The 56954-nt window shown below is 66.2% G+C and carries 47 protein-coding genes, 1 other RNA gene and 1 riboswitch (1 of these 49 cut by a window edge); of the genes, 27 read left to right on the forward strand and 21 right to left on the reverse strand.

Features of this window, described 5'->3' with window-relative positions; all coding sequences use genetic code 11:
- Positions 1-52 precede the first annotated feature (52 nt).
- Positions 53-436 (reverse strand): RidA family protein, encoded by a 384-nt coding sequence (locus ACQR0Z_RS07095; protein ID WP_434918161.1) that lies wholly within the window; start codon positions 434-436, stop codon positions 53-55.
- Between the two features lie 104 nt (positions 437-540).
- On the opposite strand from ACQR0Z_RS07095, the gene ACQR0Z_RS07100 reads away from it, so the two are divergent.
- Positions 541-1125, forward strand: coding sequence for a hypothetical protein (locus ACQR0Z_RS07100; protein WP_434918162.1), 585 nt, complete (start codon positions 541-543; stop codon positions 1123-1125).
- A 974-nt stretch (positions 1126-2099) separates the two neighbouring features.
- On the opposite strand, the gene thiC is transcribed toward ACQR0Z_RS07100, so the two are convergent.
- The 6 genes from thiC to ACQR0Z_RS07130 all read right to left on the reverse strand — a co-directional run bounded on the left by thiC (position 2100) and on the right by ACQR0Z_RS07130 (position 8216).
- Entirely contained in the window at positions 2100-3998 is a 1899-nt protein-coding gene (gene thiC / locus ACQR0Z_RS07105; protein ID WP_434918163.1) for a phosphomethylpyrimidine synthase ThiC, read from the reverse strand.
- A gap of 366 nt (positions 3999-4364) precedes the next feature.
- Entirely contained in the window at positions 4365-4973 is a 609-nt protein-coding gene (locus ACQR0Z_RS07110) for a thiamine phosphate synthase (protein WP_434918164.1), read from the reverse strand.
- Entirely contained in the window at positions 4960-5742 is a 783-nt protein-coding gene (locus tag ACQR0Z_RS07115; protein ID WP_434918165.1) for a thiazole synthase, read from the reverse strand. Before ACQR0Z_RS07115 ends, ACQR0Z_RS07110 begins: the two co-directional genes overlap by 14 nt.
- Before the next feature lie 313 nt (positions 5743-6055).
- A complete protein-coding gene (gene thiS / locus ACQR0Z_RS07120; RefSeq protein WP_434918166.1) occupies positions 6056-6253 on the reverse strand; it encodes a sulfur carrier protein ThiS in 198 nt (65 codons plus the stop codon).
- A complete protein-coding gene (locus ACQR0Z_RS07125) occupies positions 6244-7257 on the reverse strand; it encodes an FAD-dependent oxidoreductase (RefSeq protein WP_434918167.1) in 1014 nt (337 codons plus the stop codon). The genes thiS and ACQR0Z_RS07125 overlap by 10 nt, the downstream gene beginning before the upstream one ends.
- Positions 7245-7355, reverse strand: a riboswitch (TPP riboswitch). Its footprint overlaps the gene before it by 13 nt.
- A 78-nt stretch (positions 7356-7433) precedes the next feature.
- On the reverse strand, positions 7434-8216 hold the full coding sequence (locus ACQR0Z_RS07130) for a transglycosylase SLT domain-containing protein (RefSeq protein WP_434879506.1): 783 nt from the start codon (positions 8214-8216) through the stop codon (positions 7434-7436).
- A gap of 216 nt (positions 8217-8432) precedes the next feature.
- Between ACQR0Z_RS07130 and ACQR0Z_RS07135 the strand changes: the two genes are divergently transcribed.
- From ACQR0Z_RS07135 to ACQR0Z_RS07145, 3 genes are all read left to right on the forward strand, one after another.
- Positions 8433-9917: a hypothetical protein gene (locus tag ACQR0Z_RS07135; protein WP_434918168.1), complete on the forward strand. Its 1485-nt coding sequence runs from the start codon at positions 8433-8435 to the stop codon at positions 9915-9917.
- 146 nt (positions 9918-10063) lie between these two features.
- Positions 10064-10312 carry a hypothetical protein gene (locus ACQR0Z_RS07140; protein WP_434860602.1) on the forward strand — a complete coding sequence of 83 codons (249 nt, stop codon included), beginning with the start codon at positions 10064-10066 and terminating at the stop codon, positions 10310-10312.
- 329 nt (positions 10313-10641) lie between these two features.
- Positions 10642-11172, forward strand: a complete 531-nt coding sequence (locus ACQR0Z_RS07145; protein ID WP_434918169.1) for a PRC-barrel domain-containing protein — start codon at positions 10642-10644, stop codon at positions 11170-11172.
- 67 nt (positions 11173-11239) lie between these two features.
- Here ACQR0Z_RS07145 and ACQR0Z_RS07150 read toward each other — a convergent pair whose 3' ends face one another.
- From ACQR0Z_RS07150 to ACQR0Z_RS07170, 5 genes are all read right to left on the reverse strand, one after another.
- A complete protein-coding gene (locus ACQR0Z_RS07150) occupies positions 11240-12604 on the reverse strand; it encodes an ATP-binding protein (protein ID WP_434860746.1) in 1365 nt (454 codons plus the stop codon).
- 25 nt (positions 12605-12629) lie between these two features.
- Positions 12630-13370 (reverse strand): response regulator, encoded by a 741-nt coding sequence (locus tag ACQR0Z_RS07155; RefSeq protein WP_434860604.1) that lies wholly within the window; start codon positions 13368-13370, stop codon positions 12630-12632.
- Positions 13371-13887: 517 nt separating this feature from the next.
- Positions 13888-15099 carry an ABC transporter substrate-binding protein gene (locus ACQR0Z_RS07160; RefSeq protein ID WP_434918170.1) on the reverse strand — a complete coding sequence of 404 codons (1212 nt, stop codon included), beginning with the start codon at positions 15097-15099 and terminating at the stop codon, positions 13888-13890.
- A 208-nt stretch (positions 15100-15307) separates the two neighbouring features.
- Positions 15308-16969 carry a DUF4403 family protein gene (locus ACQR0Z_RS07165; RefSeq protein ID WP_434918171.1) on the reverse strand — a complete coding sequence of 554 codons (1662 nt, stop codon included), beginning with the start codon at positions 16967-16969 and terminating at the stop codon, positions 15308-15310.
- 268 nt (positions 16970-17237) lie between these two features.
- Positions 17238-17936, reverse strand: coding sequence for a L,D-transpeptidase (locus ACQR0Z_RS07170; protein ID WP_434879500.1), 699 nt, complete (start codon positions 17934-17936; stop codon positions 17238-17240).
- A 347-nt stretch (positions 17937-18283) separates the two neighbouring features.
- On the opposite strand from ACQR0Z_RS07170, the gene ACQR0Z_RS07175 reads away from it, so the two are divergent.
- From ACQR0Z_RS07175 to ACQR0Z_RS07185, 3 genes are all read left to right on the forward strand, one after another.
- Positions 18284-19339, forward strand: coding sequence for a glycosyltransferase family 4 protein (locus ACQR0Z_RS07175; protein WP_434918172.1), 1056 nt, complete (start codon positions 18284-18286; stop codon positions 19337-19339).
- Between the two features lie 51 nt (positions 19340-19390).
- Positions 19391-20080 (forward strand): class I SAM-dependent methyltransferase, encoded by a 690-nt coding sequence (locus tag ACQR0Z_RS07180; RefSeq protein ID WP_085962810.1) that lies wholly within the window; start codon positions 19391-19393, stop codon positions 20078-20080.
- A 138-nt stretch (positions 20081-20218) separates the two neighbouring features.
- A complete protein-coding gene (locus tag ACQR0Z_RS07185) occupies positions 20219-20851 on the forward strand; it encodes a hypothetical protein (RefSeq protein WP_434860608.1) in 633 nt (210 codons plus the stop codon).
- A gap of 249 nt (positions 20852-21100) precedes the next feature.
- On the opposite strand, the gene ACQR0Z_RS07190 is transcribed toward ACQR0Z_RS07185, so the two are convergent.
- A complete protein-coding gene (locus ACQR0Z_RS07190) occupies positions 21101-22762 on the reverse strand; it encodes an aminotransferase class III-fold pyridoxal phosphate-dependent enzyme (protein WP_434918710.1) in 1662 nt (553 codons plus the stop codon).
- Between the two features lie 38 nt (positions 22763-22800).
- Between ACQR0Z_RS07190 and asd the strand changes: the two genes are divergently transcribed.
- The 10 genes from asd to ACQR0Z_RS07240 all read left to right on the forward strand — a co-directional run bounded on the left by asd (position 22801) and on the right by ACQR0Z_RS07240 (position 32857).
- Positions 22801-23676 carry an archaetidylserine decarboxylase gene (gene asd / locus ACQR0Z_RS07195; protein ID WP_434918173.1) on the forward strand — a complete coding sequence of 292 codons (876 nt, stop codon included), beginning with the start codon at positions 22801-22803 and terminating at the stop codon, positions 23674-23676.
- Between the two features lie 109 nt (positions 23677-23785).
- Complete coding sequence (locus ACQR0Z_RS07200) at positions 23786-24745, forward strand: NUDIX domain-containing protein (RefSeq protein ID WP_434879497.1); 960 nt, start codon at positions 23786-23788, stop codon at positions 24743-24745.
- Between the two features lie 107 nt (positions 24746-24852).
- Complete coding sequence (locus ACQR0Z_RS07205) at positions 24853-25377, forward strand: (2Fe-2S)-binding protein (protein ID WP_434860611.1); 525 nt, start codon at positions 24853-24855, stop codon at positions 25375-25377.
- Positions 25374-26390 (forward strand): FAD binding domain-containing protein, encoded by a 1017-nt coding sequence (locus tag ACQR0Z_RS07210; RefSeq protein ID WP_434860612.1) that lies wholly within the window; start codon positions 25374-25376, stop codon positions 26388-26390. The genes ACQR0Z_RS07205 and ACQR0Z_RS07210 overlap by 4 nt, the downstream gene beginning before the upstream one ends.
- A 4-nt stretch (positions 26391-26394) precedes the next feature.
- A complete protein-coding gene (locus ACQR0Z_RS07215; protein WP_434918174.1) occupies positions 26395-28602 on the forward strand; it encodes a xanthine dehydrogenase family protein molybdopterin-binding subunit in 2208 nt (735 codons plus the stop codon).
- A 530-nt stretch (positions 28603-29132) separates the two neighbouring features.
- Positions 29133-29984, forward strand: coding sequence for a DUF3313 domain-containing protein (locus ACQR0Z_RS07220; RefSeq protein WP_434918175.1), 852 nt, complete (start codon positions 29133-29135; stop codon positions 29982-29984).
- 534 nt (positions 29985-30518) lie between these two features.
- The gene (locus ACQR0Z_RS07225) at positions 30519-30785 is read left to right on the forward strand and encodes a hypothetical protein (protein ID WP_434860615.1); all 267 of its coding nucleotides are present in this window, start codon (positions 30519-30521) and stop codon (positions 30783-30785) included.
- 131 nt (positions 30786-30916) lie between these two features.
- Positions 30917-31252, forward strand: coding sequence for a hypothetical protein (locus ACQR0Z_RS07230; protein WP_434860616.1), 336 nt, complete (start codon positions 30917-30919; stop codon positions 31250-31252).
- 80 nt (positions 31253-31332) lie between these two features.
- The gene (locus ACQR0Z_RS07235) at positions 31333-31782 is read left to right on the forward strand and encodes a hypothetical protein (RefSeq protein ID WP_434918176.1); all 450 of its coding nucleotides are present in this window, start codon (positions 31333-31335) and stop codon (positions 31780-31782) included.
- An 811-nt stretch (positions 31783-32593) separates the two neighbouring features.
- Positions 32594-32857 (forward strand): hypothetical protein, encoded by a 264-nt coding sequence (locus ACQR0Z_RS07240; RefSeq protein WP_434880121.1) that lies wholly within the window; start codon positions 32594-32596, stop codon positions 32855-32857.
- A 156-nt stretch (positions 32858-33013) separates the two neighbouring features.
- Here the strand turns inward: ACQR0Z_RS07240 and ACQR0Z_RS07245 are convergent, their stop codons facing one another.
- Genes ACQR0Z_RS07245 through ACQR0Z_RS07255 form a run of 3 tightly spaced genes read right to left on the reverse strand, consistent with a single transcriptional unit; the run spans position 33014 to position 37781 of the window.
- A complete protein-coding gene (locus tag ACQR0Z_RS07245; RefSeq protein ID WP_434918177.1) occupies positions 33014-34975 on the reverse strand; it encodes a MacB family efflux pump subunit in 1962 nt (653 codons plus the stop codon).
- Entirely contained in the window at positions 34975-36267 is a 1293-nt protein-coding gene (locus tag ACQR0Z_RS07250; protein WP_434918178.1) for an efflux RND transporter periplasmic adaptor subunit, read from the reverse strand. Before ACQR0Z_RS07250 ends, ACQR0Z_RS07245 begins: the two co-directional genes overlap by 1 nt.
- Before the next feature lie 38 nt (positions 36268-36305).
- The gene (locus ACQR0Z_RS07255; protein WP_434918179.1) at positions 36306-37781 is read right to left on the reverse strand and encodes an efflux transporter outer membrane subunit; all 1476 of its coding nucleotides are present in this window, start codon (positions 37779-37781) and stop codon (positions 36306-36308) included.
- A gap of 230 nt (positions 37782-38011) precedes the next feature.
- Here ACQR0Z_RS07255 and ACQR0Z_RS07260 point away from each other — a divergent pair, with 230 nt between their 5' ends.
- Positions 38012-38779 (forward strand): response regulator, encoded by a 768-nt coding sequence (locus tag ACQR0Z_RS07260; RefSeq protein ID WP_434880125.1) that lies wholly within the window; start codon positions 38012-38014, stop codon positions 38777-38779.
- Positions 38769-40148 carry an ATP-binding protein gene (locus ACQR0Z_RS07265; RefSeq protein WP_434918180.1) on the forward strand — a complete coding sequence of 460 codons (1380 nt, stop codon included), beginning with the start codon at positions 38769-38771 and terminating at the stop codon, positions 40146-40148. The genes ACQR0Z_RS07260 and ACQR0Z_RS07265 overlap by 11 nt, the downstream gene beginning before the upstream one ends.
- Before the next feature lie 71 nt (positions 40149-40219).
- Here ACQR0Z_RS07265 and ACQR0Z_RS07270 read toward each other — a convergent pair whose 3' ends face one another.
- Complete coding sequence (locus ACQR0Z_RS07270) at positions 40220-41014, reverse strand: DUF2147 domain-containing protein (protein ID WP_434918181.1); 795 nt, start codon at positions 41012-41014, stop codon at positions 40220-40222.
- A gap of 408 nt (positions 41015-41422) precedes the next feature.
- Between ACQR0Z_RS07270 and ACQR0Z_RS07275 the strand changes: the two genes are divergently transcribed.
- Together ACQR0Z_RS07275 and ACQR0Z_RS07280 are read left to right on the forward strand one after the other, a co-directional pair.
- Positions 41423-42601 (forward strand): extensin family protein, encoded by a 1179-nt coding sequence (locus tag ACQR0Z_RS07275; protein ID WP_434918182.1) that lies wholly within the window; start codon positions 41423-41425, stop codon positions 42599-42601.
- Between the two features lie 281 nt (positions 42602-42882).
- Positions 42883-43134, forward strand: a complete 252-nt coding sequence (locus ACQR0Z_RS07280; protein ID WP_434860626.1) for a hypothetical protein — start codon at positions 42883-42885, stop codon at positions 43132-43134.
- A gap of 689 nt (positions 43135-43823) precedes the next feature.
- Here ACQR0Z_RS07280 and ACQR0Z_RS07285 read toward each other — a convergent pair.
- Complete coding sequence (locus ACQR0Z_RS07285) at positions 43824-46136, reverse strand: TonB-dependent receptor (RefSeq protein WP_434918711.1); 2313 nt, start codon at positions 46134-46136, stop codon at positions 43824-43826.
- A 201-nt stretch (positions 46137-46337) separates the two neighbouring features.
- Between ACQR0Z_RS07285 and nikR the strand changes: the two genes are divergently transcribed.
- Entirely contained in the window at positions 46338-46829 is a 492-nt protein-coding gene (gene nikR / locus ACQR0Z_RS07290) for a nickel-responsive transcriptional regulator NikR (RefSeq protein ID WP_434860627.1), read from the forward strand.
- A gap of 1225 nt (positions 46830-48054) precedes the next feature.
- On the opposite strand, the gene ACQR0Z_RS07295 is transcribed toward nikR, so the two are convergent.
- Entirely contained in the window at positions 48055-48693 is a 639-nt protein-coding gene (locus ACQR0Z_RS07295) for a TetR/AcrR family transcriptional regulator (protein ID WP_434918183.1), read from the reverse strand.
- A gap of 187 nt (positions 48694-48880) precedes the next feature.
- Between ACQR0Z_RS07295 and ACQR0Z_RS07300 the strand changes: the two genes are divergently transcribed.
- The 3 genes from ACQR0Z_RS07300 (at position 48881) to ACQR0Z_RS07310 (ending at position 54128) form a co-directional block, all read left to right on the forward strand.
- Positions 48881-50197: an HlyD family efflux transporter periplasmic adaptor subunit gene (locus ACQR0Z_RS07300; protein ID WP_434918184.1), complete on the forward strand. Its 1317-nt coding sequence runs from the start codon at positions 48881-48883 to the stop codon at positions 50195-50197.
- A 206-nt stretch (positions 50198-50403) separates the two neighbouring features.
- Positions 50404-51993, forward strand: a complete 1590-nt coding sequence (locus tag ACQR0Z_RS07305) for a DHA2 family efflux MFS transporter permease subunit (RefSeq protein ID WP_434876662.1) — start codon at positions 50404-50406, stop codon at positions 51991-51993.
- Between the two features lie 317 nt (positions 51994-52310).
- Positions 52311-54128, forward strand: a complete 1818-nt coding sequence (locus ACQR0Z_RS07310) for an ABC transporter ATP-binding protein (RefSeq protein WP_434918185.1) — start codon at positions 52311-52313, stop codon at positions 54126-54128.
- Between the two features lie 47 nt (positions 54129-54175).
- Here ACQR0Z_RS07310 and rnpB read toward each other — a convergent pair.
- Positions 54176-54601, reverse strand: an RNA gene (gene rnpB, locus ACQR0Z_RS07315) — RNase P RNA component class A.
- Between the two features lie 139 nt (positions 54602-54740).
- Here rnpB and ACQR0Z_RS07320 point away from each other — a divergent pair.
- Positions 54741-55094, forward strand: coding sequence for a YciI family protein (locus ACQR0Z_RS07320; RefSeq protein ID WP_434860633.1), 354 nt, complete (start codon positions 54741-54743; stop codon positions 55092-55094).
- Positions 55095-55116: 22 nt separating this feature from the next.
- Entirely contained in the window at positions 55117-56364 is a 1248-nt protein-coding gene (locus tag ACQR0Z_RS07325) for an RNA polymerase sigma factor (protein ID WP_434918186.1), read from the forward strand.
- A 4-nt stretch (positions 56365-56368) separates the two neighbouring features.
- On the opposite strand, the gene ACQR0Z_RS07330 is transcribed toward ACQR0Z_RS07325, so the two are convergent.
- Positions 56369-56954 carry the 3' portion of a peptidoglycan recognition protein family protein gene (locus ACQR0Z_RS07330; RefSeq protein ID WP_434860635.1) on the reverse strand. The gene runs 263 nt beyond the window's last position, so only the last 586 of its 849 coding nucleotides appear in the window; the start codon falls outside the window, past its right edge; its stop codon occupies positions 56369-56371.

Here is a 56954-nt window from a genome sequence, read left to right on the forward strand (position 1 = left end):
GGGCGAGGGCGCAGCCACTTGCACCACTAGTCGCTAGAGACGCTTGCTAGCGCTACGTCTTCACCGCCGCCACGCCCTCGATCTCGATCAGCATCTTCGGATCCGGCAGCGCCACCACCACGCACGTCGTCCGCGCCGGATACGGCGCCGGCCCGAACGCCGCGGCATAGAGCCGGTTCATGACCGCCACATCGGCCGCGCGCGTCAGCAGCACGTTGACCTTGACGACATCGCGGAGAGAGGCGCCGCCCTCGGTCAGCACACGCGTGAAATTGGTCACGACATTGGCGAACTGCGCCTCGAACTCATCAGGCAGGTTGCCGTCGGCGTCGAAGCCGGGGATGCCGGAGATGAAGAGAAGGTCGCCGACGCGGTTGCCGAAGGAGAGCGGCGGGGCTTTGATGTGGGGTGGGGCGGGGATGTGGTGGATGGGCATGAGGCATGCAAATGAGCATTTTCTGTTGATTGCAATCTTTAGGTGAGGATTTATCCACAAACTGCTGCTGCAAATGGTAATTTGTCAAGCGAGGAGATGACTTGATGACTCAGAGCGATTCTGCCGTCGGTAATGAGTTTGATGCGGCAAAAATTATAGTCGAAACCCTTAGTGGGCTGGGACCAGCGCAACAGGAGCGTGCGCTACGCTTTGCTAGCGAAGCGTTGGGCCTGAGTCCGTCGAATCTGCATGCGGCTACTCAGAAAGGAGGGCACAATGAATTTCCGGATTTGGGTGCTCGCCCGTCGCCACGACAGATCGACATCAAACAATTTACGGCAGAAAAGTCTCCCACTAGCGATCAGCAATTTGCAGCTGTCGCAGCTTATTACTACCAGTTCGAAGCGCCCGCAAACGAGCGACGCGAAACGATTAGCGCGGATCTTCTAGCAGAAGCGGCGCGCCTGGCTACTAGGCGTCGTCCGAGTAGATTTGCGTTAAACAATGCAAAGAATGCTGGCTATCTCGATTCAGCTGGACATGGAGAGTTCAAGCTAAATACGGTCGGAGAGAACTTGGTTGCTATGACTCTGCCGGGTAAGGTCGTCGCTAGCGGACCCAAGCGTTCTCCGCGTAAGAGAAAACCTATCGCTGGTAAGCGAGTTCGAAAAAAGGGAAAAAGAACATGAGATTGCACGTTTGGGGAGGTAGATGACAGCTGCTCTTGACGCAATAGACGCTGCACTCCAAGAAGTGACAACAGCTCGACTGATGATTTCGAAAACTAGGTCAAAGCAGGTTCGTAACGCGGATCATCTGGCAAGTCTAAGGTCACTTTCGTACGCATGGTTCAATGGGCACAAGAAGTCCGTAGTTTCGGTGGCGAGCGATGATCTGGGGCAAATTGATGATGCGTTTCAGACGATATTGAACTCCACGGACAGAAGCGCTGCTAGATCGACATATCTCGGCGCGCTAACGCGAGCGAAGAGTTCGCTAATAGCTGTGCGGTCTGCCATTTTGAAAGAGCAGACGTCTGTTGTTCCAAGTTCGGATGACGCCTTGCCGGACTTTTCCCCTCTGGCGGGAAATCTTCAAGTGCGCGACGTGCTCGGCGATAGATGGGTTGAGTGTCAAAAGTGCGTATCCGCTGGAGCGCATCTTGCAGCAATTGTCATGATGGGCGGCTTGTTGGAGGCTCTTTTCGTCGCCCGTGCTAATAAAATGGAAGACAAGTCCGTGCTTGTAAAGGCTAAGGCTGCGCCAATAAACAAGGGGACTGGTAAGGCGCTCGACTACCGCGACTGGATGTTGGATTCCTACATAAAGGTTGGTCATGAGCTCGGCTGGATTACCGAGTCGGCCGCGACAAGTAGCGGATGTCTTGAAAGAATTTCGAAATTACGTCCATCCTGCAAAGCAGCTGAGGCATGGAGTGGCGCTAGCGCACAACGACTCTGCGATGTTTTGGAGTGTTACGAAAATACTGGTACGGCAGCTACTGGCCAGCGCGGCTTAGAACGTAGGGTGGTAAAGAGGCCGTGCGCGAGCAGCCCTGTTATCCGAGCATGCCATTCATCTTTGGGTGTTGCTGTGTCCTCCCGCGCGAAAGCCTGTAGCACGTCCGCGCAAAGCGCGGACGTACACTTGCTAGCTTACTTACTCACAACGCCTTGTTGCTCTCCTTCACCTTCTCCGCGTCGAGATACACGCTGCCGCCCATTTCCTTGAACCTGGCGCTCATCTGGGCCATGCCGTCCTCGATGGTGCCGCTGATGGTCATGCCGACGGTCGCGGGATCATTGAGCGTCGCGGCGTAGTCGCGGACGTCCTGGGTGATCTTCATCGAGCAGAATTTCGGGCCGCACATCGAGCAGAAATGCGCGACCTTGTGGGCTTCCTTCGGCAGGGTCTCGTCGTGGAAGCTTTTCGCGGTGTCCGGGTCGAGGCCGAGGTTGAACTGGTCGGTCCAGCGGAACTCGAAGCGGGCGCGGGAGAGGGCGTCGTCGCGCAGTTGGGCTGCGGGATGGCCCTTGGCGAGGTCGGCGGCGTGGGCGGCGATCTTGTAGGTGATGACGCCGGTCTTGACGTCGTTGCGATCGGGCAGGCCGAGATGCTCCTTCGGCGTCACGTAGCACAGCATCGCGCAGCCGAACCAGCCGATCATCGCCGCACCGATCCCTGAGGTGATGTGGTCGTAGCCCGGCGCGATGTCGGTGGTCAGCGGCCCCAAGGTGTAGAACGGCGCCTCGCCGCACTCCTTGAGCTGCTTGTCCATGTTGATCTTGATCTTGTGCATCGGCACGTGGCCGGGGCCCTCGATCATGACCTGGCAGCCCTTGTCCCAGGCGATCTTCGTGAGCTCGCCCAACGTCTCCAGCTCGGCGAACTGGGCGCGGTCGTTGGCATCCGCAATCGAGCCCGGGCGCAGGCCGTCGCCGAGTGAGAACGAGACGTCATACTTGCGCATGATGTCGCAGATCTCGTCGAAATGGGTGTAGAGGAAGCTCTCCTTGTGATGCGCGAGGCACCACTTGGCCATGATCGAGCCGCCGCGGCTGACGATGCCGGTGACGCGCGACGCGGTGAGGTGGATGTATTGCAGCCGCACGCCGGCGTGGATGGTGAAGTAGTCGACGCCCTGCTCGCACTGTTCGATCAGCGTGTCCTTGTAGAGCTCCCAGGTGAGCTTGACCGGATCGCCATTGCACTTCTCCAGCGCCTGGTAGATCGGCACGGTGCCGATCGGCACCGGCGAGTTGCGGAGGATCCATTCGCGGGTGGTGTGGATGTTGCGGCCCGTGGAGAGGTCCATCACGGTGTCGGCGCCCCAGCGGATCGCCCACACCATCTTGTCCACTTCCTCTTCCACCGAGGAGGTCACCGCCGAGTTGCCGATATTGGCGTTGATCTTGGTGAGGAAGTTGCGGCCGATGATCATCGGCTCCAGCTCGGCATGGTTGATGTTGCAGGGGATGATGGCGCGGCCGCGCGCGATCTCGTCGCGGACGAACTCCGGGGTGATGAAGGCGGGCACGGACGCGCCAAAGCTCTCGCCATCGGCGAGCGCGGCTTCGGCGCGTTCGAGCTGGACCTTGCGGCCGAGATTCTCGCGCTCGGCGACGTAGATCATCTCCTTGGTGACGATCCCGGCGCGGGCGAATTCGAGCTGGGTGATCTTGTGGCCGTCGAGGCCGCGGAGCGGCTTGTGATGCGCGGTGAACGCCTTCGCCGCCTTGTCGGCGCCGACATTGCCATTGTCCTCCGGCTTGATGTCGCGGCCGACATATTCCTCGACGCCGCCGCGCTCCTTGACCCAGGCGGTGCGGTTGCGGGGCAGGCCGGCGTTGACGTCGATGGTGACGCTGGGATCGGTGTAGGGACCGGAGGTGTCGTAGACCGGCAGGTTCGGCTCGGAGGCCGCCTCCGACAGGATGATCTCGCGCAGGGGCACGCGGAGATCGGGCGCGGAGGCAGGCGTCGCGTAGATCTTGCGCGACGACGGCAGTGGGCCGGTGGTGACGGCGGGCAGGGTGGTGTCGGGATTGGAGCGAATGTTCATGGGATCCTCCTGGTCAATTGTTGTCGGCCGGGCCGAATGCGGGCGCGGAGTTCAGAGGGGATGCGTCGGAGTAGGGCGTGTTGGAGCGATATGTCGCGGCGTGCGCAGTGCGCTCCCCTCCCCCTTGCGGGGAGGGGTCGGGGGTGGGGGTGCCCGGAACGCGGTGCTGATGAGTAGGCGCGTGATTGAAGTTGTAGGGTGGGTGTGATCTCACGCTGAGAGCAGTGCGCGTGGACCCCCACCCCCAACCCCTCCCCGCTGCCGACAATCGCTGCGCGATTGCGGCGTGGGGGAGGGGAGCGCACTGCGCGCTTGGCGGCGAGCTCGTGCAACAAATCTCAGACGCATTCGCAAATGCTGGGCGCATCACGCCGGCTCCTTCGCCGCATCGAGCCACGCGCGCACTCTTGCGTCCGGATCGGCATTCTGCGTGACGTCGCTGACGACCGCGATCGAGTCTGCGCCGGCAGCAAAAATCTCCGCCGCCTGCTCCAGCTTAATGCCGCCGATCGCGACCAGCGGAATATCGCCGACGCGCTGCTTCCACATGCTGATCTTCGGGATGCCTTGCGGCGCGAAGCGCATCGCCTTGAGCGTGGTCGGGAAGATCGGGCCGAGCGCGACGTAGTCGGGCTTGGCGGCGAGCGCGGTCTCCAGCTCGGCATCGTCATGGGTCGACAGGCCGAGCGTCAGGCCGGCCTCCTTGATCGCCTTCACATCCGCTTCCGCCAGATCCTCCTGGCCGAGATGGACGTGCGCGGCTCCCGCGACGATGGCGGCGCGCCAATAGTCGTTGACGATCAGCTTGGTCGCGGTGCCCTTGGTGATTTCAAGCGCGTCGGTGACGATCTGCAGCGCCTGGCCGTCGTCGAGATTTTTCGCGCGCAGCTGCACGGTGCCGACGCCGAGCTTGGTCAGGCGCTCGACCCAGGCGAGGCTGTCGACGACGGGATAGAAGCGATCAGGATACGGCATGCCAGAACGGGGTCCCAACGACAGGGGTGGAAGGCGAGGCGAAATCGCGGGCGTCCATCAGCCCGGCTTCGTAGGCGGTGCGGCCGGACTCGACGCCGAGCTTGAAGGCGCGGGCCATCGCGACGGGATCGGCGGCCTTGGCGATCGCGGTGTTGAGCAGCACGGCGTCGTAGCCGAGCTCCAGCGCTTCGGCCGCGTGTGATGGCGCGCCGAGGCCGGCGTCGACGACGAGGGTGATGTCGGGCAGGCGGTCGCGCAGCAGCTTCAGCGCATCGCGATTGATGATGCCTTTGGCGCTGCCGATCGGCGCGGCCCAGGGCATCACCACCTTGCAGCCGGCATCGACCAGGCGCGTGGCCACGGTGAGATCCTCGGTGCAATAGGGGAAGACCTCAAAGCCGTCCTTGATCAGGATGGTGGCGGCCTCGACCAGTCCGACGACGTCGGGCTGCAAGGTGTCGTTGTCGCCGATCACTTCGAGCTTGATCCAGGACGTGCCGAACAATTCGCGCGCGAGCTTGGCCGTGGTCACCGCCTCGCGCACGCTGCGGCAGCCGGCGGTGTTTGGCAGCACCGTCACGTTCAGCTCGTTGATCAGCTTCCAGAACGCATCGCCCGTCTTGCCGCCGGCGGCTTCACGCCGCAGCGACACGGTAACGATCTCGGCATCGGAGGCGCGGATCGCATCCTGCATGATCGCGGGCGAGGGATACAGCGCGGTGCCGATCAGCAGGCGGGAGGTGACGGTCTTGTCGTAGAATTTCAGCATGGGAATGGTCTCTCCCCGAATGACACTGTCATCCCCGCGAAAGCGGGGATCCAGTATTCCAGAGGCGGTCGTGATGAGCCGAGGGGCCGCGGCGTACTGGATCGCCCGGTCAAGCCGGGCGATGACGGCTGTGGGTGAGGCGCGACCGCCCACCCCACGTCGTCCCGGCGAACGCCGGGACCCATACCGCGTGATGCCGGATTGGGGCAGGCGGGGAGATACTGCGTCCTATGACCACCGACGGTGGTTATGGGTCCCGGCGTTCGCCGGGACGATAACAGTGTGTGGAGTGAGAGCGCGCGCTCCATCGGCATCACCCTCCCTGCCGCGGCGTGATGATCTCGATCTCGTCGCCGGCCTTCAGCGCCGTCTCCGACCAGCGGCTCCTCGGCACGACATCGTAGTTCAGCGCAATCGCGAAATGCGTGCCTTCGTAGTCGAGCTCCGACAGCAGCGCCGCGACGTCGGTGGAATTGATATCGCGGGCCTCGCCATTGACCGTCACGCGCATCGCATCACCTCATTGTCGATCTGGCCATGCGCAACGTAGTTCAATGTCGCCTGCGCCAAGCTCGGTGCGATCAGGAAGCCGTGGCGATAGAGCCCGTTGACGCGGATCTCGCGCTCGCTTCTCACCGTGATGCGCGGCAGATTGTCGGGATAGGCCGGCCGCAGGCCGGAGCCGAATTCTAGGATGCGCGCCTCGCCGAACGCCGGATGCACGGAGTAGGCGGCGCCTAATAGCTCCAGCGCCGAACGCAAGGAGACGCCAGTGTCCTCGGCCTCGAGCGAGGTTGCCCCCAGCATGAACAGATTGTCCTCGCGTGGAATGAGATACAGCGGGAAGCGCGGATGCATCAGCCGCACCGGGCGCGCGAGCTGCACCTCGGCGGTCTCGATCAGGATCATCTCACCCTTGACGCCGCGCAGCTCCGGCTCGGCGTCGCGCGCCTCCAGCCCGCGGCAGTCGATCACGAGGCCGTCGAGATCCGCGGCGCTGACATTGCTGTTGAACAGCACGCGGCCGCCGGCCTCGACGATGCGCTGGTGCAGCTTCGGCAGCACGCGGCGCGGTTCGACATGGCCCTCGGTCGGATAGAACAGGCCCTCGCGAAAGCGGCCCTCCAGCGACGGCTCCAGCTCGGCGAGCGCAGCCGCATCGAGGCGCTGATAGCCGGAGGTGCGGCGGGCGAAGCGGTCGTAATCGGCGCGGTCGCGGGCATGCGCGATCACCAGCGAGCCGTTGAACGGCGTCTCCGGCATCTCGCGCCGCCAGATGTCGAGCGAGGCAAGCCCGAGGCGGCTGATGATGGGTTCGGAGACTTCGCTCTCGCAATAGGGCGCCAGCATGCCGCCGGCCCAATGGCTGGTGGAGAGCATCAGTGCGGCGTCGCTGCGTTCGTGCAAGGTGACGGCGTGACCGGCGCGTGCGAACAGCAGTGCCTGCCAGGCACCCGCAATACCGGCACCGATGATGGATACGGGACGATCCCCGCGGGTCGTTGTCTGCTGCATCCCTGTCCCTTCGCCGGCATGACCCGGATCAGGTTCAAAGGGTCACCGCATCACGTGCGGTATCTCAGCTCCCCCTCGGAGCTCCCCTCGGAACGCGCTTAAAATAGACCGATACGCCCCGGTGTCAACGGAGTGTCACGGAAAGACTGTGGCTGTTGGATAGGAACGAAACGCCGTCAGTGCGCGCGGGCGTGCCGGCGGGTCTCGATCTTCGGCGTGATGTCGAGCGGGGCGCTGACGCGCTCCGGCCGGCCGGCGGGGCGGGCATCGGCGAGGCGCTGCCGCTTGGCCTCCTCGTAGTAGCCCTTGGCAAAAAACGCCACGGCGCGGTCGTGGTCGCCGCGGGCGGCGCGATAGGCGCCGGCGAGGTAGCGCACGCCATAGGTGAGATTGGTGTTGGGATCGTGCAGACCCGCGGCATCGCCGGTATAGCCGAGCCCACGCGCGGTCCCGAGCTTGATCTGCATCAGGCCGATGCAGCCGCAGCGGCCGACCAGGTTCGGCTGATACTTGCTCTCGCGCACGATCACGCGGTGGATCAGCGTTTCCGGAATGTTGTTGGCGGCGGCGTGCACGGCGACCAGCGCGTCGATATGCGGATGGCCGGTATTCATGTGCTTCGGCTTGGCCTCGGCCGCCTTGCGGTCGGCCTCGCGCTCGGGGGCGGGCGCGTCCGGCGCGGCCTCGACCTCGGCCGGCTGTGCCGAAGCGTTGGCATCGACCGGATTGGTCGTGTCGGCGCCGCTGACGGCCTCGATCGCCTCGACCTCGCGCGCGGTCCGGGTGACCGCGCCGCGCGCGGCCAGATCCTTGATGCTGTCGGCGCGGACATGGGCCAGCTTGATCTTGCCCGCTTTTGCCTTGCTGGCGCTGTCCGTCTCCTCGGCGGCCGTTGCAAGCGGCGCGTGACCGAGCATCGCGAAGCCTGCGAGGCAGGCCGTCAGCACAAGACGTTTCATGACTCAGGATCCCCCGGGAACCGTGCGCGTGCCGAAGCAGCCCCCTCGGCACACGTTTAACCCTTTGCACACCGTAATTGGCGCAAACGCCGGGCAATATTGTGGCGAAAATCGGGCGCTGCGCCCGGGTGCGCCGGGAGCATGGCGGCTCCGGTTTACCCCGAATTATGCCGGGGCGTGGTTGGGTGGAGCCGTCTCCAGCCAGGACCTACCGCGATGACGCTGTCCGTCACCCATACAGATGCGAGCGCCGGACGCGCACAGGCGCAGCTTGCGCTGTGGGTCGGCGCCGCCGTCTATGCGCTGCTGCTGATCTCCGGCAACCGGCTGCTCAACGATCCCGACACGCTTTGGCAGATCACGGTGGGGCAGTGGATCATCGATCACCGCGCGGTGCCCGAGGTCGACGTCTATTCCTTCACCATGCGCGGCGCGCCCTGGATGTCGACGCAATGGCTGGCGCAGGTCGCCTTTGCCGCGGCCTATCGGATCGCCGGCTGGACCGGGCCGGTGGTGCTGGCGGCGGCGGCCATCGCGCTGGCGTTCGCGCTGTTCGCGCGCATGTTGAGCCGCCATCTGCGCGACAGCACGACGCTGGTTTTCGTCGTCGCGGCGTTCCTGCTCTGCCTGCCGCATCTGCTGGCGCGGCCGCATGTGCTGGCGTTTCCGATTCTGGTGGCCTGGATCGGCGGACTGATCGATGCGGCCGACCGCAGAGAGGCGCCGCCATTCGCGCTGGTGCTGCTGATTGCGCTGTGGGCCAATCTCCACGGCGGCTTCGTGTTCGGCCTGTTCTTCATTGCGCCCGCCGCGCTCGATGCGCTCGTCAACGCGGACGCCTCGGCCAGACGCGGCCTCGCCTTGCGCTGGGCGCTGTTCGCGGCGCTGGCGCTCGTGGCGAGCTGGTGCACGCCCTATGGCTGGAATGCGCTGCTGGCCTCGCAGAAGATCCTGTCGCTGGGGCAGGCGCTGCCCTTGATCGTCGAATGGAAGGCGGCGGATTTCCAGGGCCTCGGCCCGTTCGAGATCTGCCTGTTGATCGCGATCGGCTTCGCGCTGCTCCACGGCTTCGCGCTGCCGCCGGTGCGCATCCTGATGCTGCTCGGCCTGTTGCACATGGCGCTGGCACAGGCGCGGGCGGCGGAAATCCTCGCCCTCGTCGGTCCGCTGGTGATCGCGGCGCCGCTGGCGCGCTTTTCGGGGACAGCGCCCGTTCCGCCCGTGGCGGGAAGTCCGCGCGCGCTCGCCGCCGCCGTCGTGCTGGCGCTGGGCGCCGGCACCATTGCGTCGATGTCGATGCTCAGCTACGCGCCGAACATGCGCGGCACGCCGGTCGCGGCGGTGACCGAACTGAAGAGGCTCAATCTGACCAGGGTCCTCAACGACTACGATTTCGGCGGCTATTTGATTTCAACCGGGGTGGCGCCGTTCATCGACGGCCGCACCGAGCTCTATGGCGAAAAGTTCTTCGTCGATCACAATGCGGCGTCGGGCCTGATGGAGCCGGACAATCTGTTCCGCCTGCTCAAGGACTACGACATCGAGGCGACCCTGCTGCGGACGCAGAGCGCGGCGACCAAGCTGCTGGATCACGTCGACGGCTGGCAGAAGGTCTATGCCGACGACATCGCCACCATCCACCTGCGCAAGCCGGGCGCCCGCCACGTCGTGGAACCGGCGGTCCAGAGTCGCGGGAATTGAAGCAGACAATTTGATCGAATTTGCGTGAGGTCGGATGTCGCGCGGCATCCGGGCACGTGCAAATCAGCAGCCGTGCGGCTATTCTCTCCCGGTCAGTTCGACAGCAAGCCTGACTCATTCAAAACAGAACTGAGAGGGAGCGCGTCATGGCCGTGAAGGCAGCCGACATCCAATTCCGTGACATTGTTGACAGCCGGTCGCCGATGCGCGTGCTCGACCTGCCGCGCAACAATCCCTGCGCCCAATGCGCCGAGCCGATCGCGCTTCCGACCTGGGTCGAGAAGGATGGCCGGCGGACTGCGTTCCTGTGGCACTGCCGGTTGTGTGATTATCGCTACGAGACGATCGCGTTCTATGCCGAGGCGGTCGACGAGGACGGCGCGCTGGCGGCGTAGTTAGCTGGATGCGCCGCGATCTGGCTGAATGCTTGAATCCTCTCTGAGATGCGCAAGCTGCCACAGCAACGGCGGTGCGCTCCCTCTCCCCGTGAAGGACGGGGAGAGGGAGCTCACCGTCCGTGCAGTGAGCGGCGGTTTCCATTGTTGCGCTTCGTAGTTTCTTTCCCTCAGCCTCATTCTCCCCATCTCAGAACCGTCACTCCGTAACACTCCCCCGCCCGCGATGGGACCGCTTGTCGCGATCGTGACGAAATCGCGGTTCCCTGGGAACGCGGACTGTCCGTTGCCGTTCTCTCGTCACCATTCACACTGAGAGGAGACACCACATGGTGATGAAGACTGTTGCGGCCGGCCTTGCCGGTTCCCTGCTGCTCGCGACCGCGGCGTTTGCTGCCGAGAGCACCACGACCACCACGATCAAGAGCGAGACGACCGCTGCCTCCTATGCGGGTGACTGGCGCGGCTCGAAGCTGATCGGCGTGAAGGTCTACAACAATAACAACGAGAACGTCGGCTCGATCGACGACATGCTCGTCGACAAGAGCGGTGCGGTGAAGGGCGTCGTGATCGGCGTCGGCGGCTTCCTCGGCATGGGCGAGCACCTCGTCGCCGTCTCGTTCGATCAGATCAAGTTCTCGGATCAGCCGGTGCAGGCGAGCACGGCTTCCAGCGCTCCGGCTACTGGCACGACGACGGCGACCACGCCGCCGGCCTCGACCACCACGACCGGCGCCGCCACCGGCACCTCGTCGTCGTCGATGAGCTCGTCGAAGAGCCGCTGGTATCCCGACCACGCGATGATCAACGCCACCAAGGACCAGCTGAAGTCCATGCCCGAGTTCAAGTACTCGGAGTAATCTCGGCGTTCCGGTCTATCAGTTGATGTGCAGCGCGTCCGGTTCGTCCGGGCGCGTTCGCATATGATCAGGCGGCGCGAAGCGTCGTCTCGCCTTGCGGCAGCTTGATGCGCGCGATCAGGCCGCACGGTTTGCGATCATGCAGCGACAGCTCGCCGCCATGCGCCTGAACGATCGCCTTGGCGATCGACAATCCCAATCCGAAGCCGGTGGCCTCGTCCATGTTGCGGGCATGATCGCCGCGCACGAAAGGCTCGAGCATGTCCGCCTTCAGCGCGTCCGCGATTCCCGGTCCGTCATCCTCGACATCGATGGTGAGATGCTTGCCCGAGACCGTGAGCCGCACGACCGTCTGCTGGCCATACCTCACGGCATTCTCCACCAGGTTGGTGATCGAGCGCATCAGGTCGTCGGGACGCACCGTCGCCATGGCATGCGGGGGTCCGGCATAGCTGACGTTCTGCCCGACATCGGCGAATTGATCGGCGACCAGCTGCAGGATGCTGGCGACATCCACCAGGGTCATCGGCTCAAGCTTGCGCCCGTTGCGCAGGAACGACAGCACGGAGCCCAGCATCGAATGCATCTGATCGAGATCGGCGAGCATGCGGCTGCGCTGCAGCTCGTCCTCGACGAACTCGCAGCGCAGCCGCATGCGCGTGAGCGGCGTGCGCAGATCGTGGCTGATCGCAGCCAGCATCTTGGTGCGGTCGTTCATCAGCGCGGTGATGCGCTGGCGCATCCGGTTGAGCGCGCGGGCAAGCGAGCGGATCTCCTCCGGTCCGCGCTCGGGCAGGGCCGGTGCATCGCCGTCGAGGCTGAACGTCTCGGCCGCCCTGGCGAACACGGACAGCGGCGATGTCAGCGCGCGTGCGGCCCACACTCCGAGCAGCGTGATGCTGATGAAGGCGAACAGGATCGTCGTCAGCCACGGCGCCCCCCAGAACGGCGGCCGGCGCGGCCGCTCAGGCATCTTCGCCGAGATCATGCCGCCATCGGGCAGGGCGAACACCACCTGTCGCCCGGGCGATCCCGGCGGTGGCATGTAGATGCGATAGCCCGGGCCTAACCCACGAAAGCCGCCGAATCCCGGTCCGCCCTCGCGCCCTCCGCGTGCCTCGGGCCCGCGCTCGTCAGGGCGCGGTCCGAAGTCCGGCGGCGGGCCGGCATAAGGCTTGAGATCGAACTCAGGGTAGGCCCGGGTGATGTCGCTGATCAGATGCGCGCGGTCGGACGCTTCGGCGCGCCCGAGCACATGAACCACGGTCGCAAGCTGAAACGGTCCGGCCTCGTTCTCGTTCTCCGGCTGGTCGGCGCGATAGATCAGGAACGAGGCGGTGATGATCGCATGCAGCGTGACGATCGAGATCGCCACCAGCGCCGTGATCTGGCCGCGGATGCCCTTCAGGTTGAGAAAGCCGAACGACATCATCACGACAGCTACCCGATACGTACCATCAATGGCTTTGCGGGCCGGTCACCACCTCGACCACGGGCGTGAACATGTAGCCGCCGGAGCGCACGGTCTTAATCATCGTGGCCTCCTGGGGATCCGGCTCGATCTTGCGGCGAATGCGGCTGACCAGCACGTCGATCGAGCGCTCGAAAGAGCCGGCATTGCGGCCCTGCGTCAGGTCGAGCAGGCTGTCGCGCGACAGCACGCGGCCGGGCCGTTCGCAGAAGGTGCGCAGCAGGTCGAACTCGGCGCTGGTCATCGCGACGCGCGCGCCCTCGGGATTGCGCAGCTCGCGCAGCCGGAAGTCGATGCGCCAGCCGAGAAAGCTCAGGGCGGTGGCGCCTTCGGTCGCGCTCGCGGTCATCGCCGCGGCCTGCCGGCGCAGCACCGCATTGATGCGGGCGAGCAGCTCGCGCGGGTTGAACGGTTTCGGCAGATAGTCGTCTGCGCCCATTTCGAGACCGAGAATGCGGTCGACGTCCTCGCCGCGCGCGGTCAGCATGATGATCGGCACCTGCGATTCCGCGCGCAGCTTGCGGCACAGCGTGAGGCCGTCCTCGCCGGGCAGCATCACGTCGAGGATCAGCAGGTCGACGCGATGGTCGCCCATGATGCGGGTCATCTCGCGGCCGTCGGTCGCGGTGGTGACGTTGCAGGCATTGTTGCGCAGATATTTCGCGATCAGCGTCCGCGTCTCGCGGTCGTCCTCGACGACCAGGATGTGGGGTTGTGTCTGGGCCATGCCGATCAAGTGACCTAGAATCGCGGCGATTTGCGATTTTTTTTGTTACGTAATGTTTCCTGGCAACGCGCCGTCGAGCAGGGCGCGACTACCGTTGGGCACGCTGTCGCGCTTTGATGCCGAGGCGTCAAGCCCCTGAGCAGACGGAGAGGTGCCACGGTGGGGCTGACGACACCGGACTACCGGCTCGTGGTGTAAAGCTGAACCGCGGCTCCGAGCCACGCTGCGCTCCCTCTCCCCGTTCTTCACGGGGAGAGGGCTGGGGTGAGGGGCAGCGGCACGGGAAGTGGATCAGTATACGGGAATCGTCACGAACGAGCTTTGAGTAGCTATGGCGTCGAACACTCGCGTTGACGACCATGGAGAAGTGCTACCAACTTCACTCTGCCCGTGTGGCTGCCCCTCTCCCCGTGAAGGACGGGGAGAGGGAGCAGACCGCCGTTGCCGCGTCGTATCAGTCCTTACTTCACCAGCGAACCGCCGGAGCAGACCGCCATTGCCGCCGGCCGTATCAGTCCTACTTCACCAGCGGGCAGCCGCCCTTGTCGAGCGGACGGAAGGCCTCGTCGCCCGGGACGGTGGCGATCAGCTTGTAGAGGTCCCAGTCGCCCTTCGATTCCTCCGGCTTCTTGACCTCGAACAGATACATGTCGTGCACCATGCGGCCGTCGATGCGGATCTTGCCGTTCTTGGCGAAGAAGTCGTTCACCGGCATCGCGCGCATCTGCGCCATCACCTTGGGCGCCTCGTCGGTCCCGATCGCCTCGATGGCCTTCAGGTAATGCGTCGTCGCGGAGTAGAGCCCCGCCTGGATCATGGTCGGCATGTGGCCGACCTTCTCGTTGAAACGCTTGGAGAAGGCGCGGGTCTCGTCGTTCATGTCCCAGTAGAAAGCGTCGGTGACGATCAGGCCCGATGTCGACTTGATGCCGAGCGAATGCACGTCGGTGATCTCCATCAAGAGCGCGATCATCTTCTGGCCGCTCTGCGCCAGGCCGAACTCGGCGGCCTGCTTCAGCGCGTTCTGCGTGTCGCCGCCGGCGTTCGCGAGGCCCACCACCTTGGCCTTGGACGCCTGGGCTTGCAGCACGAAGGAGGAGAAGTCGGACGAGTTCAGGGGATGGCGCACGTCGCCGAGCACCTTGCCGCCGGCTTCCTTCACGACATTGGCCGCGTCGCGCTCCAGGGCCTGGCCGAAGGCGTAGTCGGCGGTGATGAAGAACCAGGTGTCCTCGCCGCGCTTGACCATCGCCTTGCCGGCGACGTTGGACAGGGCATAAGTGTCGTAGGTCCAGTGCACCGTGTTGGGCGAGCACTGCGCGCCGGTGATGTCGGAGGAGCCGCCGCCGGAGTTGATGTGGATCTTGTTCTTCTCGCGCGTCAGCGCCGAGACCGGCAGCGCCACCGAGGAGGTCGGCACGTCGAAGATGGCATCCACCTTCTCATTGTCGTACCAGTTGCGGGCAATGTTGACGCCGACGTCGGGCTTGTTCTGGTGATCGGCCGAGACCACCTCGACCTTCTTGCCCTTGACCTTGCCGCCGTAGTCCTCGACCGCCATCTGCACCGCGACCAGCGAGCCCTTGCCGGTGGCGTCCGCATAGAGGCTCGACATGTCCGTGAGCACGCCGATCTTGACGATGTCGTCCGAGATCGTCTGGGCAGATGCGGTTCCGCAGAGGGCTGCGAGCGCGATGGCTGCAGCGGCGGCTTGCGCCGAAGGTCTCATGTCTCTCTCCCGAGATTATTGTTTGTTGGTGCGGGAGTTCTATCCGCCCTGATATGGCCGCGCAAAGCGGGGCTGCGCATAGGACGGTTGCGCGGAGGGCGCAAGCTCGCATCGGGGGACGCCAATCGGGAACCCGGCGCGGCCACTCGTGATTCGCTGGGAATCTACGGGCTACGCCATATGACGGAATGTTCAGCCGTGTGAACGGCTACAGCCCCGGCAATGAATTGACGCGCACCGCCAGCGTGCCCTCGGCGGTGGCGATCACGCGCAGCACGTTGCTGTCGAAGGCGATGTCGGTGAGGGCGAGATTGTTGATGTCGGTGTCGACGCGGATGCCGTTCTCGTTCTTCTGCAGCTCGGCAATGGCGGCGGCGATCTTCTCCCGGACATTGTCGGAGAACGGCTTGAGATCGACCACCGATCGTTCCAGCAAAGCGCGCTGCAGATGCGGCACGGCGGCGCGCGCGGCGGCGCCGAGCAGGCCGAAGGCCGCGTCGGATTCGACGGCAAGCTGCAGATCGGCGAGGCGCAGGATCTGCTGCGCCTGATCGACCATCGGGCGGCCCCAGATGTGCACCGTCGCGTCGGCGCCGAAGCCGAAGAAGCTTTCCTTTTCCGTGCCCTTCACCTGCAGCGAGATCAGCAGCCGGTTGCCGGAGGGAATCACAGTCGCATGCTTGACGGTGACCGCGACCGGGCCGGAGCCGTCCTCGGGGAAGGTTCGCCCGGCAAGCTGCGAATCCACGAGCTTGCTGAGCTCGGTAAAGGGCACGTCGATCGGGACCGCGACGTTGATGCCGCCGGTGGTCGGCGGAATGATCGTGATCTTCTCGGGGAAGGGGCATTCCGGCTTCGTTTCGGCCGGCGTGACCCGCGTCTCCGCCTCGATCCCCATCGTCACCGTGACGGCATTGACGTCGATCGTCGGCTGCGCGGCCAGCGCGCGTGTCGGCTTGACCTCGAGCCACACCGGCGGCAGTCCCGGCGCGGAGCCCTGCAAGGGCACCGAGCGGCAGGCGCGCGCCCATTGCGCCTGCGCGACCCGGCGCATCGTCGGATCCTTGCGCAGCCGCTCGCTCAGCGCGGCGAGCTGCTCGTTCACGGTCTTGTCGATGATCGGCTTCATCTGCGCAGGCACGTTCACCCGGGCGCCGGCGACCGTCAGCGCGGTATCGCCGAGATTGACCTGCGCGGTGAAGTTCGGCTCGACGGCCCAGGCCGCGGCGAGCCGCGGCCGCATCCCGATCAAGACGTTGCCCTTGATGTCGGCGGTGGCGTTCAGGTTCTTGATGTTGATGCCGCCGATCTGCTTGGCCGCGTCCGATCCGAGCAGGCCGCCGAGCGCGTCACCAAGTGCGCCGGTGGCCTTCGCCGAGAGCGAGCCGGTGACGTTGAGCCGGCCCGACAGCGGCGCGGCCAGCGACAGCGTGTCCTGCGTCCCGGTGGCCGCGATCGTCCCGCGCGAGACGGTCCAGCCGATATCGGCATTCTGCAGTAGCTGCGACACGGGGTTCTCGGACTTGCCGGCGTAATTGCGCGGCGTGGCCTTCTCGGCCGCGTCGCGGATGGCGCCGAGCGAGATCGACACCGGGGTCATGATGATGGAATTGCGCGTCGCGGCCGGCAGCGGTGGCAACGCGGCGACGGGCGGAGCCGGCGTCTTGCCGGAGTACAGGAACACTTCCACCACGATGATGCCGATCAGGACGAGCGCGGCGAGCCCGGCGGCCGCGATCAGCACCATGCGCAGCCGCGGCGGCGACCACCGTGGCGGCCGCTGCAACGGCCGTTGCGGTGTCTGCAACGGTCTTGGGGCGAGCGGATGAGGCTTGCCCTGCCAATCGGTGCGCGGGGGCGGAAGGTTCATGTCGAGTCCAGGGGGCTCCGGCGGCTGCACGGCCGGGCACGGTCCGGTCGTGGCGGGATCGCGGTTAATACAGAATTATCGAGTTTACAGGGCTGGACGGAGGCGCGCCAGAGCACCCGTTGAAGTCCGGCATCATCAATCGGCCGTGAAGGTGAATGGCCGGATCAGCGCGAAGACGTGACGCGCGCAAAGAAATGACCGCCGTGGCTGTCGGCCGCGGCGGTCCAGTCAGGGAGGATCGTGGGGAGGAAAAGGAGGGAGGCTGCGATCAGCGGAGCGCGCGGCCGAGATCGGCGCGGCGTTCCATCGGCAGCACGATCACCTTGGCGCCGACATTGACCCGGGAATACAGGTCGATCACGTCCTGGTTGGTCAGGCGGATGCAGCCCGACGACACATGCGTGCCGATCGTCTCCGGCGCGTTGGTGCCGTGGATGCGGTAGACGGTGCCGCCGAGATACATCGCGCGGGCGCCGAGCGGATTGCCGGGACCGCCGGCCATGTGGCGCGGCAGATAGGGCTGGCGCGCGATCATTTCCGGCGGCGGCGTCCAGTCCGGCCATTCGGCCTTCTTGGTCACCGACTGCACGCCCGACCAAGTGAAGCCGTCGCGGCCGACGCCGATGCCGTAGCGCATCGCCTGGCCGTTGCCGAGCACATAGTACAAATACTTGTTAGGCGTATCGATCACGATCGTGCCGGCCGCCTCGCGGGTGGCGTAGCTCACGACCTGACGGCGCAGCCGTGCCGGCAACTCTGAGGGCGTCGCCTCGTCATCGCCGGGTGGCGTCATTTGCGGCGCAGAGGCCGGCGGCTCGTAGGCCGACGCCGGCGGCGGCAGCAGGAAGGGGAACGGCAGCGGGGCCGGGGAGGCGGCCTGCGTCGGCGCGGCGGCGACGATGCTGCCCGCGATCAGCGCGCCGAACAGAATACGAGAGGGAGAAAGGAATTTTCCTGACGTGAACATCGACGTCCCCTTGTTTGAACGCTTGCCATGCGCCGCCGTCATGTTCGGCCGGCGTCGTTGAAATCAGCTGCCTGTCATCATTGCTTGTGGCGCATTGATCCGCGCCTGATGCTGCAACTGATAGGGGAGAAAAGTTTCGGTGCGTTTGCGCGCTCTCACTAAAACGGTTTCGTCGGCTTAACCGTTTGTTTCATGACGGTTTCACGACAGGCCGGCGTTGAGATCGCGGCGGAGATGGTGGACGGCGGCAAAAAGAGCCTTCGACAGTTCGATGACGTCACACGCCTGAAATAACAATGTCGGAATTTGCGGCCGTTCAGAATCGCTGCAACTTTCCGGATCGCCTTATGCGGATCTTAATCGCAACCGACGCTTGGCACCCCCAGGTCAATGGCGTGGTACGCACGCTGACGTCCTTGTCGCGCGCTGCGGCGGGGCTGGGTGCCGATATCACCTTCCTCACGCCGGAAGGCTTTCCATCGTTCGGCGTGCCGACCTATCCGGGCCTGCGGCTTGCCATCACCAGAGCGAGCGAGATCGCCCGCCGCATCGAGGCGGCCGCGCCGGACGCGATCCACATCGCGACCGAAGGTACGATCGGCTGGGCGGTGCGGCGCTACTGCCTGCGCCACGGCCTGCCGTTCACGACGTCCTACACGACGCGCTTCCCGGAATATGTTTCTGTGCGCACCGGAATTCCCGATGCCGTCGGCTACTGGGTGATGCGCCGCTTCCATGACGCGGCCGCGATGACCATGGTCGCCACCAACTCGCTGCGGCAGGAGCTCGCGGGACGCGGCTTCAAGAAGCTTGGCTTCTGGACGCGCGGCGTCGATACCAAGCTATTCAATCCCGATGAGCCGGCAACGCTCGATCTGCCACGGCCGATCTTCCTGTCCGTCGGCCGCGTCGCGGTCGAGAAGAACCTCGAGGCATTCCTGTCGCTCGATCTGCCCGGCTCGAAGGTCGTGGTCGGCGACGGTCCGGCGAAGGCCGAGCTGGAGCGTCGCTTCCCGGATGCGCATTTTCTCGGCGAGAAGAAGGGCAAGGACCTGACGGCGCACATGGCGGCGGCCGACGTCTTCGTCTTCCCCAGCCTGACCGACACGTTCGGCGTGGTGCAGCTGGAATCGCTCGCCTGCGGCACGCCGGTCGCGGCGTTTCCCGTCACCGGCCCGCTCGACGTCATCGCCGATCATCCGATCGGTGCGATCGACTGGGACCTGCGCGCGGCCTGCCTGAAGGCGCTGACGATGTCGCGCGAGACCTGCCGCGCGTTCGCCCTCGACCGCTCCTGGGAGAACAGCGCGCGTCAGTTCATCGGCAATCTCGCCGTGCTGCAGCCGTCGCGCGCCATTCGTCCCGCTCCGATCCTGGTGGGCCAGAGCGCGGTCCGCGGCTGACGGCCAACCTTGCGTCACTCCGTTCATTCCAAACCTCAGTGAGATGTTACGATGGCAGAAACCATGAAGCTCGACGGCGCGCGGGAGCTCGATTTCGACCGCGAGCAGGTCGAGCAGGCCTATGACCGCTGGGCGCCGATCTACGACCTCGTGTTCGGCGGCGTGTTCGAGAAGGGCCGCAAGGCGGCGATCTCGGCCACCAACAAGATGGGCGGCCGCGTGCTCGAGGTCGGCGTCGGCACCGGCATCTCGCTGCCGCTCTATGCCCCGCATGTCCGCGTGTTCGGCACCGACATCTCCGAGGCGATGCTCGGCAAGGCGATGCGCCGCGTCGCTGACCAGCGGCTGAAGAATGTCGAGGGTCTGGCGGTGATGGACGCCGAGAACCTGGACTTCCCCGACGATTCCTTCGACGTCGTGATGGCGCAATATGTCGTGACCGCCGTGCCGAACCCCGAGGTCGCGCTCGACGAGTTCGCCCGCGTGCTGCGTCCCGGCGGCGAGCTGATCATCCTGACCCGCGTCAGCGCCGATGACGGCCTGCGCCGCGTCATTGAGCAGGCGCTGCAGCCGGTGGTGCGCCGGCTCGGCTTCCGCACCGCCGAGTTCGGCTGGTCGCGCTACATGCGCTGGCTCGCCGGCGCGCAGCGCATGGAGCTGGTCGAGCGCCGCCTGATTCCGCCGCTCGGACACTTCTCGCTGGTCCGCTTCCGCAAGATGGACCTCGCTGCCGCCGCCTGAGGGCGCGGCAGCTTCCCATCCGTGCGTCTCCCGTAGTCTGCGGGGCCCACTGCGTCCGATGCTGTGACATCTTGATGATGTCACAGGATCTACATCGAATCCCTGTACACGACCTGCAACTCATTCTTCGGAGCAACCATGATCAAGCACTTCCTGGAGCAGCTGCGGATCCAGCGCTGGGACGACCATCGCTACTATCACCACAGCCGCATCAATCAGAGCCTGCACTTCGTCAGCGCGCTCAGCTTCCTGATCGCCTATGTCATGATGGTGTTCGATCCCCTGATCTCGGCGCTGATCGGCTGGCTGGTCTCGATGACCTCGCGCCAGGCTGGGCACTTCTTCTTCGAGCCCAGGGGCTACGACCACGTCAACCAGGCGACCCACGAGCACAAGGAAGAGATCAAGGTCGGCTACAATCTGCAGCGCAAGGTCGTGCTGATGTCGATCTGGGCCGCGGCTCCGGTGGTGCTCTATCTGCAGCCGACGTTCTTCGGCCTGCTGTCGCCCTGGACCACGGCGATGGAATTCGCCCGCGAGACCGCCAAGCTGTGGCTGGTGATCGGCGTCGGTGGGCTGATGTTCCGCACCATCCAGCTGTTCTTCATCCGCGACGTCGAGACCGGCCTCGTCTGGATGACCAAGATCCTCACCGACCCGTTCAACGACTTCATGCAGTACCGCTCGGCCCCGCTGGCGCTGCTGCGCGGCGAACTGATCGATCCGGGCCTTCACCTGATGAACGAAGGCCTCGAAGAGCAGCACGCCTGAGCTGATCTCGAAGTCCGAACGATCGCGATGCCCGGGCCAGTCCCGGGCATCGGTGTTTGTGGGGAAAAGTTGATGTTGAACGGAGACGGATGCGGCGCGGGCAGTGCGCTCCCTCTCCCGCTCGCGGGGGAGGGCTGGGGAGGGGGCGAGCTTGCTCCGCTCCCAAGGGCAGCGCGTCGTGAGGCGGCCCCCACCCGTCGGGCTCTGCGAGCCCGCCGACCTCCCCCGCAAGCGGGGAAGGCGCAGCCCTCAGCGCCTGATGACCGCCCCGATCATCTCTTTCAGGATCTGGCGCTTGATCGCCTTGTTGGTGAGGCTACCGTCATTCCACCACCAGCCGTCCTGCTTCATCTTCTCCGCCGCCGCGACGACGCGCTTCGTCACCTCCGCGAAATCGGCGTCGGTGTAGTTCAGGCTGAAGATGAAGCGGCCGGTGCCGACCCAGCTCAGCGCCAGGCCCTCGGCGCGCAGATAATATTGCAGCATCCAATTGTAGCGCGACGGTACGGTGTACTCGACCAGCCAGATCGACTGCATGTTGGAGACGCGCACCGGCAGGTCCTTGGCGGCGAGCTCCGCATTGAGCTTGGACGCGCGGCCGTTCCAGGTGTCGTCGAGCCCGTCATAGATGGCGCGGAAGTTAGGGCTGTCGAGCCGGCTCAGGAACTCGTCCATCGCCGTCATGACGTAAGGATGCGAGTTGAAGGTGCCGCGGGCGAAGCAGATGTCGGCCGGACGGTCGTCGCGGAAGCGGCGCATATACTCCTTCTTGCCGCAGACCACGCCGATCGGCAGTCCGCCGCCGAGGCTCTTGCCGTAGGTCACCATGTCCGCGGAGACGCCAAAGTACTCCTGGGCGCCGCCGGGCGCGAGGCGGAAGCCAAGGAAGACCTCGTCGAACAGCAGCACGATGCCGCGCTCGGTGCAGACGTCGCGCAGCTGCTTCAGCCAGGCCGTGTAGGCCGCGCGGTCGTAGCGGCCCTTGCGCGAGGAATCCACCAGCGCGGAATCGCCGGGCGCGTTGCCGTTCGGATGCAGCGCCTGCAGCGGGTTGACCAGAACGCAGGCAATGTCGCACCGCGTGCGCAGCACGTGGAGTGTCCGCTCGGACATCTCGGCGAGCGTGTAGGTCTCGTGCGGTGCGATCGGATTGCCGACGCCGGGCTGCACGTCGCCCCACCAGCCGTGATAGGCGCCGGCGAAGCGCACCAGATGGCTGCGGCCGGTGTGGTAGCGGGCGAGCCGCACCGCCTGCATCACCGCCTCGGTGCCGGACATGTGGAACGAGACCTCGTCCATGCCGGACAGCTCGGTCAGCCGCTTCACGTTGTCGGCGACGACCGGATGATACAGGCCAAGCACCGGGCCGAGCGCCTGCGCGCGCCGCTCGGCGGCGGCGATGCACTCCTTGTAGAAGTCGTAGCCGAAGATGTTGACTCCGTAGGAGCCGGTGAGGTCGTAGAACTGGTTGCCGTCGAGATCGGTCATCGTCACGCCGGACGAGGACTGCATGAACGAGCCTGCGCCGAGCTGCTCCTTGACCAGTCGGCTGTACTGGAATGGCACCCGGTAGGCCTGGGTGAACTGCAGGTCGGAGATGCGGCTCGCGGCCTCCGCGGTGAGCGCGCGGCTCTTGGCGAACTTCTCCTGGAACAGCGCGCCGAGCCGGAAGAAGCCGTCCTGGCGCTGCGTGGCGATCGCCTGCGGCGCGCCGTCGGAGCGGAAGAAATCGTCGATGTCGAACTCATAACGCGGGATCAGCTTGGAGATCCGGCGGGATATCTTGGAATGGCCGGCCAGCGAACGGTGCTTGGCGCGCGACAGTTCGATGCGGGCCTTGACCTTCGGGGCGACGGCGGCTGTCACGGCAGCGCCAACGGCGAGCGATACATAAGGAATCGAGGTTTCCATCATGTCCAAAAGCGCTAACCCCACCTGCTGACAGATTCATGACAGTCAAAAGCCTGATCGCCTCCGTCACCCAACAGGAAGACCTCAACTTCCTGCTCACCAACCGCGTGCCGCGCGCCGCGCTGACCCGCTTCATGGGCTGGTTCTCCAAGATCGAGAACCCGCTGGTGAAGGATACGTCCATCGCGCTGTGGAAGCTGTTCTCTGACCTCGACCTCTCCGAGGCCAAAGAGAGCGAGTTCAAGAGCCTGCACGCTTGCTTCACGCGTGAGCTCAAGCCGGGCTTGAGGTCGTTCGATCCCGATCCCGCAATCGTGACGACGCCGTCCGACGGTATCATCGGCGCGCACGGCACGATCAGGGACGGCGAACTCTACCAGATCAAGGGCGCGCCCTATTCGCTGAAGGAGCTCGTCGCGGATCCCGCCGTGGTCGAGACCCATCGCAACGGCAGCTTCGTGACGATCCGGCTGACGTCGAGTATGTATCACCGCTTCCACGCGCCGGTGGACATGACGCTCGAGCATGTCAGCCTGATCCATGGCGACGTCTGGAACGTCAATCCGATTGCGCTGAAGCGTGTCGAGCGGCTGTTCTGCAAGAACGAGCGCGCGGTGATCCGCACGCATCTCGCGACAGGAGAGCCGTTCACGATCGTGCCGGTCGCCGCGATCCTGGTCGCGAGCATCCGCCTGCATGCGCTGGGTCGCGTGTTGAATGCGCAGACCGAACGGCCGCTCTCTTATGTCTGTAACAACGAGGTGAAGAAGGGCGACGAGCTCGGCTGGTTCGAGCACGGCTCGACCATCATCCTGCTCGCGCCCGGCGACTTCACCTTCGCTGCAGGCATCACCGAGGGCGCACGTGTCAGAGCAGGGCAGCCACTGTGGCGCAGGCGCGTCGCCGCCGGCTGAATGTGACATGTGCACGACGGCAATCTCGATTTCGCCGTTGCACGTCGCCATATCCTGGCGTTGAACTGGCGAATCGGCGGGTTGCAACCCGCAAGGCGTGGGAGAGGCGATGGCGAGAACGCCGATCATGGCGGCAGGCGGCATTGTGCTGCGGCGGGAGCAACCGCCGCGGATCGCGGTCGTGCGCCTGCGCAAGCGCGACGAATGGGTGCTGCCGAAAGGCAAGCTCGACGACGGCGAGACGCCGCGCGACGCGGCCAAGCGCGAGGTGCTGGAGGAGACCGGTCACAAGGTGACCGTGCATGAATTCCTCGGCACGCTCGTGCATGACACCGGCACGCGCTCCAAGGTCGTGCACTACTGGCGCATGGAGGCGACGGGCACGCAGACGCAGCCGCTGATGGACGACGTCCGCGCCGTTGATTGGCTGCCGCTCGATGCCGCGGTGGAGCGCCTGTCGCGCGATCACGAGAAGACGTTCCTGGAGACCGTCGGCCCTTATGCATTGGCCGGCCTGATCCGCAAGGTGAAGGCGAAGCCGGCGGCGGAGCCCAAAGCCGCTGTTGAAAAGGCTGCGGTTGAAAAGTCGGCTGAGGAGAAGCCGGCCACGGCCAAGAAGCGCCGCAGCCGCGCGACACCGCAGCCGGAGCCGTCCGAGCTGCCTGCCGCCTTGCCAGTCGCGGTCGAGCCGGTCCCGCAGGCTGTTGAGATGGTGGAGGCAATTCCGGAGATCGCAAGCGAACCGGCGCTCGATGCAAGCCGCGAGTTGGATCGTCCCGAGCCGGTTGTGGCCGGAGTGCCGCCGCAAACGGAGGCGGTGGCCGCGCCTGAGGCTGCGATGCCCGAGCGAGTGCCTGAGGATCTCGAACGCGTCGAGGCCGTCGCGGCGGCGATCAAATCGCTCGTGCCGGCGCCCGCCGAGAACAGCCGACCGACTGCGGATGCGCCAATGTCCGACGCGGAGTCTGAGTCGCAGGACAGTGCCCGCGGCGAAGCCGATGCTCCGGACGGCCGCGGCAGGCGCAGCCTGGCGCAGAAGATGCGGGCCTGGCTCGGCCGGGCGGCCTGAGCCTCGGCGCGCGGCGCGCAGCTGTTCCTGCTGTCCGCCACGCGAAAATTGCCGAGAACCATTCGCGCCATTGCGGGTTGATGCGGGTCCGTCAACGGAGACCCCGCATGAGCCCGTCGCGCGAGAGTGCCGCATCTCTCACCAAGCCTGCCCCGCTGTCCGTCACCTTGCGGATCAATGGCGAAAGCCGCACGCTGTCGGTGGCGCCCTGGACCACGCTGCTCGATCTCCTGCGCAATCATCTCGATCTCACCGGGACCAAGAAGGGCTGCGATCACGGCCAGTGCGGCGCCTGCACCGTGCTGATCGACGGCCGCCGTTCGCTGTCCTGCCTGACGCTCGCGGTGATGAAGGACGGCGCCGAGATCACCACGATCGAAGGGCTCGCCAAGGGCGACGAGCTGCATCCGCTGCAGCAGGCCTTCATCGATCACGACGCCTTCCAATGCGGCTATTGCACGCCGGGCCAGATCTGCTCGGCTGCCGGCCTGATCGCCGAGGGCAAAGCGAAGACCAAGGATGAGATCCGCGAGCTGATGAGCGGCAACATCTGCCGCTGCGGCGCCTATCCGAACATCGTCGGCGCAATCGAGCAGGCCATGACCAAGCAGGCCACGGGAGGTCGCCGATGAACAATTTCGACTACGCGCGCGCCAGCGACGTCGCGGAAGCCGTCAGGCTGAAGGCCGATACGCCCGATGCAAAATTCATCGCCGGCGGCACCAATCTGATCGACCTGATGAAGTACCACGTCGAGCAGCCGCGCCGGCTGATCGACATCAGCCGCCTGCCGCTGAATGCGGTGGAGGAGACCGCCGCCGGCGGCGTCAAGATCGGCGCGCTGGTGCCAAACAGCACGCTGGCCTATCACCCGGTCATAGAGAGCCGCTATCCGCTGCTGGCGAGCGCGATCCTCGCCGGCGCCTCGGCACAATTGCGCAACATGGCCTCGACCGGCGGCAATCTGCTGCAACGGACCCGCTGCGCCTATTTCTACGACGTCGCTACGCCCTGCAACAAGCGCACACCCGGTGATGGCTGCTCGGCGGTCGAGGGTCTCAACCGCAACCATGCGATCCTCGGCGCCAGCGCCTCCTGCATCGCGACGCATCCGTCCGACATGTGCGTGGCGCTGGCCGCGCTCGAAGCGACGGTTCACGTCGCTGGTGCCCAAGGCGAGCGCAGAATCGCGTTTGCCGATTTCCACCGGCTGCCCGGCGACCGGCCCGATTTCGACAACAATCTGCGCGCCGACGAGATCATCACCGCGATCGAACTGCCGGCGCAGGGCTTTGCCGCGAACCACAGCTATCTCAAGATCCGCGACCGGCTCTCCTACGCCTTCGCGCTGGTCTCCGTCGCCGCAGCGCTCGACATCGACAATGGCCGCATCCGCGAGGCGCGGTTTGCGCTCGGCGGCGTAGCCCACAAGCCATGGCGCAACGACGCAGCCGAGGCCGCGCTGCGCGGCCAGGCGCCTGACCGCGCGGCGTTCGAGCGCGCGGCGGACATGCTGCTCCAGGGCGCCAAGCCGCATCGGTACAACGCCTTCAAGCTCCCGCTCGCCCGCCGCGCCATCGTCAGAACCCTGACGCAGGCCGCGAGCGGCACGCCGCAGATCCAATCCATCAAGACCATCCGGTGATCTCATGACCGCTCACATCGGCACCGCCACCTCACGCGTCGACGGCCGCGCCAAGGTCACGGGTTCAGCCAAATACGCTGCCGAGTTTTCCGCGCCCGACCTTGCCTTCGGCGTCGTGGTCAGCTCCACGATTCCCAAAGGGCGCATCGTCAGCATCGACACCAGCCGTGCCCGTGCGGTCGACGGCGTGATCGATGTCCTGACCCATACCAACCGCGTCAAGATAGCTGACAAGGACGACGGCTACCGCGACGAGGTCGCGCCCGAGGACGGCTCGCCGTATCGCCCGCTTTACGACGATCGCGTGCATTTCAACTTCCAGCCGGTCGCGCTGGTCGTCGCCGAGGACGAGGATACCGCACGCTTCGCGGCGACGCTGGTCGACGTTCGCTACCACACGGAAGACTTTGCCACCGATCTGCATGCCAAGCGTGAGCAGGCGTTCAAGGTCGACAAGCCGGTGAAGCCGCGCGGCGACGCGACCAAGGCGCTTGCGGGAGCGCCCGTGCGCCACGATGCGGAGTATGGCGTGCCGATCGAGTATCACAATCCGATGGAGCTGTTCGGCTCGACGGTGTTGTGGAAGGACGGCGGCAAGCTCGTGGTCTACGACAAGACCCAGGGCGTGCAGAACGTGCAGCGCTATGTCTGCAGCGTGTTCGACCTCAAGGAGCACGACGTCCAGGTGATGTCGCCGTTCGTCGGTGGCGCGTTCGGCTCCGGCCTGCGGCCGCAATATCAGGTGGCGCTCGCGGCGATGGCCGCGCTGAAGCTGAGGCGCGCCGTGCGCGTGGTCCTGAGCCGCGCCCAGATGTACGCTCTGTGCTACCGCCCCGCGACGATCGAGCGGCTGGCGCTCGGCGCCAGTCAGGACGGTGCGCTCACGGCACTGACCCATGAGGCGATCGCGATGACCTCGCAGCACGAGTCGTTCTCGCGCAACGACATTGGCTGGGGCGAGGTGCTCTACACGTCCGAGACGTCGCGCGCCACGCACCGGCTCGCCAAGCTCGACGTGCCGACACCCGGCGACATGCGCGGGCCCGGCGCGGCCAGCGGCGTCTACGGCCTGGAATGCGCGATGGACGAGCTCGCCGTCGCGCTGAAGATGGATCCGCTGGAGCTGCGGCTGCGCTGCTACTCCGATCGCGACCAGGACAAGAACCTGCCGTTCTCCAGCAAGCGCCTGAAGGAGTGCTATCAGAAGGGCGCCGACGCCTTCGGCTGGGCGAAGCGCAGCGCCGAGCCGCGCTCGATGCGCGACGGTCGCGAGCTGGTCGGCTGGGGCATGGCGAGCGCCGCCTGGGAGGCGATGCAGATGCCCTTCGCCTCCCGCATCGTGATGACCGCCAACGGCCATGTCGAGGTCGCCAGCGCCACCTCGGACATCGGCACCGGCACCTACACGATCATGGCGCAGGTTGCCGCCGACATGCTCGGCGTGCCGCTCGACAGCATCACGGTGAAGCTCGGCGATTCAACCCTGCCGAAGGCGCCGGTCGAAGGCGGCTCATGGACCGCCGCCTCGATCTCGCACGCCATTGTCAATGCCGCTGACGACATCCGTGCCGAGCTGCTGACCATGGCGCAGGCCATGCCGAACTCGCCGCTCCAGGGGCTGACGTCAGACGAGGTGACCTTGGCCGACGGCGCCATCGTCGCGATCGCGGATCGCAGCCGCTCGGTGGCGATGTCGGATGTCATGCGCCACGGCGGCAAGGACCGCATCGAGAAGGAGCGCGGCGCGGATTTCGAAGAGGACGACAAGCACGCCCACAACACCCATTCGGCTGTCTTTGCCGAGGTGAAGATCGACGAGGAATTGGGCGTCATCCGCGTGACGCGCATCGTCAACGCGGTCGCCGCCGGCCGCATCCTCAACACCAAGACCGCGGCGAGCCAGATCATGGGCGGCGTGGTCATGGGCATCGGCATGGCGCTGCACGAGGAGGCCATGATCGATCATCGCTTCGGCCGCATCATGAACGCCAACGTCGCCGAGTATCACATGCCGGTGAACGCGGATGTCCACGACATCAAGGTGATCTTCGTCGAGGAGGAGGACCGCATCATCAACAAGATGGGCATCAAGGGCGTCGGCGAGATCGGCATCGTCGGCGTTCCCGCCGCGATCGCCAACGCGGTCTATCATGCGACAGGCAAGCGCGTGCGCGACCTGCCGATCACCTTGGACAAGCTGCTGGTGGAATGAGGACGGCGGGCGCCGTCGACTGTTCTGGTCGAAAAGCGCCCGCTGTGCCGAAGCGATCTCCGCGCAAGCCGAATGAGCCCGGCGACCGCGGTGCTCTGCCTGTGGGTTTGTTCGTCGTGGTCGTCCCACATCGCTCCATGCGATGCCGCCCCGGTCGCGAAGAGCCTTCATCGCCGTGCTGCCGCCTGGCTGCGCGGAAATGACGCCTTGTCTCTCGACGTGGTGGAGCGCAAGGTTCGCATGGCGATCCGCCGACTTGGCTGGCCGCTTTCGTTGATGCCGCCGCCGTTCTTCGACTTCCCCATCGAATTCGAGCCTGCCGCAATGGCGCCAGAGCGTAACCATGCCTGCCGCACTGTTTCCCTGGTTGGCGCCGTTCACCGATCATCTCTCCACGCTTCCGCCCTCAGCTCTCCGAATTCCCGGACCACAAGCAGGCGTCGCCAGCGGCGGGCGATGGTGAGCGAGCGCAGGACGGTCCCGGCATGGTCGATGGCAAGGTCAGGACTTTCGTCGGATCGTCTCGTCCCATGATCGGCCTCCGTCTCGGCGTGCTGTGCGCGTCCTTTGGCCTCGCCGGCTGCGCGACGGCGCCGATCACTCAGAGCGGGTCGCTGGCCTCCTATCAGGCGATGGCGGAATCCAACGGCATCCTCGCCAAGTCGCAGCTCAACATCGACAAGGACAAGGTGCTGGCGGCTTCGACCGTGCGCATCATGCCGACGTCGTTCTCGGGAGAGGCGGGCGCGGTCCTGAGCGAGGAGCAGCGGCGGCTGGTCGCCAATGCCGTCGATCGCGCGCTCTGCCTTAACTTGAGCGAACGCTTCACCGTCGTGCCGGCGAACGAGCGGGCGGATTTGACGACCCGCACCTTCATCACCCAGGCCACGGCGACCGACCCGGTCGCGGCCGGCGCATCCAAGGTCGTCTCCGCTGTTCCCGGCGCACTCGGCGTGCCCGTGCCGGTGCCGCGACTGCCGATCGGCCTCGGCAGTCTGACGATCGAAGCGGAAGCGCTCGACCGCAAGGGACGGCAGCAGGCCGCGATGGTGTGGGCGCGCGGCGCCAACTCCTTCACCAATTCGCCGGTGTTGTCGCAGGCCGGCGACGCCTATGATCTCGCGGGATCGTTCAGCGCCGACTTCGGCCAGATGCTGCTGACCGGCGAGACGCCGTTCGGCAAGCCGCCGAAGCTGCCCTCGATCGAGCGGATCGGCGCGGCACTCGGCGCCAAACCCAAGAATGCTGCGTGCGAGGCGTTCGGCAGGGACCCCGGACTCATCGGCATGGTCGCCAATCGCCTCGGCGCCCCGCCCGAATGGGTCGACAAGGGCGCAGTGCCGCAAGACGGCCAACCGGGCACGCAGGTCGCCAGGCGATAGAGGCCGAGCGGGCACGACCGGTGCGCCCCCCTCCCCCTTGCGGGGAGGGGTTGGGGGTGGGGGTCCACGAATCCCGCTCTTCGTTGGGCGCTTACGATCTGGCTCTCACGACGATCTCTGTGGCAAGCGAGTTGGCCGCCACACATTTCATCGCCCGGGGACCCCCACCCCCGACCCCTCCCCGCAAGGGGGAGGGGAGCGCGCTGCCGTCGTGGCGGGCAACTCGGCCTCATCGTCGAGGGAGAGTGCGACAGAGTTGGTGCAGCAGCGATCCGGAACTCATAACGACTGACTGCGGTGAGGCGCGCAACGATCAGCTTCGTTCCTCGATGGCGTCCGCGGTATGCGTCCCGTGCGCAATTGCGCACCAGGCCGGGACGGCAGTTTTGGATGCTGTGGGCAATCGGGCATAGGCACGCAGAGCGGTCCGGAGCTTGAGTGTGACCCGCCGCACGGAAGCGGGCGTGGGCGCCGTCTATCCTTCAACCATCGAACGGCAATGACGCCGGATCGAACGCTCAAAAGGATACGACCATGCTCCGCTCCATTCTCATCGCTTCCGCTGCCGTCCTGACGCTCGCTTCCTCGGGCGCCTATGCCGGCAACTCGTCCTCGATCGTGCAGAACGGCAACGGCAACGGCGCCGAGACCTTCCAGAAGGGCCGCAACAACGACAGCCAGATCATCCAGTACGGCAACGGCAACGGCGCCGGCGTGCATCAGATCGGCCGCAACAACAACGCCGGCATCGGCCAGAACGGCGACGGCAACTACGCCGGCGTGTGGCAGCGCCGCCGCTGATCGAGAAAGCGGAGCGGAAGGAAGCGAGCGGATCTCGCTTCCTGTCCGCTGAGCCAGACCTCGAACGCCCAGCCCACGACCTCAGTCCCGAACGACAGCCCCGACAAACCCAGCCCCCAAGGATGCGCCCCATGAGCAAGCTTCTGTTGATCGCAAGCGCCGCACTGGCGCTGATCTCCGCCCCGGCCTATGCCGGCGGCATCACCGCCTGCGTGCACGCCAAGACCCAGATCGGCAACGGCCTGAGCGACCACGTCACGCAGAACTGCCAGTACAACATGAACGGACAGGTGCAGGCCGGCAACGGCAACACCGCGAGTGCGCGCCAGACCGGCATGAACAACAGCTCGAATTCGACGCAGCTCGGCAACAACAACGCGACGCGCCTCGACCAGCGCGGCCGTGACAACAGCGCCGGCGCCATGCAGGTTGGCAACGCCAATCGCGTCCGGGTCAATCAGTGGTAACGGGCTTTTGCCCGCAGGCTCGAAACCGGACGGCGTTGGACGAGCTCTCGTCCAACGCTCGAATCCGTCAGGAGGGACAGATGAAGCTGAACCAGCGAAAAGCGTTGCTCGTGGCCGGTGCTCTGCTCGCCGGTCTCGTCGCCTTGTCGGTGCAGGCCGAGACGACGTCGATCAGGAACGGCAGCAATTCGGCGAGCGTGACCCAAAGCGGCGGCGCGGCGACGACCGACAAGAAGGTCGAGACACGCTCCGGCTATACAAGGATCGAACAGCACAGCGGCGGCAACTCGGCCACGATCGTGCAGCGATCGGGACCGGTCACACCGCCGACGACAGAGGCCGACCCCGGACAGAACTCCGCGGTGCCATCCACGCCGGTCGATCCCGATGCGATGGACGACGATGATGATCGCAAGTCCGCGTCGACGGAGCCGAACGTCTATCGCGAGGTCCGCAAGGGCGCCTCGCCGCAATCGCAGAAGACGCTCGACAAGCTGATAACGTCGATGGGCCTGCAGAAGAAGATGTGAGGTCGCGACGGAGCCGGCCTGATCCGCCAGGCTCCATCGCGCTTGTTCGACATCGCTCCTCCGGCAGCGACAGCCGTCACCGGCTGCCGCTGCGTTGTGGTGTCTACAGGCTATCGCATACTGAGGCCCGCAGCTGTGCCGGCGAACGATCCTGCCGATGAGTGTCACCGTCATGCCCGGGCTTGTCCCGGGCATCCACGTGGTTCTCAGCATGCCGAACGACGTGGATGGCCGGGACAAGCCCGGCCATGACGTTGTGGACACAGATGAGCGCAAAACTCCGATTGTCATGTGCAATAGCCCCGTACTCCCAGCGAGGTGTTTGAGGCGCGCTGGCAATTGGCTTTTTGCCTCACACGACCGCCGCGGATTATGGGTCCCGGATCGGCGCCTCGCCGCGCTGGCGCGCGTCGTGGCTTGTCCGGGACGACGGTGGTGGGCGAGGCGCGCATCTGTATCAACACCCTCGCCGTCGTCCCGGACGAGCTGCGCCAACGCGCCAGCGTTGGTGCAGCGCCGATCCGGGACCCATACCCCCAGGGAGCTGTTTGAGGCACGCTGGCGTTTGGCCTTTTGCCTCACACGACCGCCGCGGATTATGGGTCCCGGATCGGCGCCTCGCCGCGCTGGCGCGCGTCGTGGCTGGTCCGGGACGACAGCGGTGGGCGAGGCGGGTGGTCACGCGAAAGGGCCATGGAGAGCGCGAGTAGCAGAGTGTGACCTGCGGCACGGAAGCAGGCGTGGGCGCCGCGTAGTCTCCAACCATCGAACGGCAATGACGCGGTTCGAAACCGATCACAGGGAAAACGCCATGCTCCGCTCCATCCTCCTCGTCTCCGCTGCCGTCCTGACGCTCACCTCGGGCGCCTATGCCGGCAACTCGTCCTCGATCGTGCAGAACGGCAACGGCAACGGTGCCGAGACCTTCCAGAAGGGCCGCAACAACGACAGCCAGATCATCCAGTACGGCAACGGCAACGGTGCCGGCGTGCATCAGATCGGCCGCAACAACAACGCCGGCATCGGCCAGAACGGCGACGGCAACTACGCCGGTGTGTGGCAGCGTCGCCGTTGATCGGTGAGCGCGCGGCGGAAGGAAGCAGAACCGGTCCCCCGCTTCCTTCACGCCGACGCCGCAATCGAACGAGCAGGTGCCGTCATCGTTGACGGCATCTGCCGGGTCGCGAGGGCGGGAGCCGGGAGCTCACACCCGCTGCGATGTGACGAAAACCTACTCTCGCGCCAATGCCGTCGCCGGATCGAGCCGGGAGGCGCTGCGCGCCGGCATGTAGCCGAAGCCGATGCCGATCGCCATCGAGATGACGGCAGCGCCGGCCATCGCCAGTGGCGAATAGATCAGCTGGAAGCCGACATCGAGCGCATTGAAGACGGTGCCGAAGCCGATGGCCACGGTCAGGCCGAGCGCCCCGCCGAGCAGGCAGACCAGCACCGCTTCGATCAGGAACTGCATCAGGATGTCGCTGCGCCGCGCGCCGACCGCCATGCGCACGCCGATCTCGCCGACGCGTTCCGACACCGACACCAGCATGATGTTCATCACGCCGATGCCGCCGACCAGCAGCGAGATCACCGCAATCGCGGCGACCAGCAAGGTCAGCACCTGCGTGGTGCTCTCGACCGTCTTGCGGATGTCGTCGGTGTTGAGCACGAAGAAGTCCTTGGCGTTGTGCCGCGCCGTCAACAGCGCGGTGGCGGCGCGCTCGGCCTCCGCCATCGGCGTCGCTTCGTCGACGCGCAGGCTGATGCTGCGCAGGACCTGGTTGCCGAGGAAGCGGGCCTGCACCGTGGTGTAGGGCAAATAGACGATCGGCGTCGAGCTCGAGCCGAACCCCGCCTGCTGCTGCTTGGTGATGCCGACCACGCGGCAGGGCACCTTGCCGATCAGGATCACCCTGCCGAGCGGGCTGACATCGGCATCGGGAAACAGCGCCTTGCGCGCATTGTCGTCGATCACGGCGTCCTGGGCATAGGACCGCACGGTGTCGGCATCGAGATAGCCGCCTTCGGCGAGCTCGGTGTTCTTGACGCGGAAATACTGCTCGCCGACGCCGGAGATCTGCGCGCTGACCTCGATCGCGCCGAACCGCAAGGTGCTGGTGGTCGAGACCGTCGGCGAGATCGCATCGACATAGGGCTGCTGCGCCATCACCTTGGCGTCGGCGACCACCAGCGTCCGGATCTTGCCCGAGCGCGTGTCGCCGAAATCCTTGCCCGGAAAGAATTCGAGCGTGTTGGTGCCGAGGCGGTTGATGTTCTCCAGCACGCGTGCCTGCGAGCCGCGGCCGAGCGCGAGCACCAGCACGACGGAGGCGACGCCGATGATGATGCCGAGCATGGTCAGGAAGGCGCGCAGCCGGTGTGCGTTCATTGCGAGCAGCGCCATGCGGGCGGCTTCGCGCAGCCGATCGAGATGGCTGCGCCACCATGACCATGGCGGCAACGCGTGATCGTCCGGCACGACAGCAGAGGCCGGAGCGGAGGAGCGCGGATTGAGCCGGTCGGAGATGACGCAGCCGTCCTGGATCTCGATGATGCGCCGCGCGCGCTGGGCGACGCTCGTATCATGGGTGACGATGATGACCGTCCGGCCGGACGCGCTGATCTCGTCGAGGATGCGCAGTACCTCCTCGCCGCTGGCGCGGTCGAGCGCGCCGGTCGGCTCGTCCGCGAGGATCACGTCGGGATCGTTGACCAGGGCACGCGCGATCGACACTCTTTGCTGCTGGCCGCCGGACAACTGCCCCGGCTTGTGTCCGACGCGGCTGCCCATGCCGAGCCGTTGCAGCAGCGCCTCGGCCTTGCGGCGCCGGGTCGCGGACGACAGTCCCGAATACACCGCCGGCACCTCGGCATTCTCCGCGGCGGTCAGTTCGCCCAGCAGGTGATAGCGCTGGAAGATGAAGCCGAAATGTTCGCGGCGCAGCGCCGCGAGTTCGTCCGGGTCGAGCGAGTTCATCTCGCGTCCGGCGATCCGGTAGCTGCCGGAGGTCGGGCGATCGAGGCAGCCGAGAATGTTCATCAGTGTCGACTTGCCGGAGCCGGACTGGCCGACGATGGCGACCATCTCGCCGCGCGCGATTCTGATGTCGACGCCCCGCAGCGCGTGCACGGTGCTGTCGCCCGACGCGTAGCGCCGGCCGACATCGTGCAGATCGATCAGCGGCGCCGCCATCACATGCCTCCGCCCGGCGGTGGCGGCATCATTGTCTGTTTCGGCGCTTCGTCCGGGGTGGAGATCACGACGCGTTCGCCCTCGCGCAGGCCGGACGTCACCTCAGCCCTGATCTTGTTGTTGAGCCCGATGCGTACCGCGCGCTTCTGCACGCTCCCGGCCTCGTCGAGGACGCGCACGGCGTAGCTGCCGTCGGCGTTGGCGCTCCCAAGCGCGGAGGACGGGATCGTCGGCACCTTGCGGGCTTCGCCCAGCAGGATGTGGACCTCGGCGGTCATGTAGGTCATCAGCCGCCCGTCGGGATTGGCGATATCGAACACGCCGTTGTAGTAGATCGCCGACGACGTGGAGGACGAGGAGGAACTGCTGCTGCTGGACGTCGTGGTCGTGCTGGACGAGAAGCTCGAATCACTCTTGATGGACTCCGGCGCCGGCTCGATGCTCCGCAACGTCGCCTCGTAGCGCCGGTCGGGATCGCCGAGGATCGTGAAATAGACGTTCTGTCCGGGCTGCACCCGGACGACGTCGGCTTCGGAGATTTCGACGCGCACCGTCATCGTCTCGACCTGGCCGAGGACGACGATGGTCGGCGCCGACTGCACCGCATTGACGGTCTGGCCCTGCTGGGTGACGATCGAGAGCACGGTGCCGTCGATCGGCGCGGTGATCCTGGTGTAGCCGAGATTGACGCGCGCGGTCTCGATCGCGACCTCGGCCTCGACGATCTGCGCGTCGAGCTGCGCGATCTGCGCCTGAGTCTGCTTCACCGTCGCTTCGGCATTGTCGTAGTCCGCGCGCGACGACGCCTTCTGCGCCAGCGTCGCCTGCTGGCGCGCGAGGTTCGCCTCCGCGAGCGTCAGCGTCGCCAGTTTCTCGTCGCGCTGAGCACGCACATTGCGCAACGCGGCCTCGTTGGTGCGCAGCGTGTATTGCTGGGTCAGCGAGTCGATCTCGGCGATGAGATCGCCGGCCTTGACCCGTTCGCCGAGCTTGACGTTGAGCGCCACCAGCCGCCCCGAGGCCTGGGCGCCGACCGCCACCAGCTTGACCGGCTTCAGCGTACCGGTGGCCAAGACGGTCTGCTCGATGTCGCCGATCGTCACTGGCGCGGTCACCAGCTTGGTGTTGGAATTGGCCGTGTAGCGCGAGGCGAGCAGGGCGGCTGCTGCGGCGGCAGCGATCAGGCGGAGGATCAGCCATTTCCGCCCGCGTGCGCGTTTCGTCGGCGATGTGGGCGAGCCGCCGTCGTCGATCGTGACGGTGCGGGGCATCTGGGGCAAGGGTGCGTTCATCGGCTTACTTCGCAGTCACTGGGACATCACGGCGCAACTCAGCGGGGTTCGACGGCTTGAACGAGATGCGGACCTGTGCCGACGTCGACGATTTCAGGCTTGGAGCTGTCGAGCACGCCACCCCAGCCGCCGCCCAGCGCCTTGGCGAGCGCGACGTAGTCCTTCGCCAGGGTGGCCCGGCTGGCGAGCAGACTGTCCTCGGCCGTGAACTGCGAGCGCTCGGCGTCGAGCACGTCGAGGAACGTGCTGGAGCCGGTCTGGTACAGCGCGCGCGACAGCCGCGCGGCCTCGCCATAGCGTCGCGCCGATTCCCCGAGGCTGCGGATGCGAAGCCGTTCCTGGGCCAGGTTGACGATGGCGTTCTCGACGTCCTCCAGCGCGCTGAGCACGGCGCTGCGCCAGGCGACATGGTATTCGTCGCGCTGCGCCTCGGCGATCTCGACCGCCGCCTGCAGCTTGCCGCCGTTGAAGATCGGGATCGAGACGCTCGGTCCGATCGACCAGCCGATCGTCGAGTTCTTGCCGAGATCGCCGAGCTTCAGCGCGGTCGTCGACACGGTGCCGCTGAGGCTGACGTCCGGATACAGCGCGGCGGTCGCCTGGCCGATCTTCGCGGTGGACTGCGCGAGCTGCCGCTCCGCCTTGCGGACATCCGGACGCATCACCAGCACGTCGGCCGGGATGCCTTTCGGCAGCGGCAGGCGCGGCGCGGGGATCGGCGTGGAGCGGGACAGAAGCTGGCTGAGCGCGGTCGGATCGCGTCCGAGCAGCACGCCGAGCCGGTGCACGGCCTGCTGATAGCTGGCCTCATAGGTCGGGATCGTCGCCTCCGTGCTCGCGGCGAGCGCGCTCGCCTTGGCGGTGTCGACGGCCGAGGCCGAGCCCGCGCTCTGCTTGCGCTCCGTCAGCGCCGCGGTCTCGCGCTGCGAGGCCGCCGTGCGCCGCGCCAAGGCCGCGCGCGCCTGATAGGCGCGGGCATCGATGTAGTTGGAGCCGACGTCGCCGACCAAGGTCAGCAAGGTCGCGCGCAGATCGTCCTCGGCCGCATCGACGCCGTAGCTGGCCGCCTCGACCGCGCGGCGGTTGGCGCCGAACAGGTCGAGTTCCCAGCTCGCATCGAAGCCCGCCTGGTACTGGCTGTAGGTTGCCGGCGCGATGGCGATGCCGCTCGTCGACGAACCGCTGCTGCGGGTCTCAGTCGCCGCGCCGCTGCCGCTCACGCTCGGAAACAGCGCGCCGACGGCCTGGCGCTGCGTCGCCCGGGCCTCGCGGATGCGCGCCTTGGCGGCGGCGACGTCGAGATTGCCGGCGACGGCCTCGCCGATCAGTTGATCGAGCAGCGGATCGCCGAGATTGCGCCACCATTGCGCGAGCTTCAACGCCTGCGCCGGCCGATTGGTCTCGCTGCTCCAGCGCGCTGGCGTGCCGAAATCCGGTGTGATGTAGTCGGGGCCGACGGCGCAGCCGGCGAGCAGCGGAGGCAGGAGGCAGAGTGCGAGCAGGGCGGGCTTCACGGGGCTTTGGCATCGCGGTTCGGAAGACACCGCGCCGGCCGCGTCAGCCTTGTCGCAGGACTTTCCTGGTGATGTTTGTCTGGTGCCGAAAAGTCTTAGGCGGGCCGCCGGTTGCGCAGGGTTAAGTCGCGTGAAGAAATGTTTCCGCCTTAACAATACAGCTTGATTTCGCCACGATCGGGAGGCGCTTCGGGCTGTTCTTTACGGCCAAAATCGACCATGTTCTGCGCATGATGTCGTCACACAATACCGTCGTGGCCGCCGACGCCAACCTCGCGGCGCCGGCGCGCATCCTCTGCGTCGAGGACGATCGCGAGATCGCAGCGCTGCTGACCGAGCTGTTGCAGGAGCACGGCTTCGCGCCGCGCTTCGTCGCCTCCGCAGCCGCCATGCACGACGTCCTGCAGCGCGAGCAGGTCGATCTCATCATGCTCGACGTGATGCTGCCCGATGAGGACGGCCTGAGCATCTGCCGCAAGCTGCGCCAGATCTCGACCGTGCCGATCATCATGGTCACCGCGAAAGGCGAGGACATTGACCGCATCCTCGGCCTCGAGCTTGGCGCCGACGACTACGTCGTCAAGCCGTTCAATCCGCGCGAGCTGGTGGCGCGCATCCGCGCGCTGCTGCGTCGCTCGCAATTGCATCCGGCGGTGATCGCCGCGCGTCAGGCGCCGATGATCTTCGACGGCTGGCGCATCGAGCCCGCGACGCGCACGCTGTTCGATCCCGACCGCGTCAAGATCACGCTCACCAGCGCCGAGTTCGACATTCTCCTCGCATTCTGCCGAAACGCCGGGCGCGTGCTGTCGCGCGAGCAACTGATCGAGCAGGCGCATGGCGGCCAGGCCGGTCCGGTCGAGCGCAGCATCGACGTCCATATCAGCCGCATCCGTCAGAAGATCGAGCCCGGCGCCAGGAGCTGGTCGCTGATCAAGACCGTCCGGCTCGGCGGCTACGTGTTCACGCCAAAGGTCGAGACGCTCGATGAAGCCTGATCACAAGACCTGCAGCAACACGTTCCCGCGGCTCGGCCTCACCACGCAGATCGTGACCCTGGCGTCGCTGTCGGTGCTGTTCGGCATGGTCGTGATGATCGCGGCGGCGCTGTTGTTCCTCGATCCGCCCGACGAGCAGGAATCGCCGGCCTATGGCGTCGCACGCGTCGCCGAGGCCGTGCATTTCGTCCGCGCCGCCAACGATCCCGTTGCCGTCGAGAGCAGCCTCTCGAGTCTGCGCAGCTCCGGCATCCCCGTCGAACTGGTACCGCTGACCTCGCTCACGCTGCTGGCAAAGCCGGTGCGCCATGTGCCTTTGACCACGAAGCTCGCCCGCCGCCAGCTCGGTGTGCTGCGCGACATCACCTTGCTGCACGGTGTCAGCTATGGCGCGGCGCCGCCGACCCAGATCATCGTCCAGGTCGACGGCGAGCGCGCGCTGGTGTTCGACGACGTGCCGCGGCTCGACTTCTGGCCGATGGTGGTCAAGCCGACGATGGTGTTCCTGTTCCTCATCCTGATCCTCGGCGTGCTGCTGTCGATCTATGCGGCGCGGGCGATCATCCGCCCTCTGTCGGAGATGGCGCGCGCGGCGACTGCGTTTGGCCGCTCGCCGGGCGCCCAGGAGCCGCTCGGCCGGCGCGGGCCGAAGGAGATCGTACAGGTCGCCGACGCTCTGAACGAGATGCAGGCGCGGATCCGCGCGCTGCTCGACGACCGCACGCGGATGCTGGCGGCGATCAGCCACGATCTGCGCACGCCGCTGACGCGGCTGCGGCTGCGCTCGGATCGGATCGGGCAGGTCGAGATGCGCGCGGCGATGCAGCGCGACATCGACCAGGTCAGCCGCATGCTCGACGAGACGCTCGATTACTTGCGCGACGACACCAAGGCCGAGCAGCCGGCGCGCATCGAGCTCGCGAGCCTGTTGGAGACGATCTGCTGCGACTTCGCCGATGTCGGCCACGCCGTCAGCTTCGAGGGACCGCCGCGGCTGGTGTGCGAGGGCCGGCCGCGGGCGCTGTCGCGCGCGGTGACAAACGTCGTCGAGAACGCCGTCAAGCACGGCACGCAGGTCGTGGTCAGCCTGGATATGACGATCGAGGGCGTGATCGCGATCGAGGTCGCCGATGACGGCCCGGGCATTCCGCAGGCGCTGCAGGCGCGTGCGCTGGAGCCGTTCGTCAAGCTCGACCAGGCGCGATCGGCCGGCGGCTTCGGCCTCGGCCTGTCGATCGCGCAGGAGATCATGAAGAAGCACGAGGGCGGCATCGCCCTGATGCCGAACACGCCGCGCGGCCTGCGCGTGCGGCTGTCACTGCCGTCGCAAAGCGCGGTGCCGGCTGTGATGCCCGCCAAGGTCGCCTGAGCGCAACAAACAAAAAGGCCCCGCCGGCGAACCGGCGAGGCCTTGCGCGTGGGCTGAACGAGGGACCGGCGTCAGCTCACGCGTTTCCAGGTCTGGCCGCCGCAGAACAGCCCGCCGAAGGCGCAGCCCTGCACGCGCAGAGTGGTCGGGTTCTTGAGCACGATCGTCGAGTCGTAGTTGCCGCCGCCGTCGGGATCGTGGATGCGGCCGACCCATTTGCTGTCCTTCGGCTTCATGTTGATCAGGATCTTCTCGCGCGTCTTCTCGGCAAAGCCGCAGATGTTGGGACCGCACGGCTCGATCACGACATTGCCCTTGCCGGCCTCGGTGGCCCACACGCCGAGCGGCGAGTTCGGGTCCGCGGCCGGCGCCGGTGCGGGCTGAACAGCCGCGGGTGCGGCAGCCACGGTGGTCGGTACGGGAGCAGGGGCGGCGGGCTGCGGCTGGGCCACTGGAGCAGGCGCGGCGGCCGTGACCGGGGCGGGCGCCACCGGCATCTGGACGGTCGGAGCGGGAGCGGCTGCAACGGGCGCCGGCGGCGTCACGACCGGTGCGGCGGCGACAGGCGCAGCAACCGGCGCAGGGGCGGTGACCGCGGGCGCTGTCGCGACGGGGGCCGGCGTTGGCGCCGCCGGAGCGGTTGCGGCCGGCGCCGTGCTCGTGGCGGGCGTGTCATCATCGTCGAGCTTGGATTTCAGCCCGCTGAGATCGATGCCGGAGACCTGCAGGCACGACAGCGACTGGCAGTTGCGCGGGACGGTGACGCGGATCTTGCGGCCGTCGAAATCGAACGCGATCGAGCTGCCAGCCTGCGCGGCGCTGCTCGCGATCAGAACGGCGGCTGCGGCCAGAAAGACGGTCTTCATGATGAGCTCCCTCGGGGCGGCGTCGTGAACCTGAGGGAACTCTTAAGGGGCTGAGACCCGCCAATCTGTGACGCAGGTCACCGTCGCGTCCGCCGAGCGGGCGACGCCGGCCGGACGCGCGCGCGTCACGCGCTGCGGCTCCTAGACCAGCCCGATCACGATTGCGCCAACGAAGGCAAACGCAGCATACGCGACCATCGTGCTCCACCGACCGGCAGGGGTCATGACACGGCTCCCGTTCTCAGCGTTTTCGGACTGCGGCGGAGATTAACCTGTCTGCATCGGCAGAAAAGACAGCGGCGCTGTCGCTTGCGCAGGTTTCGATCAGCTCGCGCGCCACGATGGTTTCCGCGCCGTGAACAGACGACGTTGACAGCTCCTTAAGCAAATTGCCGCAAACCTCTGCACATGACGCGCGGAGTTCGTTTGTATCTCGTCGGCTCCATCGTCCTTGTTTCGCTTGCGGGTTGCGGCCGTGGATTCTTCCAGGAGCGCGAGCCGTGGCGGGCCGAGGCCGAGATCGCCTGCCTGAAATCAGGAGCGGTGAAGGAGAGCGCGGACATCGTCCGCATCGATCCGATCTCCGGCCCCGGCATGTGCGGCGCCGACTATCCGTTGAAGGTGGCGGCGCTCGGCGAAGCGACCGCGAGCTATGGCTTCGCCGACGAGAGCCTGCGTCCGCCGGGATCGATCGGCGGCCAGCCGCGCTGGCCGATCAACAAGCAGCCGCAAAACTATCCGTCGTCGACCTATCAGCCGCAGCCGGTCTATCCGCCGTCGAATGCCGGCTATCCCGCGGCATCGGCGCAGCCGGGCTATGGCGCAGCGCCAGGCGCGCCGCTGCAACTCGAGCCGCCCGCCGGCGAGGACGACGTCAACCTGCCGGCCGACAGGTCGTATCCCGCCGCGCCGTATCGGAGCCAGCCGGCGCCGCGCACCGCCTACCCGCAGCAGGAGCCGCCGCCGCGGCTCGGGCCTTCGCGCGATCCGGTCGGCACAGTCGGTCCGGTGGCGGTGAAGCCGACCGCGACGCTCGCCTGTCCGATCGTCTCGGCGCTTGATCGCTGGCTCGCGGAATCGGTGCAGCCGGCCGCGCAGCGCTGGTTCGGCCAGCGCGTGGTCGAGATCAAGCAGATCTCGGCCTATTCCTGCCGCGGCATGAACGGCAATCCGAGCGCGCACATCTCCGAGCACGCCTTCGGCAACGCGCTCGACATCTCGGCCTTCATCCTCTCGGACGGCCGCCGCATCACCGTCAAGGACGGCTGGATCGGTCTGCCGGAAGAGCAGGGCTTTCTGCGCGACATCCAGGGCGGGGCCTGCCAGCAGTTCACCACAGTGCTCGCGCCGGGCTCGAACGTCTATCACTACGATCACATCCACGTGGACCTGATGCGCCGCGCTAGCCGCCGGCTGATCTGCCAGCCTGCCGCGCAATCCGGCGAGACGGTTGCCGCCCGCGCCCAGCAGCGCCGCTACGGCTACGGCCAGCGCGATCCCGACGTGACCAGCTCGATCGCCTCGCGCAAGCAGCCCAAGTCGATCGGGCAGTTGATCAACGAGGAAGACGAGTACCGGGATTACTGAGAGGCGAGTGGCGAATAGGGATCTCCCGTCCTCGCTCTTGCGGCCCTATTCGCTACTCGCCATTCCCCTTCCTGTGCGCCGCTGTGGATTTCTCGCGCCTCGGTCAGGCGCAAAGCCGTGCATGTCCCGCTCCGGCACGTCATCGTCACCAGCGCGAGATCAGGGTTAACGGTCCGTTCACCATCCCATTCGTCCGCCATTGGCCGACACTAGACCTGCCACACTCGCCAGGAACAAGGCGCGCGGGGTTCTGGTTTGCTGCCGGAGTGGGAGTGGTGGAGATGGCATCGTATCGCATCAGGGCGATTGGCGCGGGCTTCGAGGTCAGCACCGAGGAGCATCCCGTGCTGGTGTGCCGCTCGCTAAAGACCGCCCGCCGCGCCGTGGCCGATGCCGAGCGACTGGCGCTGCTGCCGCCGAAGCCGATCCCGTGGCGGGTGCAGCCGGAGAGGGAGGCCTGCGACGACTTCAGCGGGGACGATCTCGAGTTCGAGATCGCTATCGTCGCGGACGGCCCGCCGTTGTGCGGGTGACGAGCTGCGGGCTTGTATGGTCTCGCCTGGTTAGCTGCCCTCTAGCAGCGAGCGCGGTGCGCTCCCTCTCCCCGTTCTTTACGGGGAGAGGGCTGGGGTGAGGGGCAGCCACACGGACGGAGCAAGTAATGAGTTCAATTCCCGCCATCCTAAGTCTTCGGTGATGCAGTTGTCTTGCTTCGGCTTGGCAAAGACTGTTGGAGACCGCCATTCACACCGCCCGTGCCGCCGCCCCTCACCCCGACCCTCTCCCCGTGAAGAACGGGGAGAGGGAGCGCACCGCCGCTGCCGCGTGGACATGCCTCTTCATCAGCATCGCTTCGAGCTGCCTAAGTCGACTCCTTATCAGTCCGAGCTCTTCTCCTCACGACGCCGAGCTCTTCGCCAAGGCGACGGTGAGCTCCCCTCCCCCTTGCGGGGAGGGGTTGGGGGTGGGGGTCTCCGGGCGCCGAACTTAGTGAGTGGCACCCTTGTGATGCTGTTACCTCTAAGCGCGGCGATAGCGCGACGTGCATGTGAATAGGGCCGGGGCTCATCATCGGCAGCGGAGTTCGTGGACCCCCACCCCCGACCCCTCCCCGCAAGGGGGAGGGGAGCGCACCGTTCGTGCGGCGAGCGTGTGCCTCGATCGAAGATCAGAGCAACGACATGCGGCCGAGGGAACGACCCGCCGCTATGACGAGCACGTTCTAGAACGTCCCCGCCACGGTCACCCTGAACGTCAGCGGTTCGATCGGGTGGAGGATGCGGTCCATGATTCCGGTCTGGCAGATTTGCGCCGGCACGCCCGTGGGCGTGCTGCCGTAGCATGCCTGGTAGAGCTGGTCGGTCCGCAGCAGCGAGCCGTAGCCGTAGGAGATCTGGTTGGCCTTGGTGTTGAGCAGGTTCAGCACGTCGAGCTGGATGCGCCAGCCATTGGCGTCGCGAAAGCCGATGCGGCCGTTGAAAACGCTGGTGGCGGTCGAGCGGAAGAAGTTGTCCTCGGTGAGCGGCGTGGATCCGAGATAGCGCCAGCGCAAGCCGCCGAACCAGCCGGTCTGTTCCCCCAGCGTGATTCCGGCGGAGGCGATCATCGCGGGCGCGTTGGGGATGTAGTTGCCGGGCGCATTGCCGCGCAGCACCTCGGCCGGCGCGCCGGCGGCGACGAGCTGCGCGTAGGCGTCGGCCTGGTCGGTGTTGTCGCCGACGAAGCGCGCATGCGTCATCGCAAGATCGGCGTCGATGTCGATCCAGGAGGCCGGCCGATAGCGGTTGGTCAGTTCGAAGCCGTAGCGGCGGCTCGGCCGGCTCGCCTCGGTGTTGCCGGCATCGCCCGAGAACAGGATTTCCGAGTCCTGGTTGAGCATGAAGACGCTGAGCGACGAGTCGAGCCCCGGAATGATCCGCGTGCGCACGCCGACCTCGGCGCCTTTGGTGCGCACCAGCAGTGGCGACGATTCGATCCGGCTGCCCGACGCCGTCGGATCGTCCGTGGTGGTGGCGCCGCGGGCGTCGTTGCTGTGCATGCCATAGCCGGCGCCGAGGAAGAACTCGGTCTTCTCGAACGGCCCGATCACCATGCGAAACTTCGGGCTGCCGAGGCTTGCCGCCGCATCGCCGGTGTTGTTGCCGTTATACAGCGAGAAAACGTGGGTCTGGTAGGTGTCGCCGCGATAGCCGTAGGTGGTGCGCAGCCAGTCGGTCCAGCGCACGGTGTTCTCGGCATAGAGCCCGATGCTGCCTTCGCCGACCTTGTCGCTGCGCACGGGGCTCAGATAGTTGCGTTGCGCCGTGTAGCTGAGCGCCAGCGCGATGTCGTCATAGCGCGTCTGGACACCGAAGGTGGTCTCCATCGGCCGCCCGGCGAAACTGCCGTTGAACGTCCGGGACGCATTGGCGCCGATCATCAGCCGATCGTCATGCTGGTGGAACTGATCGCCATTGACGGGATCGCGCAGCGCGTAGGTGAAGTTGTTGTAGAGATCGAGCTGGCTCTTCACGACATAGGCGTTGGCCTTCCACGAGCCGGATTCATCGGTCCCCGCGATCCGGCCGGATAGCGCGAAGCGGTTGGTCTTGCCGCCGTCGCTGGGATCGATCGCATCGTAGCGGCCGAGCAGGCCGGAGGTGAGAGCGCGCTCCGGCACCTGGTCGGTTGACGTCCAGCGGTTCGCATAGGCCATGCCGGTGATCGAGATGCCGTCGGTCGCTGTGCCCTGCGAGTAGCGCATCAGGCCGTTGAGCTTCTTGGCGTCGTCGGGCGTCGTCCACGGTCCGTCATAGCGGCCGGCCTCGCCCGCGATCAGCAAATGGCCGTCGCCGACATGCACGGAGTCCATGCCGAAGAAGCGGCGATAGCCGAAGCTGCCGGCGGTCATCTGCGCGATCGCCTTGGGCACGGTGTCGATGAGGCCGATATGCACGCTGCCCACCGAGGCGAAGTCGCCCTCGTCGGCGAAGTAGGGGCCCTTGCGCACGTCGACGCGGCCGATCGTCTCCGGCATCAGCCAGTTGAGATCGGCATAGCCCTGGCCATGCGCATGCGTGCGCATGTTGACCGGCACGTCGTCGACGAACAGCGCCAGATCGGTGCCGTGGTCGAGATTGTAGCCGCGCAGGAAATACTGGTTGGCTTTACCCTCGCCGGAATGCTGCGTGACGATCAGGCCGGGCACGGCTTCCAGCACCTCGCCGGGCCGCGTCGCCGGCCGGGCGTTGATGTCGTCGCCGGTGATGACGGTTTCGCTCGCCATGCTCTGCGGGAGCCCCGGGCCGGAGCCGACATTGGGCGCGCCGGAGGGCGGAGCCGCCGCCGCGGCAGGGACGAGGCCTGCGGCGGGACGGACGGTGCCGGGCTTCGGCCGCTGCGCTTCGCGCCTCGCCTGCGGTTTCGGCTTGGCGGGGTGCTTCGGCGCATCGACGGCGACGGTGGGCAACTCGGCCGGAGCGCGCTCGGGATGTGCCTCCGCCTGCTGCAGCAAGGCCGCCATCAGCACCCAAACACTCGCTCCACGCCACCGCATCATCGCCACGCGCCTCGATCTCATCATCGGGGCACGCGACGTCGTTCGCCGCCAGCCCTCATTGGCCGCCGGCACGCTCGCTTGGATCGCCCCACTGTCGAGTGTTAAAGAACGCTACGGTGACACCAGTATGATGTCAACGAGCAAACATCATACTCAACATCAAGCTCATGGAACAGTGTTGCCGCCGGGAGACGATGCATGCAGCGCCTGACGATCACCATCGACGACGATCTGCTCGCGGAGGTCGATGCCTTCATGGAACGGCGCGGCTACGACAACCGCTCCGAGGCGTTTCGCGACCTCCTGCGCAGCGGCCTGGAGAGCGCCGACACCGGCGCCAGCGACACCCGCCCCTGCATCGCGACACTGAGCTACGTCTACGACCACGCCGCGCGCGAACTGCCGAAGCGCCTGACGCAGGAGGCACACGACCATTCCGGGCTGGCGCAGGCGACGCTCCACGTCCACATCGACCAGGAGAGCTGCCTTGAGGTCACCGTGCTCAAGGGAGAGCGCCGTGAGGTCAAGGCCTTCGCCGACCACGTCATCGCCGAACGCGGCGTCCGCCACGGTCACGTCGCGCTGATGCCGATCGAGCCGGCGGCGGGGCATGGGCACAGCCATTCGCACAGCCATAGCAGCAGCCACAGCCATTCGCATTCCCACACGACGAAGAGCGGGAAGAAGTAGGAGGGTGGGCAAAGGCGCGCCCCGATGCTGCTGATAGAATTTGGTCCCTCGCGCGCCGTGCCCACCGCGGTGTCTCGGTTGCTTACGGTGCACTCCGCCGTCATGCCCGCGCTGCCAACTCAGTCCTCCCCTGTCGTCCCGGACAAGCGCGCGGTCACGCGCGCGCCGATCCGGGATCCATAACCACAGGGCGTTGGTTGAGGCACGCTGGCCGCTACATGGTGCCCAGCCACGACCGGCACGGGCGTATGGATCCCGGGTCGGCGACCACCAACGCTGTCGCGTTGGCGGCCTTGGCCGGGATGACACTGGATTTGGGGCGTGCGGCTCGCCCCACACTCCGCCGTCACACCAGCGAAAGCGGGTATCCAGTACGCCGCGGCTTCTCGGCGCTATCACAGCCGTCTCGGAGTACTGGATCGCCCGGTCAAGCCGGGCGATGACGGTTGAGGGGGGAGGGCGCAGCATGCCCCAATCGTCATTGCGAGGAGCGCAAGCGACGACTTGTCCGCCAGAGCCCGCAGGGCGACGGCGGAAGCAATCCAGAGTCGCGGGTGACGCCCCTGGATTGCTTCGCTTCGCTCGCAATGACGGCGGAGGGACATTTGCGAGCCACCGAAAACAGCGTGCGCGCAGAAACTCATTTCCGCAGTCCCATCAAGCTGATTTGCCCTGTCCAGTCCCCCGCGTAAAAATAATCACCTTCCATTTTTCCGAATTCTATGTTTTTCTCTCCCCATCCCGCCTCGATCGAAGAGGGACGTTTCGCGGTCGTCACGAGCGTTGGAGGTGGGGAGCGGTGGCCTGTCGGCGCGCAGCGCGCTGGAATCGCGAGCGGACGAACGCGACCGGCAGGACGGTGAAGTCGTAGGGTCCTGGCGCCCCGATGCTGGCGTCAAGTTCGCAAGGCGACGTTGAAAGCGTCGCGCGGACGACGGTGGCTAACAAGCCCGGACACCGGGGAGACTACGTATAATCCGTCAACCCATCGCGCAGGGAAGGCCGGGTGTTCTCGGCCAGACCTGTGGTACCTGCCGCCTGCATTTTTTTCCGCAGGCGGGCCACGGGCGCGGCCAGCGCCCGGCCTTCCCTGCGCCCTCCGATCGACGAGGGCGATCTGATCGCAAAGCTCGGGCGTCACCTGCCGCGAGGAGGAGAATGCATGTCTTTGGCGGACGTGTTCGTGACTTCCACGGCTGCGCGCTTCAGCGCCGACGGCAACGGCTCAGTTCTTGATGCCGTAGGTGGTGATGAACATGCGCACGGCGCTCGACACCACGCGGTGAACATCCTCCGGTGCCGGCGCCGGCGCGCCCTGGAAGATGAAGGGCAGGAACAAGGTCGCCTGGCACATCAACTGGAACTGCGACGCGGCGAGGTGGCAGTCGTCGATTGCGAGCTCCTTCGCCTCGACGCGGGCCTGCAGATAGGCCGCCAGCCGGTTGATGGTGCCCTCGAGGACGCAATCATAATAGCGCCGCCCGACCTCCGGCATCCGCTCCGCGATCGCCATCACGGTCCGAATGGCCGAACCGCCGCCCGGCCGGCACACCACCGCGATCCAGGCCGAGCCGAACTCGTACAGCACGGTGGCGGCATCCCGCGCCGGGTCGAAGCTGAAGTTCGAGGCGCCGCGATGAACCGTCTCCTCCTCGACGATCGCCTCGAACAGTCGGAATTTGTCGGCGAAATAGACGTAGAGCGTGCCCTTGGAGACGCCGGCCGCGCGCGCGATCTCGCCCATGCTGGCGCCGTCGAAGCCGAGGTCCATGAAGACCTTGCGCGCGCCGTCGAGGATCTGGCGCCGCTTCGAGGAATCCTCGTCCTGCGTCACGGGGGTAGTGGTGTGGTCGCCCTCAATCATTGGTTCAGGCTGTTCCCGAAAAAGGCTGTCGAGGCAACGTCGCGACAGGACGTGAGCGAGTATGTTGCGGTCGCGAAGATATAGATTGACCGAACGGTTCGGTCAATGATAGAGATCAAATTGACCGAACGGTTCGGTCGGTTTCTTTGGGGCGAAGCGGCCCCGTTGCCTTGGGTGGGAGTCTGTGATGGCTGCAGCGAGGGAACAGGCTGTGCGGGCACGCCGGCCCGAGGCGGAGAGTACGCCGAGCCAGGCCAAGCCTGAGGCGGCCCGTCCGCAATCCAGCGAGGCGGTGTCGCGCAAGCTCGACACCTCAGCCGACGTCACCACCGAAGCGCCGGCCGAACGGCCCGCGGCGCCGGCCGGTGCTCCCGCGGCACAGAAGCCCGAGGCCGCGACAGCCGCGCCGCCGAAATCCGGTAAGCGCAAGCGCGTCCTCGCCGGCATCGGCCTGCTGCTGGCGCTCGCCGCAGCCGGCTACGCCACGCATTATTTCCTGGTCGGCCGCTTCATGGTCTCGACCGACGATTCCTATGTCCGCGCCAACAACACCATGCTTGGCGCGCGCGTCGCCGGCCACATCCATGAGATCGTGCCGCGCGACAATTCGGTGGTGCGCAAGGGCGACGTGATCTTCCGCATCGACGACGGCGACTACAAGATCGCGGTCGACGCCGCACGCGCGAAGATCGCGACGCAGGAAGCGACCATCGCCCGCATCGGCCGCCAGGTCGCCGCGCAGCAGAGCGCGGTGGAGCAGGCGCAGGCCAATCTGACCTCGTCGGAAGCCGCGATGAAGCGCGCCGGGCTCGACTATGAGCGCCAGCAGGCGCTGAGCACCAAGGGTTTTGCCTCGCATGCGACGTTCGAGCAGTCGGAAGCCGCGCGCGACCAGGGCCTGGCCGCGGTGCGCGCCGCCCGCGCCGCGTTCGATGCCGCGCGCGACAATGTCGAGGTCACCAAGGCGCAGCAGACGGAGGCCGAGGCGCAGCTCGCCGAGCTGAAGACTTCGCTCGCCAAGGCCGAGCGCGATCTCGAATTCGCAACCGTGCGCGCGCCGGTCGACGGCACTTTCGCCAACCGCCTCGTCAACACCGGCGATTTCGTCGCGGTCGGCCAGCGGCTCGGCAACGTCGTGCCGCTGGATGATGTCTTCATCGACGCGAACTTCAAGGAAACCCAGCTCAAGCGCATCCGTGCCGGCCAGCCGGTGACGATCAAGGTCGATGCCTATGGCGCGCGCGGCTTCAAGGGCGCGGTCGACAGCATCTCGCCGGCCGCGGGCTCGGTGTTCACCTTGCTGCCGCCGGACAACGCGACGGGCAATTTCACCAAGATCGTGCAGCGCCTGCCGGTCCGCATCCGCGTGCCGAAGGACGTCGCGCGCCAGAACCTGCTGCGTGCCGGCATGTCGGTCTACGTCACGGTGGATACGACCGACGGCGCCAAGGATGCGGACAATGATGGCGACCTCGACGCACCGGCGACGGTGCAGGGGAAGTAGTACGTTGAACTAACTGATGCGATTGCATTCGCTATTGCGTCATCGGCAGTGAACTCCCTCCCCCCTTGCGGGGGAGGGTCGGGGTGGGGGGTCTCCGGGCGACACTGCCGCTGTGGACCCCCACCCCCGACCCCTCCCCGCAAGGGGGAGGGGAGTCGACCGACGGTGCCGCGGCAGTCGTGCTTCTCTCGACAGAGAACAACACCATGGCCACCGCCACCACAGCCAACCCCACCATGAGCGCGCCCGCGGCGCCGTCGGATCGCATCGCGCCGCGCAGGCTGATCGCGTTCCTGATCATGGTGTTCGGCATGTTCATGTCGATCCTGGACATCCAGATCGTGTCGGCGTCGCTGACCGAGATCCAGGCCGGCCTGTCGGCGAGCTCCAGCGAAGTGTCGTGGGTGCAGACCGCCTATCTGATCGCCGAAGTGATCGCGATTCCCCTGTCCGGTTTCCTGTCGCGCGCGCTCGGCACGCGGCTGTTGTTCGCGATCTCCGCCGCCGGCTTCACCATTTCCAGCTTCCTGTGCGGCTTCGCCTCGTCGATCGAGCAGATGATCCTGTGGCGCGCGCTGCAGGGCTTCCTCGGCGCCGGCATGATCCCGACCGTGTTCGCCTCGGCCTACACGGTGTTCCCGCGCTCCAAATTCCACATCGTCGGTCCGATCATCGGCCTCGTCGCGACCTTGGCGCCGACCGTCGGCCCGACCGTCGGCGGCTACATCACCGACGCGATGTCGTGGCACTGGCTGTTCTTCGTCAACATCCCGCCGGGCATCCTGATCACCATCGGCGTGCTGGCGCTGGTCGATTTCGACGAGCCGCATTTCGAGCTGCTGGAGCGCTTCGACTGGTGGGGCCTCCTGTTCATGGCCGGCTTCCTCGGCTCGCTCGAATATGTGCTGGAGGAGGGGCCGCAATATGAGTGGCTGCAGGACACGTCGGTGGCGATCTTCGCCGCGGTGTGCGCGGTGTCCGCGATCGGCTTCTTCTGGCGGGTGCTGACGGCGGACGAGCCGATCGTCGACCTCTACGCCTTCGGCAACCGTAATTTCGCCGTCGGCTGCCTCCTGCAATTCTGCATCGGCATCGGCCTCTACGGCCTGACCTACATCTATCCGCGCTATCTCGCGGAAGTCAGAGGCTACAGCGCGCTGATGATCGGCGAGACGATGTTCGTCTCCGGCGTGGTGATGTTCCTGATGGCGCCGGTGGTCGGCCGACTGATGGTGAAGATCGACATGCGGCTGATCATCGCCTTCGGCCTCGTGATCTTCGCGATCGGCTCCTACCAGATGACCGGCATCACCCGCGACTACGACTTCTGGGAGCTGTTCGTGCCGCAGGTGATGCGTGGCGTCGGCATGATGTGCGCGATGGTGCCGACCAACAACATCGCGCTCGGCACCTTGGCGCCGGACCGCGTCAAGAACGCCTCCGGCCTGTTCAATTTGATGCGCAATCTTGGCGGCGCCGTCGGGCTTGCGATCATCAACCAGGTGCTGAACGACCGCACCGACCTGCACATCTCGCGCCTGCACGAGCGCGTGAACTGGGGCAACGCCACCGCGGTCGAGACGCTCAACATGCTGCAGCAGAAGCTGCAGGGCATGGGCGATTCCGCACTGATGGCGATGAAGCAACTCTCGCAGATCGTGCATCGCCAAGCCGTGGTGATGGGTTATGGCGACGCGTTCTTCATGCTGACCTGCTTCTACATCGCGCTCAGCTTCATGGTGCTGCTGCTCAACAAGCCGAGCTCGCCGATGGCCGGCGGCGGCGACGCACATTGACGTGAGCGGCCCGCGCGACGACCGCGGGTTGCCAAATCGTACCATCGATGGTATGGACCACGAATTGTCGCTCGAACCGGGGAGATCTGCATGACTACATCGCATCTGCAGACCGCATGCACCCGGTCGATGCTCGCGCTTTCGACCCTCGTGCTCTCTACGCCCGCACGGTCGATGCCGGTCCTGGTGTTCCGCCGCTCGCATTGAGCGCCGCCGTACTTCCCACAATCTGATTCATCATTCGCAGACCGCGCGTCGCCTCGCGTCTGCTTCATTTGGAGCCGGCCTGGCGCCCGCGCGCGCGGCCGGATGATGCCATGACCCTCAACGTCTCCGGCCTGAAGGCCGACAAGCGTCCCGCCGCCATTCGCGTCGTTATCCCGTTCGTGACCCGCCACTGGCTGAAGCAGCCGCGCATGACCCTCGGCATCGCCGTGTGCCTGCTCGGCGCCACCGCCGCCGACCTGTTCATGCCGCTATTCTCCGGCAAACTCGTCGATGCGCTGACGCTCGGCCCAGCCAATGCCGACGCGCGGCACGCGGCGGTGGTGTCGTTCGCCGCCATCGTTGCGCTCGGCTTCGCCTCGATCGTGCTGCGATTGTCCGGCCTGCAACTGATCGTGCCGTTCACGCTCCGCATCATGTCCGATGTGGCGCGCGAGGCCTTCGTGCGCGTGCAGCGCTTCTCCACCGATTGGCACGCCAACAGCTTTGCCGGCTCCACGGTGCGCAAGATCACCCGGGGCATGTGGGCGCTCGACCTCTACAACGACACCATCCTGCTGGCGCTGCTGCCCTCGCTCTCGGTGCTGCTCGGCTCGATGGTGCTGCTCGGCCTGCACTGGGGCGCGCTGGGTGGGGTGATCGCCGTCGGCGCGGTGCTGTACGTGGCGATGACGGTCGTGTTCTCGACCCGCTACATCGCCCCCGCCGCGCGGATCTCCAATGCCTGGGACACCAAGGTCGGCGGGACGCTCGCGGATGCGCTCAGCTGCAACGCGGTGGTGAAGTCGTTCGGGGCGGAGGCCCGCGAGGACGGCCGGCTGATGCGCGTCGTCAACCGCTGGTCCCGGCGCGTCAGCCGCACCTGGCTGCGCTACAACACGACCGCAGCCGTGCAGCTCGGCGTGCTGCTGTGCCTGCGCTCGTCGGTAATCGGCGGCGCCGTGCTGCTGTGGATGGCAGGCCGGGCTTCGCCGGGCGACGTCACCTATGTGCTGACCAGCTACTACGTGATCCATGCCTACCTGCGTGACGTCGGCATGCACATCAACAACCTGCAGCGCGCGGTCAACGACATGGACGAGCTGGTGGCGATCCATGGCGAGCCGATCGGCATCGTCGATGCCGCGGGAGCCAAGGCGATGACGGTGACCGGCGGGCACATCGTGTTCGATGCGGTGACGTTCCACTATGGCGGCCACCGCGTCCCGCTGTACGACCGGCTGTCGGTGGACATCCGGCCGGGCGAGCGGATCGGGCTGGTCGGGCGCTCCGGCTCCGGCAAGACGACTTTCGTCAAGCTGGTGCAGCGGCTGTACGACGTCAGCGGCGGCCGGATCCTGATCGACGGGCAGGACATTGCGCACGCGAAACAGGATTCGCTGCGCAGCCAGATCGCCATCGTGCAGCAGGAGCCGATCCTGTTCCACCGCTCGCTCGCCGAGAACATCGCCTATGGCCGCCCCGGCGCCAGCCAGGCCGAGATCGAGCAGGCGGCGCGACTTGCGAACGCGCACGAGTTCATCATGCGCCTGCCCAAGGGCTACGGCACCCTGGTCGGTGAGCGCGGCGTCAAGCTGTCGGGCGGCGAGCGGCAGCGGGTGGCGCTGGCGCGGGCGTTCCTGGCGGATGCGCGCGTGCTGATCCTGGACGAGGCGACCTCGAGCCTCGACTCGGAGTCGGAGGCGCTGATCCAGGAGGCGATGGAGCGGCTGATGAAGGGCCGGACGGCGATCGTGATCGCGCATCGGCTGGCGACCGTGCGCAGCCTCGACCGCATCCTGGTGTTCGACCGCGGCCGCATCGTCGAGCAGGGCAATCATGCCGCGCTCGTCGGCCGGCCCGGCGGACTGTACCGCAGCCTGTTCGAGCGCCAGGCCACCGAATTCGGCCAGCTCTCAGCCGCGGGCTAGTCAAAATGGCGAGGGGCCCGACGCTGGTGCGTCGAGCCCCTCATGAACATATCAGCCGGCCTGTAAGCCGGGTTCTGTAGGGCACCGCCAGGCTTGCGCATGACGATACGTGACGGCCATTCCTCTGGGATCGCGCTTGCGCGAGACCTCGGGCAACCTACCCGGACGGCGAGCCTGACATCGCTCCCGCGGACGTCATCGTCGAAACGATTGTCTCCGCGTGGCCGTCCCTATTCGGTTTTGCTCCCGGTGGGGTTTACCATGCCGGTTCCGTTGCCGGCCCCGCGGTGCGCTCTTACCGCACCTTTTCACCCTTACTGCCTCCCTTGCGGGAAGAAGCGGTTCGTTCTCTGTGGCACTGTCCCTGGGGTCGCCCCCGCCGGACGTTATCCGGCACCGCATGTCGATGGAGCCCGGACTTTCCTCCCCGGCGGCCTTTCGGCACCTGCTGGAGCGGCCGTCCGGCCGACTGACGCGGCTTGAATGGGGCTTCTCGACCGGTACGTCAAGCCGTCGCCATGCCGGCGGAAAATATTATGCTCGGTGTGTCGTTTCGCGTCGCTGCCGTTCGACTGGATGTCGGCGATCCAGCCGAAGAGAGGAGCAAGTCCGATGCAGTACCTGTTGATGATCTATCTGAACGAGGTCGAATACGCCAAGATGGAGAAGGAGGCCGAAGGCAAGATGCTCGCCGAATATCAGAGCTTCACCCAATCGATCATATCGAGCGGAAACTACAAGGGCGGTGACCGGCTGCAGCCGACCTCGACGTCGACGACGGTGCGCGTGCGCGACGGCAAGATCCTGACCACCGACGGTCCGTTCGCCGAGACCCGCGAGCAGCTCGGCGGCTACTACATGATCGAGGCTAAGAACATCGACGAGGCGATCGGCATCGCCGCGCGGATTCCCGGCGCCCGCCTCGGCTCGATCGAGGTCAGGCCGGTCTGGCAGTACAATCATTGAAGCCACCGCTGCGGCCGACGAGATGACGCCCGGTGCCATCGAGAAAGTGTTCCGCGACGAGTCCGGCCGGGCGCTCGCGACCCTGATCAGGCTCGTCGGCGATTTCGATCTGGCCGAAGATGCGCTGCAGGAGGCGTTCGCGACGGCGCTTCTCGCTTGGCGGGGACCCGAAGTCCCCGCCAATCCGCGGGCGTGGCTGGTCAACGTTGCGCGCAACAAGGCGATCGATCGCATCCGGCGGCAGCGCAACTTCCGCGACAAGGAAGCCGAGATCGTGCATGCGATCGAGCGCGACGCCGTCGGTGAGGAGGACGGCGGCCCCGTCGATCTCGACGACGACATGCTGCGGCTGATCTTCACCTGCTGCCATCCGTCCTTCGCGCCGGAGGTGCAGGTGGCGCTGACCTTGCGCACGGTCTGTGGCCTGACAACAGCCGAGGTTGCTCGTGCCTTTCTCGCCAGCGAGGACGCCATGGCGCAGCGCCTGGTGCGGGCCAAGCAGAAGATCCGCCTCGCCGGCATTCCCTACGAGGTACCCGGACGCGATGCGCTGGACGAGCGCCTGCGCGGCGTGCTGACCGTGATCTATCTCGTGTTCACCGAAGGCTATCTGGCGACCTCCGGCCCCGAATTGATCCGCCATGATCTCGCGCATGAGGCGATCCGGCTGGGGCGGCTGGTGCTTGCCCTGATGCCGGACGCGCGCGACGTCAAAGGCCTGCTCGCCTTGATGCTGCTGCACGATGCGCGCCGCGCCGGTCGCACCGACTCGTCGGGCGACATCGTGCTGCTGGAAGAGCAGGATCGCGCGCTGTGGAATGGTGCCCAGATCGCCGAAGGACTCGCGCTGGTCGAAGAGGCACTCATCGCCGGAGGGCGGCCGCAGCCCTACACGGTCCAGGCGGCGATCGCCGCGCTCCATGCGCAGGCGCCAAGCTACGAGCACACCGACTGGCGCCAGATCGTCGGCCTCTACGAGGTGCTGCTGCGGATTGCGCCGTCGCCCGTCATCGAGCTCAATCATGCGGCCGCCGTCTCGATGGTCGACGGCCCGGCGCGCGCGCTCTCGCTGGTTGATTCGCTCGCCGCGCGCGGCGGCCTGAAACAATACGATTTGCTGCCGGCCGTGCGCGCGGACCTATTGCGACGTCTCGATCGCCGCGACGAGGCGCGCGACGCCTATCTCGAGGCGAGCGCAGCGACGCAATTGGCGCCGCTCAAGCGCCTCTACGCGCGCCGGCTCGGTGAGCTCGACGCGGGGGCTGCATGACGAATCAGGCGCGCGGCGCGGCCTCTTCCGGCAGGCTGGTCAGCAGCGCGTGCAGCGTCCACAGCGTCGAACGGTCGGCGATGCCGTCGATCTTTTCAGGACGAAAGTGTCGCTGGAACGCCGTGACCACATCCATCGTGATGCCGTCGAACTTGCCGGTGATCGGCACGCCGTAGCCATATTTGGCCAGCGCCTTCTGCAGGCCTTTCACGTCATCGCCGATGCTGCCGAGCTTCAAGGTCTCGCCCTTGCTGATCGCCGCGGGCTGCACCCAATGGCCGACTCCGGAATTGGCAAGGGAGTGCCACGGAAACTTCTCGCCGGGATCCTTCTTGCGCGACGGCGCAACGTCGGAATGGCCGAGCACGCGATGCGCCGGAACGTTGCGGCGGAGCATGATGCCGCGGCACAGCGCGATGACGGCCGCGATCTGCCGCGGCGGGAAGTCCGGATAGCCCCAATCGTGACCGCGATTGACGATCTCGACGCCGATGGAACACGAATTGATGTCCTCGTCACCGCCCCAGGACGAAAGGCCGGCGTGCCAGGCCCGCATCGCCTCCGGCACGCATTGGACGATGCGTCCGTCC

It is taken from the genome of Bradyrhizobium sp. HKCCYLS3077 (assembly GCF_051167555.1).
In the GTDB taxonomy this organism is placed as follows: Bacteria; Pseudomonadota; Alphaproteobacteria; order Rhizobiales; family Xanthobacteraceae; genus Bradyrhizobium.

Bases quoted from the DNA above. Each gene is read 5' to 3' on its own strand.
- ACQR0Z_RS07095 (WP_434918161.1), bottom strand. From the start codon at position 436: ATGCCCATCCACCACATCCCCGCCCCACCCCACATCAAAGCCCCGCCG.
- ACQR0Z_RS07100 (WP_434918162.1), top strand. From the start codon at position 541: ATGACTCAGAGCGATTCTGCCGTCGGTAATGAGTTTGATGCGGCAAAA.
- thiC (WP_434918163.1), bottom strand. From the start codon at position 3,998: ATGAACATTCGCTCCAATCCCGACACCACCCTGCCCGCCGTCACCACC.
- ACQR0Z_RS07110 (WP_434918164.1), bottom strand. From the start codon at position 4,973: ATGCCGTATCCTGATCGCTTCTATCCCGTCGTCGACAGCCTCGCCTGG.
- ACQR0Z_RS07115 (WP_434918165.1), bottom strand. From the start codon at position 5,742: ATGCTGAAATTCTACGACAAGACCGTCACCTCCCGCCTGCTGATCGGC.
- thiS (WP_434918166.1), bottom strand. From the start codon at position 6,253: ATGCGCGTGACGGTCAATGGCGAGGCCCGCGATATCAATTCCACCGAC.
- ACQR0Z_RS07125 (WP_434918167.1), bottom strand. From the start codon at position 7,257: ATGCAGCAGACAACGACCCGCGGGGATCGTCCCGTATCCATCATCGGT.
- ACQR0Z_RS07130 (WP_434879506.1), bottom strand. From the start codon at position 8,216: ATGAAACGTCTTGTGCTGACGGCCTGCCTCGCAGGCTTCGCGATGCTC.
- ACQR0Z_RS07135 (WP_434918168.1), top strand. From the start codon at position 8,433: ATGACGCTGTCCGTCACCCATACAGATGCGAGCGCCGGACGCGCACAG.
- ACQR0Z_RS07140 (WP_434860602.1), top strand. From the start codon at position 10,064: ATGGCCGTGAAGGCAGCCGACATCCAATTCCGTGACATTGTTGACAGC.
- ACQR0Z_RS07145 (WP_434918169.1), top strand. From the start codon at position 10,642: ATGGTGATGAAGACTGTTGCGGCCGGCCTTGCCGGTTCCCTGCTGCTC.
- ACQR0Z_RS07150 (WP_434860746.1), bottom strand. From the start codon at position 12,604: ATGATGTCGTTCGGCTTTCTCAACCTGAAGGGCATCCGCGGCCAGATC.
- ACQR0Z_RS07155 (WP_434860604.1), bottom strand. From the start codon at position 13,370: ATGGCCCAGACACAACCCCACATCCTGGTCGTCGAGGACGACCGCGAG.
- ACQR0Z_RS07160 (WP_434918170.1), bottom strand. From the start codon at position 15,099: ATGAGACCTTCGGCGCAAGCCGCCGCTGCAGCCATCGCGCTCGCAGCC.
- ACQR0Z_RS07165 (WP_434918171.1), bottom strand. From the start codon at position 16,969: ATGAACCTTCCGCCCCCGCGCACCGATTGGCAGGGCAAGCCTCATCCG.
- ACQR0Z_RS07170 (WP_434879500.1), bottom strand. From the start codon at position 17,936: ATGTTCACGTCAGGAAAATTCCTTTCTCCCTCTCGTATTCTGTTCGGC.
- ACQR0Z_RS07175 (WP_434918172.1), top strand. From the start codon at position 18,284: ATGCGGATCTTAATCGCAACCGACGCTTGGCACCCCCAGGTCAATGGC.
- ACQR0Z_RS07180 (WP_085962810.1), top strand. From the start codon at position 19,391: ATGGCAGAAACCATGAAGCTCGACGGCGCGCGGGAGCTCGATTTCGAC.
- ACQR0Z_RS07185 (WP_434860608.1), top strand. From the start codon at position 20,219: ATGATCAAGCACTTCCTGGAGCAGCTGCGGATCCAGCGCTGGGACGAC.
- ACQR0Z_RS07190 (WP_434918710.1), bottom strand. From the start codon at position 22,762: ATGGAAACCTCGATTCCTTATGTATCGCTCGCCGTTGGCGCTGCCGTG.
- asd (WP_434918173.1), top strand. From the start codon at position 22,801: ATGACAGTCAAAAGCCTGATCGCCTCCGTCACCCAACAGGAAGACCTC.
- ACQR0Z_RS07200 (WP_434879497.1), top strand. From the start codon at position 23,786: ATGGCGAGAACGCCGATCATGGCGGCAGGCGGCATTGTGCTGCGGCGG.
- ACQR0Z_RS07205 (WP_434860611.1), top strand. From the start codon at position 24,853: ATGAGCCCGTCGCGCGAGAGTGCCGCATCTCTCACCAAGCCTGCCCCG.
- ACQR0Z_RS07210 (WP_434860612.1), top strand. From the start codon at position 25,374: ATGAACAATTTCGACTACGCGCGCGCCAGCGACGTCGCGGAAGCCGTC.
- ACQR0Z_RS07215 (WP_434918174.1), top strand. From the start codon at position 26,395: ATGACCGCTCACATCGGCACCGCCACCTCACGCGTCGACGGCCGCGCC.
- ACQR0Z_RS07220 (WP_434918175.1), top strand. From the start codon at position 29,133: ATGATCGGCCTCCGTCTCGGCGTGCTGTGCGCGTCCTTTGGCCTCGCC.
- ACQR0Z_RS07225 (WP_434860615.1), top strand. From the start codon at position 30,519: ATGCTCCGCTCCATTCTCATCGCTTCCGCTGCCGTCCTGACGCTCGCT.
- ACQR0Z_RS07230 (WP_434860616.1), top strand. From the start codon at position 30,917: ATGAGCAAGCTTCTGTTGATCGCAAGCGCCGCACTGGCGCTGATCTCC.
- ACQR0Z_RS07235 (WP_434918176.1), top strand. From the start codon at position 31,333: ATGAAGCTGAACCAGCGAAAAGCGTTGCTCGTGGCCGGTGCTCTGCTC.
- ACQR0Z_RS07240 (WP_434880121.1), top strand. From the start codon at position 32,594: ATGCTCCGCTCCATCCTCCTCGTCTCCGCTGCCGTCCTGACGCTCACC.
- ACQR0Z_RS07245 (WP_434918177.1), bottom strand. From the start codon at position 34,975: ATGGCGGCGCCGCTGATCGATCTGCACGATGTCGGCCGGCGCTACGCG.
- ACQR0Z_RS07250 (WP_434918178.1), bottom strand. From the start codon at position 36,267: ATGAACGCACCCTTGCCCCAGATGCCCCGCACCGTCACGATCGACGAC.
- ACQR0Z_RS07260 (WP_434880125.1), top strand. From the start codon at position 38,012: ATGATGTCGTCACACAATACCGTCGTGGCCGCCGACGCCAACCTCGCG.
- ACQR0Z_RS07265 (WP_434918180.1), top strand. From the start codon at position 38,769: ATGAAGCCTGATCACAAGACCTGCAGCAACACGTTCCCGCGGCTCGGC.
- ACQR0Z_RS07270 (WP_434918181.1), bottom strand. From the start codon at position 41,014: ATGAAGACCGTCTTTCTGGCCGCAGCCGCCGTTCTGATCGCGAGCAGC.
- ACQR0Z_RS07275 (WP_434918182.1), top strand. From the start codon at position 41,423: ATGACGCGCGGAGTTCGTTTGTATCTCGTCGGCTCCATCGTCCTTGTT.
- ACQR0Z_RS07280 (WP_434860626.1), top strand. From the start codon at position 42,883: ATGGCATCGTATCGCATCAGGGCGATTGGCGCGGGCTTCGAGGTCAGC.
- ACQR0Z_RS07285 (WP_434918711.1), bottom strand. From the start codon at position 46,136: ATGCGGTGGCGTGGAGCGAGTGTTTGGGTGCTGATGGCGGCCTTGCTG.
- nikR (WP_434860627.1), top strand. From the start codon at position 46,338: ATGCAGCGCCTGACGATCACCATCGACGACGATCTGCTCGCGGAGGTC.
- ACQR0Z_RS07295 (WP_434918183.1), bottom strand. From the start codon at position 48,693: ATGATTGAGGGCGACCACACCACTACCCCCGTGACGCAGGACGAGGAT.
- ACQR0Z_RS07300 (WP_434918184.1), top strand. From the start codon at position 48,881: ATGGCTGCAGCGAGGGAACAGGCTGTGCGGGCACGCCGGCCCGAGGCG.
- ACQR0Z_RS07305 (WP_434876662.1), top strand. From the start codon at position 50,404: ATGGCCACCGCCACCACAGCCAACCCCACCATGAGCGCGCCCGCGGCG.
- ACQR0Z_RS07310 (WP_434918185.1), top strand. From the start codon at position 52,311: ATGACCCTCAACGTCTCCGGCCTGAAGGCCGACAAGCGTCCCGCCGCC.
- ACQR0Z_RS07320 (WP_434860633.1), top strand. From the start codon at position 54,741: ATGCAGTACCTGTTGATGATCTATCTGAACGAGGTCGAATACGCCAAG.
- ACQR0Z_RS07325 (WP_434918186.1), top strand. From the start codon at position 55,117: ATGACGCCCGGTGCCATCGAGAAAGTGTTCCGCGACGAGTCCGGCCGG.